48 protein-coding genes and 2 riboswitches (1 of these 50 running past the window's edge) are annotated in these 57671 nt (G+C 43.3%); of the genes, 31 read left to right on the top strand and 17 right to left on the bottom strand.

Translation table 11 applies throughout. The features are described from left to right. Together B3Q63_RS08175 and B3Q63_RS08170 are read right to left on the bottom strand one after the other, a co-directional pair. A protein-coding gene (locus tag B3Q63_RS08175; RefSeq protein WP_296175613.1) for a hypothetical protein crosses the window boundary here: on the bottom strand, positions 1-329 show its beginning. The gene continues 343 nt to the left of window position 1, outside the view; the window shows 329 of its 672 coding nt (coding positions 1-329); its start codon is at positions 327-329; its stop codon lies off the left edge, out of view. Positions 330-691: 362 nt separating this feature from the next. After that, positions 692-1012: a YcgL domain-containing protein gene (locus B3Q63_RS08170; protein WP_201565121.1), complete on the bottom strand. Its 321-nt coding sequence runs from the start codon at positions 1010-1012 to the stop codon at positions 692-694. A gap of 332 nt (positions 1013-1344) precedes the next feature. Continuing rightward, positions 1345-1480: riboswitch (glycine riboswitch) on the top strand. Between the two features lie 54 nt (positions 1481-1534). Next, a riboswitch (glycine riboswitch) is annotated at positions 1535-1686 on the top strand. A gap of 168 nt (positions 1687-1854) precedes the next feature. Here B3Q63_RS08170 and gcvT point away from each other — a divergent pair. The 5 genes from gcvT (at position 1855) to B3Q63_RS08145 (ending at position 8390) form a co-directional block, all read left to right on the top strand. After that, positions 1855-3042: a glycine cleavage system aminomethyltransferase GcvT gene (gene gcvT / locus B3Q63_RS08165; protein WP_296175611.1), complete on the top strand. Its 1188-nt coding sequence runs from the start codon at positions 1855-1857 to the stop codon at positions 3040-3042. Positions 3043-3111: 69 nt separating this feature from the next. Continuing rightward, positions 3112-3492, top strand: coding sequence for a glycine cleavage system protein GcvH (gene gcvH, locus B3Q63_RS08160; protein ID WP_144297111.1), 381 nt, complete (start codon positions 3112-3114; stop codon positions 3490-3492). Positions 3493-3766: 274 nt separating this feature from the next. Next, a complete protein-coding gene (locus tag B3Q63_RS08155; RefSeq protein ID WP_296175607.1) occupies positions 3767-4525 on the top strand; it encodes a nitroreductase family protein in 759 nt (252 codons plus the stop codon). A gap of 90 nt (positions 4526-4615) precedes the next feature. Continuing rightward, the gene (gene gcvP / locus B3Q63_RS08150; protein ID WP_296175605.1) at positions 4616-7513 is read left to right on the top strand and encodes an aminomethyl-transferring glycine dehydrogenase; all 2898 of its coding nucleotides are present in this window, start codon (positions 4616-4618) and stop codon (positions 7511-7513) included. Positions 7514-7697: 184 nt separating this feature from the next. Beyond that, the gene (locus B3Q63_RS08145) at positions 7698-8390 is read left to right on the top strand and encodes an esterase/lipase family protein (RefSeq protein WP_296175603.1); all 693 of its coding nucleotides are present in this window, start codon (positions 7698-7700) and stop codon (positions 8388-8390) included. Between the two features lie 34 nt (positions 8391-8424). On the opposite strand, the gene B3Q63_RS08140 is transcribed toward B3Q63_RS08145, so the two are convergent. The 4 genes from B3Q63_RS08140 to B3Q63_RS08125 all read right to left on the bottom strand — a co-directional run bounded on the left by B3Q63_RS08140 (position 8425) and on the right by B3Q63_RS08125 (position 12410). Then, the gene (locus B3Q63_RS08140; protein ID WP_296175601.1) at positions 8425-9759 is read right to left on the bottom strand and encodes a ribonuclease D; all 1335 of its coding nucleotides are present in this window, start codon (positions 9757-9759) and stop codon (positions 8425-8427) included. Positions 9760-9907: 148 nt separating this feature from the next. After that, a complete protein-coding gene (recR, locus tag B3Q63_RS08135) occupies positions 9908-10501 on the bottom strand; it encodes a recombination mediator RecR (protein WP_296175599.1) in 594 nt (197 codons plus the stop codon). Positions 10502-10698: 197 nt separating this feature from the next. Next, a complete protein-coding gene (locus B3Q63_RS08130) occupies positions 10699-11028 on the bottom strand; it encodes a YbaB/EbfC family nucleoid-associated protein (protein WP_025651278.1) in 330 nt (109 codons plus the stop codon). 92 nt (positions 11029-11120) lie between these two features. Next, entirely contained in the window at positions 11121-12410 is a 1290-nt protein-coding gene (locus B3Q63_RS08125; protein ID WP_296175596.1) for an O-succinylhomoserine sulfhydrylase, read from the bottom strand. A gap of 511 nt (positions 12411-12921) precedes the next feature. Between B3Q63_RS08125 and B3Q63_RS08120 the strand changes: the two genes are divergently transcribed. The 3 genes from B3Q63_RS08120 to dusA all read left to right on the top strand — a co-directional run bounded on the left by B3Q63_RS08120 (position 12922) and on the right by dusA (position 17402). After that, on the top strand, positions 12922-14646 hold the full coding sequence (locus tag B3Q63_RS08120) for a phospholipase D family protein (RefSeq protein WP_296175594.1): 1725 nt from the start codon (positions 12922-12924) through the stop codon (positions 14644-14646). 267 nt (positions 14647-14913) lie between these two features. Continuing rightward, on the top strand, positions 14914-16215 hold the full coding sequence (locus B3Q63_RS08115; protein ID WP_296175591.1) for an MFS transporter: 1302 nt from the start codon (positions 14914-14916) through the stop codon (positions 16213-16215). Between the two features lie 215 nt (positions 16216-16430). Then, the gene (gene dusA, locus B3Q63_RS08110) at positions 16431-17402 is read left to right on the top strand and encodes a tRNA dihydrouridine(20/20a) synthase DusA (protein WP_296175589.1); all 972 of its coding nucleotides are present in this window, start codon (positions 16431-16433) and stop codon (positions 17400-17402) included. A 135-nt stretch (positions 17403-17537) separates the two neighbouring features. On the opposite strand, the gene B3Q63_RS08105 is transcribed toward dusA, so the two are convergent. The 4 genes from B3Q63_RS08105 to B3Q63_RS08090 all read right to left on the bottom strand — a co-directional run bounded on the left by B3Q63_RS08105 (position 17538) and on the right by B3Q63_RS08090 (position 23905). Next, complete coding sequence (locus B3Q63_RS08105) at positions 17538-18341, bottom strand: CPBP family intramembrane glutamic endopeptidase (protein ID WP_414706331.1); 804 nt, start codon at positions 18339-18341, stop codon at positions 17538-17540. Between the two features lie 71 nt (positions 18342-18412). Beyond that, entirely contained in the window at positions 18413-19300 is an 888-nt protein-coding gene (locus B3Q63_RS08100; protein WP_296175587.1) for an alpha/beta fold hydrolase, read from the bottom strand. Positions 19301-19426: 126 nt separating this feature from the next. Continuing rightward, positions 19427-20482 (bottom strand): signal peptide peptidase SppA, encoded by a 1056-nt coding sequence (sppA, locus tag B3Q63_RS08095; protein ID WP_296175584.1) that lies wholly within the window; start codon positions 20480-20482, stop codon positions 19427-19429. A gap of 288 nt (positions 20483-20770) precedes the next feature. Next, positions 20771-23905 (bottom strand): ComEC/Rec2 family competence protein, encoded by a 3135-nt coding sequence (locus B3Q63_RS08090; protein WP_296175582.1) that lies wholly within the window; start codon positions 23903-23905, stop codon positions 20771-20773. Positions 23906-24179: 274 nt separating this feature from the next. On the opposite strand from B3Q63_RS08090, the gene B3Q63_RS08085 reads away from it, so the two are divergent. Beyond that, entirely contained in the window at positions 24180-24755 is a 576-nt protein-coding gene (locus B3Q63_RS08085; protein ID WP_227670362.1) for a DUF2062 domain-containing protein, read from the top strand. A gap of 95 nt (positions 24756-24850) precedes the next feature. Here the strand turns inward: B3Q63_RS08085 and B3Q63_RS08080 are convergent, their stop codons facing one another. The 3 genes from B3Q63_RS08080 to B3Q63_RS08070 all read right to left on the bottom strand — a co-directional run bounded on the left by B3Q63_RS08080 (position 24851) and on the right by B3Q63_RS08070 (position 27304). Next, on the bottom strand, positions 24851-25168 hold the full coding sequence (locus B3Q63_RS08080; protein WP_296175579.1) for a hypothetical protein: 318 nt from the start codon (positions 25166-25168) through the stop codon (positions 24851-24853). A 175-nt stretch (positions 25169-25343) separates the two neighbouring features. After that, positions 25344-26024 (bottom strand): lipoprotein-releasing ABC transporter ATP-binding protein LolD, encoded by a 681-nt coding sequence (gene lolD, locus B3Q63_RS08075; RefSeq protein WP_201565678.1) that lies wholly within the window; start codon positions 26022-26024, stop codon positions 25344-25346. Positions 26025-26068: 44 nt separating this feature from the next. Further along, complete coding sequence (locus tag B3Q63_RS08070) at positions 26069-27304, bottom strand: lipoprotein-releasing ABC transporter permease subunit (RefSeq protein ID WP_201565679.1); 1236 nt, start codon at positions 27302-27304, stop codon at positions 26069-26071. Between the two features lie 461 nt (positions 27305-27765). Between B3Q63_RS08070 and B3Q63_RS08065 the strand changes: the two genes are divergently transcribed. Beyond that, the gene (locus tag B3Q63_RS08065) at positions 27766-28746 is read left to right on the top strand and encodes a hypothetical protein (protein WP_296175577.1); all 981 of its coding nucleotides are present in this window, start codon (positions 27766-27768) and stop codon (positions 28744-28746) included. Between the two features lie 107 nt (positions 28747-28853). Here B3Q63_RS08065 and B3Q63_RS08060 read toward each other — a convergent pair whose 3' ends face one another. Continuing rightward, entirely contained in the window at positions 28854-29243 is a 390-nt protein-coding gene (locus tag B3Q63_RS08060) for an SCP-2 sterol transfer family protein (RefSeq protein ID WP_201565681.1), read from the bottom strand. Positions 29244-30143: 900 nt separating this feature from the next. Here B3Q63_RS08060 and ccoN point away from each other — a divergent pair. From ccoN to B3Q63_RS08030, 6 genes are all read left to right on the top strand, one after another. Continuing rightward, entirely contained in the window at positions 30144-31625 is a 1482-nt protein-coding gene (gene ccoN, locus B3Q63_RS08055; protein ID WP_183618774.1) for a cytochrome-c oxidase, cbb3-type subunit I, read from the top strand. Positions 31626-31634: 9 nt separating this feature from the next. Continuing rightward, the gene (gene ccoO, locus B3Q63_RS08050) at positions 31635-32273 is read left to right on the top strand and encodes a cytochrome-c oxidase, cbb3-type subunit II (protein ID WP_183618776.1); all 639 of its coding nucleotides are present in this window, start codon (positions 31635-31637) and stop codon (positions 32271-32273) included. After that, positions 32273-32455 (top strand): cbb3-type cytochrome oxidase subunit 3, encoded by a 183-nt coding sequence (locus B3Q63_RS08045; RefSeq protein ID WP_191690612.1) that lies wholly within the window; start codon positions 32273-32275, stop codon positions 32453-32455. The genes ccoO and B3Q63_RS08045 overlap by 1 nt, the downstream gene beginning before the upstream one ends. Further along, complete coding sequence (gene ccoP / locus B3Q63_RS08040) at positions 32452-33612, top strand: cytochrome-c oxidase, cbb3-type subunit III (protein ID WP_271133960.1); 1161 nt, start codon at positions 32452-32454, stop codon at positions 33610-33612. Before B3Q63_RS08045 ends, ccoP begins: the two co-directional genes overlap by 4 nt. Positions 33613-34122: 510 nt before the next feature. Further along, the gene (gene ccoG, locus B3Q63_RS08035) at positions 34123-35526 is read left to right on the top strand and encodes a cytochrome c oxidase accessory protein CcoG (RefSeq protein ID WP_201565693.1); all 1404 of its coding nucleotides are present in this window, start codon (positions 34123-34125) and stop codon (positions 35524-35526) included. Between the two features lie 131 nt (positions 35527-35657). After that, entirely contained in the window at positions 35658-36239 is a 582-nt protein-coding gene (locus B3Q63_RS08030) for a FixH family protein (RefSeq protein ID WP_201565695.1), read from the top strand. Between the two features lie 282 nt (positions 36240-36521). On the opposite strand, the gene ttcA is transcribed toward B3Q63_RS08030, so the two are convergent. After that, on the bottom strand, positions 36522-37541 hold the full coding sequence (gene ttcA, locus B3Q63_RS08025; RefSeq protein ID WP_414706333.1) for a tRNA 2-thiocytidine(32) synthetase TtcA: 1020 nt from the start codon (positions 37539-37541) through the stop codon (positions 36522-36524). A 649-nt stretch (positions 37542-38190) separates the two neighbouring features. Between ttcA and queC the strand changes: the two genes are divergently transcribed. From queC to B3Q63_RS07985, 8 genes are all read left to right on the top strand, one after another. Next, positions 38191-38907 carry a 7-cyano-7-deazaguanine synthase QueC gene (gene queC / locus B3Q63_RS08020; protein ID WP_296175763.1) on the top strand — a complete coding sequence of 239 codons (717 nt, stop codon included), beginning with the start codon at positions 38191-38193 and terminating at the stop codon, positions 38905-38907. A 400-nt stretch (positions 38908-39307) separates the two neighbouring features. Beyond that, positions 39308-39637 (top strand): hypothetical protein, encoded by a 330-nt coding sequence (locus B3Q63_RS08015; protein ID WP_183618789.1) that lies wholly within the window; start codon positions 39308-39310, stop codon positions 39635-39637. Positions 39638-39836: 199 nt separating this feature from the next. Beyond that, the gene (locus B3Q63_RS08010; protein WP_296175570.1) at positions 39837-40334 is read left to right on the top strand and encodes a peroxiredoxin; all 498 of its coding nucleotides are present in this window, start codon (positions 39837-39839) and stop codon (positions 40332-40334) included. Positions 40335-40410: 76 nt separating this feature from the next. After that, entirely contained in the window at positions 40411-41907 is a 1497-nt protein-coding gene (locus B3Q63_RS08005; RefSeq protein ID WP_296175568.1) for a dihydrolipoyl dehydrogenase, read from the top strand. A 207-nt stretch (positions 41908-42114) separates the two neighbouring features. Continuing rightward, on the top strand, positions 42115-43302 hold the full coding sequence (locus B3Q63_RS08000) for a mechanosensitive ion channel family protein (protein ID WP_227692326.1): 1188 nt from the start codon (positions 42115-42117) through the stop codon (positions 43300-43302). A gap of 212 nt (positions 43303-43514) precedes the next feature. After that, positions 43515-45821, top strand: coding sequence for a bifunctional 23S rRNA (guanine(2069)-N(7))-methyltransferase RlmK/23S rRNA (guanine(2445)-N(2))-methyltransferase RlmL (rlmKL, locus tag B3Q63_RS07995; RefSeq protein ID WP_296175567.1), 2307 nt, complete (start codon positions 43515-43517; stop codon positions 45819-45821). 285 nt (positions 45822-46106) lie between these two features. After that, positions 46107-46682 (top strand): TerD family protein, encoded by a 576-nt coding sequence (locus B3Q63_RS07990; protein WP_025650997.1) that lies wholly within the window; start codon positions 46107-46109, stop codon positions 46680-46682. Between the two features lie 398 nt (positions 46683-47080). Continuing rightward, entirely contained in the window at positions 47081-48148 is a 1068-nt protein-coding gene (locus tag B3Q63_RS07985) for a DUF475 domain-containing protein (protein WP_271133966.1), read from the top strand. A 282-nt stretch (positions 48149-48430) separates the two neighbouring features. Here the strand turns inward: B3Q63_RS07985 and B3Q63_RS07980 are convergent, their stop codons facing one another. Beyond that, positions 48431-49096 carry a 7-cyano-7-deazaguanine/7-aminomethyl-7-deazaguanine transporter gene (locus B3Q63_RS07980; protein WP_201565717.1) on the bottom strand — a complete coding sequence of 222 codons (666 nt, stop codon included), beginning with the start codon at positions 49094-49096 and terminating at the stop codon, positions 48431-48433. 352 nt (positions 49097-49448) lie between these two features. Here B3Q63_RS07980 and B3Q63_RS07975 point away from each other — a divergent pair, with 352 nt between their 5' ends. From B3Q63_RS07975 to B3Q63_RS07965, 3 genes are all read left to right on the top strand, one after another. After that, a complete protein-coding gene (locus B3Q63_RS07975; RefSeq protein WP_201565719.1) occupies positions 49449-50024 on the top strand; it encodes a TerD family protein in 576 nt (191 codons plus the stop codon). A gap of 206 nt (positions 50025-50230) precedes the next feature. Then, positions 50231-50983 carry a TIGR00266 family protein gene (locus tag B3Q63_RS07970; RefSeq protein ID WP_296175566.1) on the top strand — a complete coding sequence of 251 codons (753 nt, stop codon included), beginning with the start codon at positions 50231-50233 and terminating at the stop codon, positions 50981-50983. A gap of 122 nt (positions 50984-51105) precedes the next feature. Continuing rightward, a complete protein-coding gene (locus B3Q63_RS07965) occupies positions 51106-51714 on the top strand; it encodes a TerD family protein (RefSeq protein ID WP_201618778.1) in 609 nt (202 codons plus the stop codon). A 109-nt stretch (positions 51715-51823) separates the two neighbouring features. Here B3Q63_RS07965 and B3Q63_RS07960 read toward each other — a convergent pair whose 3' ends face one another. Continuing rightward, complete coding sequence (locus B3Q63_RS07960) at positions 51824-53107, bottom strand: TerD family protein (protein ID WP_296175562.1); 1284 nt, start codon at positions 53105-53107, stop codon at positions 51824-51826. 404 nt (positions 53108-53511) lie between these two features. Between B3Q63_RS07960 and B3Q63_RS07955 the strand changes: the two genes are divergently transcribed. From B3Q63_RS07955 to B3Q63_RS07940, 4 genes are all read left to right on the top strand, one after another. Further along, positions 53512-54675: an ATP-grasp domain-containing protein gene (locus B3Q63_RS07955; RefSeq protein ID WP_296175560.1), complete on the top strand. Its 1164-nt coding sequence runs from the start codon at positions 53512-53514 to the stop codon at positions 54673-54675. An 86-nt stretch (positions 54676-54761) separates the two neighbouring features. Continuing rightward, positions 54762-56012 carry a trypsin-like peptidase domain-containing protein gene (locus B3Q63_RS07950; protein ID WP_296175558.1) on the top strand — a complete coding sequence of 417 codons (1251 nt, stop codon included), beginning with the start codon at positions 54762-54764 and terminating at the stop codon, positions 56010-56012. A gap of 66 nt (positions 56013-56078) precedes the next feature. Further along, positions 56079-57446 carry an NYN domain-containing protein gene (locus tag B3Q63_RS07945; protein WP_296175556.1) on the top strand — a complete coding sequence of 456 codons (1368 nt, stop codon included), beginning with the start codon at positions 56079-56081 and terminating at the stop codon, positions 57444-57446. Next, a partial coding sequence (locus B3Q63_RS07940) for a phosphoribosyltransferase domain-containing protein (RefSeq protein ID WP_296175554.1) occupies positions 57439-57671 on the top strand: 233 nt, incomplete at its 3' end. The genes B3Q63_RS07945 and B3Q63_RS07940, both read left to right, overlap by 8 nt.

Genomic DNA, 57671 nt, shown 5'->3' with positions numbered 1-57671 from the left:
GCGCCAGCCGTGTCTTTCATCATAATGGCATAGACGACACTGATACTGGCCGGTGCAATCACGCTAGGGTCGCCAAGCGCTGTACCGGGAGCTAATAAAACAGCGAAGAGCATCATCCAGCTCATACCGCCAAGTGGACGCGGCAAAACCCGAGCAACCAGCAGCCAAAGTATCAAGACGATGATGACACCGCCCAAATACGCATACATGGGTAGGTCTGCGGCTGGAACGTCTTTTACCAGCTGCCCCCACCAAATCGCAATCTCGCCGAGAATGTCACTGATGGCTTCCAATGGTAAGCTGTGTAAGATACTTTTAAACCAGTCCATACGTGTTTGGTTACCTGCATTTATCACCGGTGACACGTTATGTGTCTAGCGGTATAGGGTACGTTCTGTCGTACTAAAAATAGGGCCGACTACATCATCGACATCTGTACTGAATAGGCTGCTAGTTTATCACGACTTCTAAATAAAGTGCATGCTGACCACTGTTTGGTAACGTTTTTTATCAATTGGCCGCATCGCCAGTTGGCTTGTTATTAGCACCGATTATGACTGTTTATGACTGGCTGCCACTTGGCCACTGACCTATAGTTACCTTCAGTTGCCGTTAATTGCCTTATAAAATAAGACACATTATAAAAGAAGCTTGCGATATAACTTAAAAGAAATACTTTAAAACAAGCGCATTAATCGTAGATATTGTCTTGTGCTTCACGGGCACGCAACTCGGCTTGGCGGCGCATAACATCTTGCGGCGGCATTTGTACAAAATAGCCTTGTGATTGTAATTTCGCCAATACTTCTTCTTTATCAACACGAGCAAGCGTTGCCGTAGTTGCCAAATCTAGATGCATGACAAACTGACTGCGCCCTAAGCCTGCACGGAAGTCTTTTGGTAATACGCCAAGCCAGTCTTTAATCTCGTCGGTATCGTTAGGATAATCAGGACGAGCAATATAGACATACATATCATTGTGTTTGGGAAATTTGTAAATATCGCAATGCATAAAGGGCACCTATTGAGCACGAAAGGTTAAAAACCATCAATTAAAACAGTTATCAAATGACTGGTATTAAATAGCTTAAATGAAATGAATGAGGAATATGGGAATAATAGTTGCTAGCCTAGCATAATTTGCCTGACTTTCAATAGTGGCTTTGCGTAGCAGGCTTTAACGAGATGGCTTTTGATTGCCTTATGTTGCTTTGTACAGGCGCAAAAATTGGCTTTTTTAGCGGTTTATTTGCCTAAATATCTCTAAAAAAGCGCATTTTGTTTAAATTATTCACTTTAATCCATGCGGTGGCTTGTAAAAAAACCATTAACCTTTCATAATAAAAGCGTTTTTCAGGAGAGAGTCTTGGGCACGATGTCAGATGCACTTATTTAATGAGTTGCGTTGATAGTTGTAACAAGACCACCGAAGGCGCATATACCCTGCCAATCGCTCAGGTAAAAGGACTGAAAAACACATGCCACGACTGTTTCGCTGTCTACCGTCAATCGCGTAGCACACCCAAACACAAGGCATAACAAATCTGGAGAGCGGTAAGGACGGACGACGCCTTACCCACCGAAGGGGAGAAAATGCGACATCATTGCTATTTTTTTGCAAATAGATGCTTAAAAAAAATGATGGTTCGTGTTGAAAATCTCAGGTTACAGGACAGATAGGGCTTTTGCTTAAACCGACGTTCAGCGTTGGTTTGGCTTACTGCTTTATCTTTTTTTTCTGTGCTACCCTTGGTTGCAATGCTTGCACCCTGCAATATTGCTTCTCGCTACTATGATACTGCACATCGCTCATTACTCTACCGAGTACGACTGATGTACACATAAGGATTTGTTATGACCGACACTCAAAACACCAGCTCTCAAAGCACAAGCACTTCAGCTCCTAAACGCACGCCTCTTTACCAGTCTCACGTTGATAGTGATGGCAAACTGGTGGATTTTTCTGGTTGGGAATTGCCAATCCATTATGGTTCACAAATCGAAGAGCACGAAGCGGTACGTACCGATGCCGGTATGTTTGATGTCTCACATATGGTCGTCGCTGATGTTAAAGGCGCTGACGCTAAAGCATGGCTACAAAAGCTGCTTGCCAATGATGTTGATAAACTAAAAACCGTCGGTAAAGCGCTATATTCTGGCATGCTCAATGAGCAAGGCGGCATCATCGATGACTTAATCGTTTACCTGATGAATGCAGACGCTACCGAATACCGTATCGTCTCAAACGCTGCTACTCGCGATAAAGACATGGTACAGTTTGAAAAAGTCGCTAAAGGCTTTGACATTACCATCACCGAGCGTCCAGAGCTGGCGATGATTGCGGTACAAGGACCAAATGCGGTTGAAAAACTGGCGCAAGTTAAACCGAGCTGGGCGGATACCTTGGCGGGACTTAAGCCTTTCGTTGGTGCTGATTTAACAGACATCGAAGGCACAGATTGGTTCGTTGCTCGTACCGGCTACACGGGTGAAGATGGCGTCGAAGTGATTATGCATGGCGATGATGCTCCAGCGTTCTTTGAGCAATTAAAAGCCAATGGTGTCAAACCTGCTGGCCTTGGGGCGCGTGATACCTTGCGTATGGAAGCGGGCATGAACCTTTATGGTCATGATATGAATGAAGAAACCAGCCCTTATGAGTGCAACATGGGCTGGACGCTGGCGCTAAAAGACGAACGTGATTTTGTCGGTCGTGCAGCCTTAGTAAGCAAGCGTCAGCAAGCAAAAGACGACAACACCGCCATGAAACAAGTCGGCTTACTATTGACGACGCGCGGCGTATTGCGTGAAGGCATGACCGTCACCATCAATCAAGGCACGGACAATGAGCAAACTGGCCTCATTACCAGTGGCACCTTCTCCCCTAGCCTAAAAAATTCGATTGCGATTGCCCGTGTCCCTGCCAGCTTATCAGATGACGATAGCGTTCAAGTCGATTTGCGCGGCAAAGGTAAGTTTGTCGATGTACGTGTGCTTAAGCTACCGTTTGTCCGTAATGGCAAGCAGCAGTTTGACTCTTAGTCATTATAAATTCTATTATTAGCTTCCACTATTTTTGTTAACCATCCTCTATCACTTAGGAGAGAGACCATGAGCAATATCCCAGCAGAACTAAAATACATCGCCAGCCACGAGTGGCTACGCCTAGAAGACGACGGTACTATCACTGTTGGTATCACTGACCATGCTCAAGACCTATTGGGTGACGTGGTGTTTGTTGAATTGCCAGACGTGGGTGATATCATCGCTGTTGATGACGAAATCTCAGTCGTAGAATCAGTAAAAGCGGCCTCTGACGTTTACGCGCCTCTCTCAGGTGAAGTCGTTGCCATCAACGAAGCATTAGAAGATGATCCAGAAATCATCAACTCTGACCCATACGGTGAAGGTTGGTTCTTTAGAATGAAGCCTGACAACATCGCTGACTACGAAGCGCTGCTAACTGCTGATGAGTACGAAAACGAGCTGTAATATCAGCTTTGCTTTCTTGCTGAAAAGCGCTATTTGACTGAAATGAAATATCGCTATTTGCAATCTTAAAAATGTAGCTTGAAAAATGTAACTTGCTATGACAGATATTGGCGTCAGCTGATATCTGTACGCTTTTTTAACCTATTTATCGCTCAATTGACTACTGCCAACCGCTATTCGATTTACTCGTATTAACCACTTGTCAGACACTATTGAAAAGTTGCACTCAATACTGACCTAAGTTGATCATTCAATCCCCAGTATGGATTCTAATATGACCTCTAGCACTGACCTTAAAGACAATACTGCGACGCCTACTCATACCCCGCAGCTGCAAGCGTTTCGCGAAGTGGTTGAATCACGTCGTTCCGTTCGTCGCTTTACCGACACAAAGATACCTGATGAGGTGTTAGCAGATTGTCTGCGTTTGGCCATGCTAGCACCGAACTCGAGTAATCTGCAGCCGTGGGAATTTTATGTGATTGATGATGCGGACAATCGCACGCGCGCGGTAAAGAACTGCATGAATCAAAACGCAGCAAAAACCGCCGCACGCTTGATTGCAATCGTTGCTCGTACGGATGTCTGGCAGGATCACGCTCAGCAGATATTGCGCGAATACCCTGATACACCCGTACCCAAAAAAGTCAAAGACTACTACACCAAAGTCGTGGCCATGGACTTTTTACGCGGACCAGTTAACGTAATATCAGCGGCAAAATGGAGTGCCACTCAAGTATTTAGACGCGTAAAAGGTCCCATCAAGTCGCCTTACTATACTTTTGAAGACACCAAAAACTGGGCCACCAACAATACCGCCCTTGCCGCTGAAAACTTAATGCTGGCCCTACGCGCGCACGGTTTTGATAGCTGTCCGATGGGCGGCTTTGATGAGCCTGCTATGAAACGCTTATTAAATTTAAGTAACGACCAGCATATCATTATGATGATTGGTGCTGGTGAGCGCGCTGATAATGGCGTCTACAACACCCAGTTCCGCTTTAACCAAGAGCAGTTTGTCCATTACGTCTAAAACTGTAAGCCGTCATTAGTTATTGTTACTAGTTATTATTTATTATTTATTTTAGCCATCCCTTTATTACTCCCTTAACCAAGGACTCTCATGACTATTTCTCAAAACCCAACGTTTGATACCTTTAAAGGTTTATTCAACGAAGCTGAATTTGTCTATCGTCATCTAGGCTCAAATGAGACCAAGCAAGCTGACCTGCTCAGCGCAGTTGGCTATAAAGACATGGCAAGCTTCATCAACGATACCGTGCCTGAACCAGTGCGCTTACATAAAGAGCTAGACTTGCCTGTGGCGATGAGTGAGCATGCCGCGCTTGCTAAATTACGTACCATGGCAGACGACATCACGGTTAATAAGAGCTATATCGGTCAAGGTTACTCGCCTGTGCGCATGCCAGCGGTGATTCAGCGTAATGTGCTTGAAAATCCAGGTTGGTACACCGCTTATACCCCTTATCAAGCTGAAATCGCCCAAGGTCGTCTAGAAGCATTGCTAAACTTCCAGCAAGTTTGTATTGATTTGACTGGTTTAGAGATGGCTGGCGCGTCATTACTTGACGAAGCAACGGCTGCGGCAGAAGCGATGGCCATGTCAAAGCGTGTCAGTAAAAGCAAATCAAATCAGTTTTTTGTTGATGACCGTATCTATCCACAAACCTTAGACGTCATCAATACTCGTGCCAAATATTTCGGTTGGGAAGTCGTGGTCGGTGATTTTGAAACCGCCAAATCAGGTGATTATTTTGGGGCTATTTTCCAATACGTCGGTGTTGAAGGCGATGTAAAAGACTTAACCGACGTTATCGCGGCGGTAAAGAAAAATAAAACCTACGTCAGCGTTGTCAGCGACATCATGAGCTTGGTGCTGTTAAGATCACCAGCCGATATGGGCGCAGACGTGGCATTGGGTAGCACCCAGCGTTTTGGTATTCCAATGGGCTTTGGTGGTCCACATGCTGCTTATTTTGCCTTCTCTGATAAAGCCAAACGCTCAGCACCTGGTCGTATCATTGGTGTCTCAAAAGACTCACAAGGCAATACTGCATTACGTATGGCACTGCAAACCCGCGAGCAGCATATCCGCCGCGAAAAAGCCAACTCAAACATCTGTACCTCACAAGTATTGCTTGCTAATCTAGCGGGTATGTATGCGGTGTATCATGGTCCAGGTGGCGTGAAGCGTATCGCGACTCGTATCCATGCGTTTGCGACTGCCTTTGCAAATGTTATTAAACAAGCTAACGACAGCAATCTAAATGTGGTACATGAGCAGTTCTTCGACACGGTTGTTATTGATTGTGGTTCAGAGAAGCTGGCGACGCAGATTTTTGAAAATGCGGACAATGTTGGTTATAACTTATGGCGTTTGGGCGACAGTAAGCTTGGCGTTGCGTTCAGTGAAATCAGCGATGAGCAGGACTTTAATGTCTTAACTCAGCTATTTGTTAGTAAATCACACGATTTACCTGAAGCGGCTAACGTGTCACTTGATAGCGTCCACTTGCGTACCGATGACATCTTGAGCCATCCAGTCTTTAACTCGCATCATACCGAACATGAAATGCTGCGCTACTTAAAATCGCTTGAAGATAAAGATTTGGCGATGAACCGTAGTATGATTTCACTTGGTAGCTGTACCATGAAATTGAACGCGACCAGTGAGATGCTACCGATTACGTGGCCTGAATTTGCCAATGTGCATCCATTTGCACCGCGCGATCAAGTCACCGGTTACATTGCGATGATTGATAGCTTGCAAGAGCAACTGAAAGCCATCACAGGTTTTGATGAAGTGTCTATGCAACCTAACTCTGGCGCTTCAGGTGAATATGCTGGCCTATTAGCAATTCGTCGTTACCATGAGTCATTGGGTGAAACGGATCGTGATGTTTGCCTAATTCCAATGTCAGCGCACGGTACCAACCCTGCTACCGCCATGATGATGGGTATGAAAGTAGTCGTGGTCAAAACCGATGACAACGGTAACGTAGACATCGACGACTTGACGGCTAAATGTGAAGAACACAGCGCCAATCTAGGTGCCTTAATGATTACTTATCCATCGACGCATGGTGTGTTTGAAGAAGGCATCCGTCATATTTGTGATTTGATTCATAAGCATGGCGGTCAGGTCTATATGGATGGCGCCAACATGAATGCGCAGGTCGGCATGATGCAGCCTGCTGATGTCGGAGCAGACGTACTGCATATGAACTTGCACAAGACTTTCTGTATCCCACATGGCGGCGGCGGCCCTGGCATGGGCCCTATCGGAATGAAAGCACACTTAGCACCATTTATGGCCAACCATACGTTGAGCCCTGTGCATAATGCGCAAAATGATTGCTCAGCGGTATCAGCAGCACCTTATGGTTCAGCAAGTATCTTACCTATCTCATGGATGTATATTGCCATGATGGGACGCGATGGTCTGCTAAAAGCAACCGAGCTTGCGCTGTTAAATGCCAACTATGTTGCCAGCCAGCTTAAAGACCACTACCCTGTTCTTTATACCGGCAAAAACGGCCGTGTCGCTCACGAATGTATCATCGATATTCGCCCATTGAAGGAAGAAACTGGCATCACTGAAAGCGATATTGCTAAGCGCTTGATGGATTATGGCTTCCACTCACCAACGATGAGTTTCCCAGTAGCGGGTACTTTGATGATTGAGCCAACTGAGTCTGAGTCAAAAGAAGAGTTAGATCGTTTTATCAGTGCGCTACAATCTATCAAAGCTGAAGCAATGAAAGCCAAAGCTGGCGACGATGGTTGGACGTTAGAGGACAACCCGTTGGTCAATGCACCGCACACCGCGGCGATGATTACCAGCAGCGAATGGTCGCATCCGTACAGCCGTGATACGGCGGCATTCCCGCTGCCTTACATTCGTGCCCATAAGTTCTGGCCGAGTGTGGCACGTGTTGATGACGCTTATGGCGATAAGAACCTTATGTGCTCTTGCCCAAGTATCGAAAACTACATGTAATCGTATTTTTCGATAAATCATAAACAGTTTTTTATAAAAAAAACCTCCAAGTCAGCAGCTGATTTGGAGGTTTTTATTTTGCCTTTATTAACCAATAACTTAAGAAATAACGTCATTAGTATTTAAATGACCAGTAACAGCCTAATATAATAAAACATCAATAAATTAATTTTTGGATAATGACATGCAACAAAAAAGTCGCGTTATTCTGATTCATGGTCTGCATCAAAGCGCTTGGATTATGCGACCATTGGCCAAACGCTTGCAAGCGGCAGGATTTGACACCCACCAATATGGCTATCGCAGTATGCGTGATGGCATCAAAACCAATAGCGCCCGTCTAAATAGCTGGCTAGAAAATCATCATCATCCAGACCAACCAATCGATTTGGTCGGTCATAGTTTGGGCGGTTTGATTGTTCGTGATTTTGTTAACGAATATCCGCAATGGCAAATTGGACGCTGCGTAACACTTGGGACACCGCATTTAGGGAGTGTTTGTGCAGATTATATTTGGCGCTTGACGCCAGCTGTAGTAGGGCGCTCGTACGTCGATGCGCTAGATGGCACGGTCGCATCCTTACCGGAGCATATTACCTTAGGCGTGATTGCCGGTAATCGTCCTTATGGCTTAGGGCAGTTATTTTTGCAGTATCATAATCGCAAACTACGTAAGACAAATAACATGCCATCAGCAGAACATCTGCTCCACGATGGCACAGTATATATAGAAGAAACCAAAATAGAGACCGCAACTGACCACATTGTCTTGCCCGTCTCTCATACGGGTATGCTGGTCGATAAAGCAGTTGCAGAGCAGACTCAATATTTTTTACGACACGGACAATTTAACCATAACAAGCTTAAAGAGTTATAAATGTTAAGCACTTATAAACCCTACTATTTATCGCTTAGCGAACATTAATACCCATCCCCTGTTGTAACTCGGTTTTATGTTCCTCAATCACTGGAATCAAGGTTTGCATCACCCACTTATTGCGCCAGCCTTTTAACCCTTCAGGCAGCTCGCTTATTTCCTTATCAAAAGCAATCACTTCATAGAGCTGTGCCAGCCATTTTTTACGCATCAATACATTAGCAGGCACGCCGATTTTTTCTGCTTGCTTGTCTATCGCGTGTTGTACTGCTTTTGGCAGTACTTTGTTTTTCGAGCGATACGGTGGTAATAGGCAGTCTGGATGCTCAGCAGGATGCAGGTTTTTGGCTTCTTTAATCACCTTTAACAGCTCTTCACCATATAGGCGCAGCATACTACGGTGCATCGTGGTTTTGTGCGCAAGCTCACGCATGCTGCTTGGCTTTTCGGTGATAATCTCACGCACTGCTTGTTTTTTAATGACAAAGGTACGCGGCTGATTGGTCGCCCGTGCCAGCTCCTCACGCCATGTTGCCACTGCTTGTAGTATCGCCATTTGCTCAGAGGTATAACGATAATCCGCCATCGTTAGATACATCTCATCATCTTCAACGTGCTGCGCGTCATACAAATCACTGGCATACAGCTGGCAGTCCGCCCACACGTATTCAAACAGCCCTTGCTTTTTCAGCTCGTACTCAAGGCTTAGATAAAGCGCTGGCAAAAATCGCACGTCATCTATCGCATATTGCTCTTGCTCATCTGATAGCGGACGCTGTAGCCAGTCTGATTGGCTTTGTTCTTTATCGATGTGCATATCTAATTGGTCATCAAGCGCCTGCTGATAGCCCATTTGCAGCTGACCTGTCAAATATGACAGGGCAATTTGCGTATCAAAGATATTGGTCAATGGCGGACAACCAGACAGTAGATAAAAAATCCCCAAATCCTCGCCGCAGGCATGCCAAATCGCCACATCCACTTTCATCAGCGCTTGCCACAGCTCAGCCAATTGCAGTTGCGGGGCATCTAACAAATAAATATGATCACCCACATTTAACTGCACCAATGCCAAGCGCGGATAATAGGTATCGCGCTTGATAAACTCGGTATCTAACGCTACCCGCCCGCAAGTTGCCAAGGCATCGATAACTTCCTTTAAACCATCTTGCTGACGTACCCAAGTGACTGCAGCTTCATCGGCGATATCTAGCAGTGCATCGATATCTGGCTCGGGTGGCAAATCTGTGGGCGCTACCTCGTTATTGACTGATGGTTTTGAGGGCTCATCATCAGTAGCAGCAGTAGTATTGTCTGAGAGGTTTGATTGGGTGGCAGCAGTTGAAGCTGTTGAAGCATGGTTGGACACGGGCAGATACCTGCATAAATAGGAGAAAATAAAACGCTAAATTGCGTCTTAATAAAAGTGGATAAGAAAACAATTATAACAATTCCATCAAATAAAATGGACAAGACTTGGCTTTTATAGAGAATTTATGAAATTGCTATACAGCATACTATAAGAAAGAGCGATTTTGCATGGCTTGTCCAAGGGTCATACTATCTAGGTACTCAAGCTCGCCGCCCATCGGTACACCTTGTGCCAAGCGAGTGACTTTATTGACATGACGACTGACCGCCTCACTGATAAAGTGCGCCGTCGTTTGACCCTCAACGGTAGTACCAGTTGCCAATATCAGCTCTTCAACAGGCTCTTGCTTAACCCGCCAAACCAGTTGATCAATATTTAAATCATCAGCACTGATGCCGTCTATCGGTGATAAGTGACCACCTAAAACGAAATAGCGCCCACGATAGCCTGCGGTTTGCTCGATAGCCATCACATCTGCGGCAGTTTCGACCACGCATAACAAGCCATTATCGCGCCTTGGATCTTGGCATAATGGACAAACTGCCTCGTCGCTAAAGCTATGGCAGCGCTGACATTCGACGATATCGCGCATCGCCTCATCAAGTGCTTGCGCGAGCGCCATGCCTTGGGGGCGTTTTTTGGTAAGCAGATGTAGCGCCATACGTTGGGCACTTTTTTGCCCCACGCCCGGCAAAATACGCAGCTGTTTGACCAGCTGATCAAATTTGGCTGTCAGCAAAGTAACTTCCTTTATTTAACTTAATTTATAAATCCTAGCTATAAAAATGGGGTCGTATCGTGTCGATAACAACCCCATTTTTGTGTTCAATCAGCGGTTTTTCGCGCTTAAAAGCTTAATATTTAACGGCTTTGATTTTAAAAAATTAGTCTTTAAAAGTTTCGTCTTTAAAAGCTTAGCGCTTAAAATCCCGCTATTTAGAACATACCTTGCATACCTGGTGGTAAACCCATACCTGAGGTCGCGCCAGCCATGGTTTCTTCATATAACTCATCTGCTTGACGGACGGCATCATTGATCGCAGCTGCGATTAAGTCTTCAATCATATCAGGCTCATCTTCCAATAAGCTTGGATCTATAGTCAAACGCTTGACCACGTGACGACCTGTCATAGTAACTTTTACCAGACCGCTGCCCGCTTCGGCTTGAACTTCTTTATTGGCCAATTCTTTCTTGGCGTTTTCAACGTTTGCTTCGACTTTCTTTTGCATCGTTTGTGCTTGTTGCATCAATGCTTGAATATTCATAGTTGCCTCTTTGTATTTTGTCTTAATGCGTATAATAATGAATCGTCATTAATCACGTAAACTTGATGTTAACCGCGATTATACCTTTATCTTTACAAACTGTCTAAACCACGCGCCAAATCTTTGATGATATCTTCCACATCTTCTAAACCTACCGACAAACGGATGAGACTATCATTAACACCTGCCTCTGCTCTTGCCTCAGGCGTTAGGCGAAAATGGGTAGTAGTCGCCGGATGAGTAATCGTCGTTTTAGCATCGCCTAAGTTATTGGTGATAGAAACCATTTGTGTTGAGTCAATCACATGCCAAGCAGCGGCTTTTGAATCCCTCTTGCTTGAATCAGCGCTTTCAGAAGCCTTAACTTCAAAGCCCATGATAGCACCATAGCCACCTTTCATATGATGTTGACGCGTCGCCAACTCATGAGCGGGATGATTACTTAATCCTGAAAAATGCACGGTACTGACATTGGGATGATTGACCAAAAATTCTGCCACTTGATTTGCATTCTGGCAATGCGCTTGCATACGCAATTTAAGAGTTTCAAGCCCCTTGGTAAAGACCCATGCGTTAAATGGGCTCATGCTGATGCCGCCTGAGCGCACCACGGTAAATGCCTCTTGCATCAGCTTATCGCTACCGACTAAAGCGCCGCCCAATACCCGACCTTGACCGTCTAAATATTTGGTCGCAGAGTGAATGACCACATCAGCGCCCAAATCAAGTGGGCGTTGCAATGCTGGCGTTGCAAAGCAGTTATCAACGACCAATAAGATATCGTTGGCTTTACATAGCTGACTTAAATAGCCGATATCGCAGATTTGCGCCAACGGATTGCTGGGGCTTTCGCAATAAATCACTTTGGTATTTGGCTGCACAGCATTTGCCCACGCGTCATTATCGAAGCAATCGACATAGCTGACTTCAACGTCAAACTTTGCCATATAGTTATTAAATAAACCAATCGATGAGCCAAACAATTGATTGGCAGCGAGCAAATGATCGCCTGCTTTTAAATAGGCTAAACACATGGTCAAAATCGCGCCCATACCTGAGGCGGTCGCCACCGCACGCTCGCCATTTTCTAAGGCTGCTAAACGACGCTCAAAGGTACGCACGCTAGGATTGGTATGGCGTGAATAGACGTTGCCCGTCTTGTCACCATTAAAATGTGCTGCCGCATCTGCCGCCGACTCATAAACATAAGAGCTGGTGGTAAAAATAGCTTCTGAATGCTCACCTTCGTCGGTACGATGCTGCCCTGCCCGTACTGCTATCGTTTGCATACCATAATCGAGTTCTAGATTGAGCGCGTCACTGCGCCAGTTAGGGTCTACTTTATTCAAATTTTTATCATCATGCACTTGCGACTGGCTCATAAATTTTCCATTGCACTGGTTATTATTAAACATACGGCTTATTTTGACTATAAACAGCATTTGTTCGCGTTATCATAGCATGGCAACTTATTCCAAACAGCTGGTTTCAAAGGCCTGCTAAATATTATTTTTGAATACTATAGGTTTAGCACTTAGTATTAGGTTTAGCACTTAGTGTTCAGAAATTATTATTAAATATTTAGAATTAACTATTAATGACTTAATACTAAAAACACCGATGCATTTATAAGGATAAGATGCAAGCGCAGACGATGACTGGACGATGTGGTTATCATGACCAAATAACGTGCCGTATCTAACAAAAATAACGTATTTATAATAGGCACAGATGACAACAGCTGCTAAGCTTAGCCGCGCTTTGAATATTGCTTTGAGCGATATTATGATCCGCTTCATAATCAGTGCTATCATCGGTAAAAACAGCAAGCAAAGTTAAGTCCATTATTCACCAGTATGTCATTATATTCAGGCTCATTAAGGTATCTCATTTATGTCGATGTTTAGTATAGAACCAAGCAACTTATCGCTGAGTCTAACACTGGGACTCACCTTAAGTCTTAGTGGCTGCCAAACTTTGCCAAAGCAGCCGCATTTGCCTGAAAGCCAAGCTTTATCAGCGCGGGTTGACGCTCTATATCAGCAAAATGATGAGCCAGAAGAAGATAGTATTGAAAGCGATAGCGATAATAATCAAAATAGTAGTAATCAAAGCAGTAATAATCAATATAGCAGCCAAGAAAATAGCCCAAATACCAATCCAAAAATCGACAATACGGATTTGGTGGCGGCGATTAGTGAACAAAGCGAGATTCACCCTGATTTATCTGGCTACCATCCGATTGTGACCGGTGCCAATGCGTTTGCCTCACGCAGTATTTTGACCAGTATGGCCACCCGCAATATCGATGCGCAATACTATATTTGGCACGATGACCAAGCCGGACAGCTGATGCTCAAAGACTTATGGGATGCCGCCGAACGCGGGGTTATTGTACGCTTGTTGCTCGATGACTTTAATAACAATGCCAAATTCGATCAGCATTTATTACGTTTTGCCAGTCACCCGAATATCGCGGTACGTATTATTAATCCCTTGATGTACCGTAAATTTCAAACTTTAAACTTCGTCACCGGTTTACCGCGAATCAATCGCCGCATGCACAATAAAAGCATGATTTTTGATAAGCAAATCACCATTATTGGTGGGCGTAATATCGGTGATGAATACTTAAGTAACGATAAAAACAGCCAATTTGCGGATTTAGACGTTTTACTGATAGGTAAAGTTGTCGCTGATATTGACAATAGCTTTGCAAGCTACTGGTCGGCACCAATCTCATTTGATATTCAAACCTTAGCGACCCTTGATAAAGGTGAAACCACGGATTTTTTAGAGGGCTTGGATAAGTTAAGAGTTGATGAAAAAAATAACAGCAAAAGTAGCTTAGATGTCTATAAAGCTGCTATCGAAGATTCGTCTATTGATACTGATTTAATCAATAAGCGCGTGCCCTTTCGCTGGACGGACATGCAATTCTTGAGTGATGATGTTGGTAAACTCACTAAAACTGTCCCAGCAGATACCAATTTGGTGCATCAGCTGCGCACTTTATTGGGCAGCCCGACCAAGCGTCTTACTATTATTTCATCTTACTTTGTACCGACCAAAGACGGTGTCAATACGTTGGTTGCGCTGGCCGAAGCGGGCATCGATATCAAGATTTTAACCAACTCTTTTGATGCGACCGATGTGACCGCCGTGCATTCTGGCTACAGTCAATGGCGTCCTAACCTGCTGCGTGCAGGGGTAAAAATCTACGAGCTAAAATCTACCGCTTCTGAAGAAAAACGCGAAAACAAGCTTTGGAAAGCGCGCAGTCAATCGTCAACCAGCTTGCATGCAAAAACCTTTGCCGTTGATGACTATCAAGTATTTATCGGCTCATATAATGTCGACCCGCGCTCCGCGAATATCAATACCGAGATGGGCGTGATTATCAATGATGATGAGCTTGCAAAGCAGTTACATGGTGCGCTCAGCGATGACCTATTAAGCCAAGCTTATGAAGTCAAGTTATTAGAAAACGGCAATTTGCAGTGGCATACCGTAGAAGATGGCAAAAAAGTCATTTACGATTCAGAGCCACGCGTTGATATCAGTGACCATGTATGGCTGACCATCATGTCATGGTTACCGATTGATTGGTTATTATAAGCGTTAGCTCATTTAGCTTGAATTAATTTTAGCTTGAATCAATCAGTTTTGTTTATAAGCGCTTATTTACAAATTGTCTATAGCGATAGTAACTTGAGCGAGATATCTTAAGCCGATAATTTAATGCTGAAGTATTTTTTAGTGCAAGACCCTATCTTTTCGGCAAATCATTAGCCAGTTATATGATTTGTCGTTTTTTATTATGGCCGGTTATCTAGATGGTGACTGGCTTAACAAACTCTTCCCTATGTGGGTGCGTGATATATTATGCCTTCTCGTTCTCAATATGCTCTGATGTCCTCTAAAGATAGAAATGCCGTACTGTTTATTTGCTTTAGCAGCGCGGTCGCGTTTTTTGATTTTTTGATTTATTTATATCTTGCAAATATCATCGCTGCTACCTTTTTACCTGCCAATACTGACTCTACGGTTGCCAGTATGCAAGGGCTTGGGCTTTTTGCGATTGGGTATTTGGCACGTCCATTTGGCGGCATCATCTTTGGCCGCTTTGGTGATATTAAAGGTCGAAAACCGCTCTTATTAATCAGTATATTGGTGACTGCTGCAAGCTTATTGGCCATGGCCTGCTTACCAACGCATGCACAATGGGGCTTGGTTGCGCCCGCTTTATTTATTGCCTTACGTTTGATACAAGGGATGGCATTTGGCGTTTTTGTACCGCTTGCTTGGGTTTTTGTCTCAGAACACGTGCCGCGCCAATATTTATCAGTTGCTTGTGGCTATGTGACCGCAAGTTTCTATGTTGGTGTGTTATTTTCCAACGCCTTTTTTCTTTGGCTGACCACTGCACTGACCACTGCGCAATTGGCTGATTATGGTTGGCGTATACCATTTTTTATCGCAGCATTTTTGAGCGTTTTACCTTTGTTGGCATGGCGCTGGATAGATGAGTCACCGTTTTTTATCGCTATGAAAGCATCAAAACCACGTGATTATGTGGTCAAACCCTTTACCCTACTCTTTAAACATTGTAAGCATTCTATCTTTATCGGCTTGGTTCTGACCCTCATTGTCGCTAGTATCACGACCGTTATCGTTCTGTTATTACCGGATTTAATTGAATTGCGCTTTACCCTAGATAATGACTTGTTTGGATTTTCACACAGTCTTGGCATTGTGTTTATGATTTTTGGCTGTGTGTTTTATGGCATCATATCCAATCATCAAAATTTTGGTAAAGTATTGGCGATTGGCTCTGTATTATTGATTGTGCAGATGCTTGCTTTCTTTTATCACCTGCAAGCCAGTGGCGACTATATTCTTATTATGTATGCGCTTTTAGGTTTTTGCGCTGGTATCGTTGGCATGATACCCGCCATTATTGTGCAACTATTTCCGACCAATGTACGACTCACTGGCATGGCGCTTTGTTATAATCTTTCTTACGGTCTTGTTGGGGTATTGGTGCCTTTTACGCTTGGTTACGCCACTTTATATATCAGTTTCTCGCCTGCTCTATACATCGTATTTATCGGCTTTATTGGCATCATCATGGGCATTTATTTTTATAATTTGCCAGAGTTTAGAAAAATCAATGAGGTTATTTAAGAGGTATTTATATCATAGTAGCCATGTCATAGTAGCTATATCATTTAGCCCTACTTTGCTTGACCATTGATTTTTCCATCGTTTAACCAATATACCCTTAGTGATAAAAAAAGCGCCCTGCCTCTATCAGGCATGGCGCTTTATCGACTATTTTTTTTAATATATATATAAATGCATTTAAAAGTATTCATGCTTAACAACGAGGCTTAACCCTAATGGTTGATATGACCAACAAACGACTCTCTGTTGCGCCAATGATCGATTGGACAACGACAGATTATCGCTACTTTGCACGGCTATTTAATCCGCACGTTTATCTTTATACCGAGATGATTAGCACCGGTGCGCTGATACATGGCAATCGCGCACGGCATTTGCGCTTTGATACGCTTGAGCATCCGCTGGTGCTACAACTGGGCGGCGCCGATATTAGCGAGATGACCCAATGTGCCCAATTTGCCCAGCAGCATGGCTATGATGAGGTCAATATCAACGTTGGTTGTCCGTCCGATCGCGTCCAACATAATAAGATTGGTGCTTGCCTTATGGCAGAGCCGCATACGGTTGCTGATTTGGTTAAGCACATGCAGGCGGCGGTTGATATCCCGGTGACCGTCAAGCATCGTATTGGTATCGATGATTTTGACAGTTATGAGTTTATGGTGGATTTTGTCGAAAAAGTAGCGGCTGCAGGTTGTACGCGCTTTATTGTCCATGCCCGTACGGCGTGGCTACAGGGCTTGAGCCCGAAGCAAAATCGCGAAATACCGCCATTACGTTATGATGATGTTTACCGGCTTAAGCAGGATTTCCCTGCCCTTGATATCGAAATTAATGGCGGTATCGAAACGGTTGCTGATATCAAAGCGCATTTGCAGCATATCGATGGAGTGATGATTGGACGGGCGTTTTACCATAACCCGTACTTGTTGGCAGAAGCCAATAGCTTATGGGGCGCGCCGATTCCTAAGCGCTCAGATATTTTAGCAAAACTGTATCCATATTTAGAAGAACAAGTTGCTAAAGGTGAAGCGCTACCAACGATGACGCGGCATTATTTAGGGTTGTTCCAAGGTTTGATGGGTGCACGTAAATGGCGACAAGCATTGAGTGGCAAACCGCAACTAACGATTGATGATATTAAACGAGCCGCTGAAGAAGTCTTAGCCTTAAATCCAGATGCTTAAAGACAAATAACTACCCTTCTCGCATAAAATACTATAAGCGCCCAATCACATAAGCTTAAAATAACGGGCAATTGGTGCATGGCTAATTGGTGCAAGCATTCGCCAATTAGCCGTTAGTATTTTATATATAAGTATTTAAGCGACCTGCGTTAAATACTGTCCCATTGCTGCTCCATTATTAATAATATGTAGCAGCATCGGCAGCAGTAGCGAGCCTGACTTAATGCGCGCGTAGCAAAATATCAATGCCAATACCACAATGGTACTGATTTCATAAATGCCATATTGCAAATGAATCACTGCAAATATTACACTGGTCACTAGACTTGCGACGACTGCCCCGCGATGCTCTGCATAGGTTGCGCCTGGAAACTGCTCAGCGATAGCCGACCACAACAGCCCACGAAATATCAGCTCCTCATAAATTGGCGCGACAATCACCATCGCAAATATCAATAGCCATACTGAGCTGACAGACTGATATAAAGGGTCAACAAAGACCAGTGGCGATTTATCAAGCAGATAAGTTAATGCCTGACTGCCAATCATAAATATCAGTAGCAATCCTAACATGCCGATGCCTACCGTCCATGAGAAGGGCTTTAGCGCCAGATACTGCTTTACATTCCCGCCTCTCACACGAATCAACAATACGCTGATTGCCACCAATAATATACAGCCGATGATGATAGAAAGACTTACTACCGTGCCATCATTGCTACCAAAAAAGAAAATATCGCCCATGGTTGCATTTTTAGCGGCCGGCAACACCAGTTTCCCCGCAATATAGACGCCGATTAATTGACTGATAAAAAATGTCACCACCATGCCTATGACCAACAGCAACGCACCCAAGCGCGAAAATAGCGGTGCAGGCTTAGGTGCTTTAGTCATAACAGATGGGATGATAGCAGGTGTAGTGGTCGCATCTTTTAGCATAAAGTTGTCACTCAAAGGGGTGTGCTAGCTGCCCACAGGATATTTACTCTGAGCATTAATAATGCATCAGCTTATTTTGGTAACTGTTTTTTGATAAGCTCAAGCACTTGTAGCGCCACCGATTCTGGATGCTCAAGAGGGAACATATGACCGCCAGCGTGGGTTTCGTAATCGATATTAAGTCGTGATTTGATTTGCTGCGGGAACCTACGCTTAAGAAAGATACTGTCTTTACCAATGATAAGCGTCACCGGCGGTTTAGGTGCACGGTTTGGGGTCAGCCAATACCATGACGGATTGGTACGAAAAACCTCAACTTCGCTGGCTTTAGGAATAGCCAATGTTACCTTGCCATCAGCACGCTCATGTAAACCATGCTCGATATAGCCCTGAAAGCTCCGCTCATCGAAATCTTTAAAAAAACCTTTATGACGCAGCTTATCATAAGCATCGTCGCGGCTATCCCAAACATCACGGCGATGCTTAGAGACGCCCGCTGGCGAGAGCTTATCCATCAAGCGATTATTCATCAGCGGTAATCTATCTGCGGTTTTGGCCAAATGCCATAGCAAGCTGACTTTACCATAAATCCAAGGCGGATCCATCAGTACCGCTTGCGCAAAATATTCTGGCGAACGGTATAACGCCTGCATAGTACACATGGCACCAAGCGAATGACCGACGCCCACCACCTGACTAACGCCATGCTGCTCACAAGTACATTTAACACTGTCGATAATTTGCTGCGTTAGGCTCTGCCAATGGTTATCTACTGGATAATCGGGCGTATTACCCAACATAGGAATATATTCAATGGTAAAAAACTCAGCAAGCGGTGCAAAAAATGGTGCATAAACGGCACTTGGCATACCATTGGCATGAGCAAAATGAATGATAGGCTTTTGGGTTATCTTAGATTTGGGCAGTGACGCAAAGGTCTGCAAGGTAATGGCACTCATGACAAGCTCTCAGTAATTTAAATAGCTGTTTATTATAATAGTCAAAATTTATATACAATTAAGGCTGAGCATAGTCATATGCTCAGCCTTAACAATCATACACATTAAATCTAAAATATAAAGGGCTTAGCGCATCTGCGCGTTACCCTCTTCTTGCGGTAGTACGTCAAGCTTGATGCTTGAGCCAAGCCCTGCGCCTAACTTAACCGCAAAGCGATCCATAAATAAGCTAAATGGGTCGCTCGGGGTATAGTTAACGACGTTATCAAGTTTAAGTTGTTTCTCTAAACTTGAAATACTGCCCTTTTTGTCGGCTAAACCAAGCTCAATAGACTGCTCGCCGGTCCAAAATAGCCCTGAAAACAGTTTATTTTGCTCAGGATTTCTTAGACGATCGCCACGACCTTCTTTGACAGCATTGATAAAGTGCTTATGGGTATTGTCTAGCACTTTTTCGACGTGCTGCTCTTCATAAGCCGTGAGCGGACGCGATAGGCTTAGGATATCTTTATACTCGCCTGCGGTAATGGTACGGTCTTTAACGCCAAATTTATCCATTAAGCCTTCGATATTATAGCTTGGCATAATTACGCCAATCGAACCGACCAAGCTTGATGGATTGACATAAATCTCATCCGCCGCTGAGGCGATATAATAAGCACCAGAAGCACCCATATCACCAATCACCGCGTAAAGCTTTTTATCAGGGTATTCTTGACGCAAATCCATCATCGTCTGCCAGATTTCATCAGACTGGACAGGTGAGCCACCAGGTGAGTTGATATCGAGCGCCACCGCTTTGGCATTGCTGTTTTTAAAGGCGCGAGTCAAGGCTTCATTGACATCATAAGCATTCGCCACATCACCACTACTAATCGTCCCTTGGATTTCAACCACAGCCAAATGCGGCTTACTGGTATCCATGCCATCGAGACTGGTTGGTGTTTTAGTGCTGCAACCACGGCCGAGGGTTAAAAATATCAATAATATATAACCAAAGGTCAATAGCTTAAAGAAAATACTCCAGCGACGGGCGCGGCGCTGCTCAACCACACTGGCTAATAACGTATTTTCAATCAGTCGCCACTCTTGTCCGCTCGGCTGATTTGACTGCTGCAGCGGCGTTGGCTGATTTGCCGAGTTGTTAGGACGTTTGTTAGGGTCTGGTGGCCAGTTGGGCATATAACTTCCTAAGTCAGAAACAATGTAAAACAATAAAAGAGAGGGTCTTAAAACTTAATCGAGCAAAAACTTAATACAACCGCAATAAGTATATTTGCTTATATAAGTGCATTTTGTAGCGCTTTCATAAAAGTTAAATAAGCTACTAAGTATGATGCCATTTCACTCATGGTTCAATAGCAGAACTGTGAAATAGCTTGATATTATAAGGGCGACACCTTATAGCAGTGAGGCATTTCATAAGTAGAAGCGAGGCATTTTATAAGCATAGCACTATTAAGGTAAAGCTTAAGGTGAATCCTTAGTAGCAGCATTAAAAGCTAAGGCAGCATCTAATGGCTTATTATCGTAAGTGATTATCTCATGGATTTGTTGCTGGCTTATTACCTCAGTAGAGATATGCGAAGTACTGTGTCCAAGCCATGTTCTGCTATTTATGGCATTATCTAAGGCGTCGTTTAAATTGGTATTTTTATCATTATACTCAATCGAACATAATAACGACCACATTTGCCAAACGCGCGGATGGGTATCGGCATTCAGAATCAGACGTGATTGAGCATTTTTAGCTTGAGGGGTTGGCGCCTCTATATCGGACTGAAGCGTTTGTATATTAGCAGGTAATGATTTGAGTGGCTCAGCCGCATTATAATTGATGACTTGAATAGGCAATCGACTATCAATCGCAAGCGTACAATCCCAGACACTAACATCGTTTATTTTGCTCCAACCTGTTATTGCTCGTAAAGTTAAATCACCATTCATGAGTTGCCAGATTTTACCTTGCTCACAACCTTGGGCGCTAATGGTTGTATGAGTTTTAGCTTGATCAGATTGACTGGCTACTTGATAAACGCGCTGACGCTCAGGCCAGCGCTCACTACGCCCTGCTTGCCAGTATTGAGCCGTTGGGAAACGGTGACTTAGTTGCGCTACTGTCATGGGTAGTAATTCAGAGTTATTCGGCTCAGAATTATTCGTCTTAAAACTATTGGGCTTTAAGGATTTACTGTTGCTAGTCGATGATGTTGACAATGTGGCCGTCAAGGCGGCGCTACTACTTTGTACCACGATACCCTCTAAGCGCTTAATGGATAAGCTACGTAATTGCTGCTCTAGGGTCGCAGAAAGCTTGTCAGCCGTTAGCGTGCTTGGCATCGTACGGACACTATCAGGTCTATGGTCGGCCAAAAACAACCAGCTGACATTTTTCTTATTTATCCCTTTAGCGGCTGCGCGTTTATTATTATTCTTATGCACATTTTCATTGTTTATCACAGGATATTGCAGCAAAACCGCACTCACATATTGATCGCCAGTCGGTAAAATATATAGAGTTGGTATCGTGGTTAGCGACTGCTGATTGGCATATACCGTCATCACTAGCAGTGTGAGCGGCGCTAGCGCGAGCCAACGACTAATAAGCCCGCGCGGCAATAACCACGGTAATATTGCCAGTAATACCATCAGCAAAATAGCCATATTGACTGGCGTATAGAGCCATGCGCCTGAGAATATCGGTAATGCTGTCAGCCACATAATCAGCTCGTGTAAATAAGCGACAATGGCAATTACCAGCGTCCAAATAGCATCTGCCAGCGTGGGCACAATAAGGTAGCAAAGCCCTGCCAATAGATTCAGCGGTACAATCACCCAGCCAAATAAACCTATGGCAAATAGATTGACGACAAGTCCTAACAATGACGCTTTGCCGAATAATAACAAGGTAATGGGTAATAGCGCGATAAATAGCCAAAACTGTAACTTAAACAGTCGTTTGAAGCCTAGCCACATACGTTTAAGCAGCTGCTTGTTTTTATTATCATCATGACTAAAAGCGGTTAGCTGAGTCAATTCTGCATGACTTGGCTGTGCTGAGCTATCCTCATATTTTAGCAATAGCGCCACCGCTATAAAGGACAGCCAATAACCTGCCTGCCACAATACATATGGGTCGAGCCATGCCATCAATACCGCCAGTGCCAATAATATACGCATAGTACTAATCGGCAGGAGTGTTAAGCGTATCAAACCTATCGCTAATAACATCCATGCGGTACGCGCAGCAGGAACATCAAACCCGGTAAACAACGCATAAATAAAAGCCGCACTAATCATAACCCACCAGCGCACTTGCCAGCGCGGGATATGACGATATAGAGAGGGACAAAAGCGATTCAGCAGTAGGACAGCCAATCCTGCTAACACAATCGCTAAAAATAAAACATGCGTCCCCGAGATGGCCAATAAATGAGAAATACCTGCCAACTGATATAAATCTTTGGTATCGCGATTGATTAAACTGCGATCACCGGTCAGCAAACTTAAAGTTACCGCTTTTGCTTGCTGCTGTGCGGTATTTTGTGCTGCCCAATCTTGATAAAAGTGTTGGCGCAGTTGCCAACGTCCTTGGTCGATAACGCTACGCAAACGGTATAAATAAGACTCATCAGCTTTAGATGCTGCTGAGTCATCAAACGGAATAGTCGAGGTACTGGTCGCTAGTATATTAGCAACGCCATCGATATGCCGACCCCGTAACCACCGATAACTATCAAATCCGGTTGGGTTATTCAGCGTTTGCTCAGAGTTAGCAAGTGGCGCTAGCGTTAAGGTCATCAATAATTGATCACCGGGCTGCAGATGATTTAAGTCTATAATCTGCGATTGCTTAAATGGGTTTTTAGCTTGTTTCGTAGAATATTTTTTGGAAGGTTTTTTATACGTTGGCTTTTTTGGATACGCGTTTAGCAATACGCGGTATTCAGTTCTCTCAAAGCTTTCAAAATCTTCAGAATTATCATGGCTTAAATTATCTTTAGTTTCTTTATTGCTGCTTAGGCTATTATTCAACCCTTCTTTATAATTTGCAGTATAATTCGCCGTAAGATTATCTAAATCCTGTGCTGTCAGTTCAGACAATAAAGGTGATATCTGACTGATGGTGGCAACCTGTCGATAGCCACTATCACTTGCGACATCATAGACACTATCACTTATGCCCTCGATGCTAACCAGCGCTTGTACACGCAAAGGTTGTTTTATGGCGCTACTTTGCGCCTGTTGATGACTTATCAAGGCGAGCAGTCCACTACCACTAATCAGCGTCAGTGCTAGCGCTGCCAATAATAAATAGCGGACACACTTAGAAAGTAACGACAAGCTATACGCTGAGGTTTTCGTAGAATTTTTAACAGAAGGGTTTTGAGCAAGAGGTTTTTTTTCGTTAAAGGAACGAGGATATGGAATACGACGTTGACTGACGACTAACAAAACAATAGTAAGTATCGTTAATAATAGCGGCAATGTCGCAGTAGCACTGAGGTCTGCTAATAGCGGACTAATAGGCAGCGGCATGCTATCAGCAACGGCTAAAACGCCCATCATAACGATGATTATCAAGCTACCAATTAACCAGTACACCAGCGCTCCTTGCTTGATAGTCTGTATGATAAGTATAGGCTGTATGATAAATGATGATTGACGATAGCCTTAATGTTAGACCGAACCGTCAAGCGATGGCATTTATCCTGCTATTACCCTATACTGAGCAGAAATATTGCGATAGTGATTATCCAACATTATCTTCCTGCTTTTCTGATAACATCCTTACCTGTATTTTTTATTAATAATATCACTGCATACCAGCCCATCAGTATGATTGAGCGGGCTGTAGATAACGAGTAAAGGCGATTCTGTGCCAAACAAACGTCTGAAAGACCTACTTCCTACCCCTGAAAAAATCCTAGCCAGTCGCACATTAAAACTGTTTGCGCCGCAGCTTGCTGACCCGCGTTTGTGGCATTTTAATCGCCATAGTCTAAATAAAGCGGTTTATATCGGTGTGCTTAGCGCGTTTTTTCCGCTCCCAGGACAAATGTTACTGGCATTAATCGGTGCGCTCATTTTTCGAGCCAATGTACCGATGGCGCTCGGTCTGACTTGGATTACCAATCCAGTAACCAGCTTACCGGTGTTTTATGCTGGCTACTATGTCGGTGCCAAAATCCTTGACGTACCGATGATTAGTTTGCGGCTTATCGGCAGGATGATTGCTGATTTTAGCTTATGGGCATTGTCAGATGGCGCTAACCCCTTTATTACTTATAAAGGCACAGTATCTCTGACGGCGTTCTGTTTAGGACTCACGATTTTAGCCATCGTTAGCAGCATCGTATGCGGTTTGGCGTTTAAAGCCATCTGGCGCTATAAGACTGTCACCAGCTGGCAAAAACGTCAGCAGAACTCCTCTGACGAAACGCCTAAGCACTAATAGCTATTACTCCTATATAACTATTCATTCAGCACCAGTCGTACTATAAGAATAGCAGCATTTTATAAAAATCATTGCCCAACTTTTAGGCGGCGTTATAATTCGCCTTCTTGCTCTTTATGTTTTTCGATAGCATTGAGAATATTATCGGTAAGATTGGTATCCATCACAAAGACATCTATCACCTTATCGTCTTTAAGCAGCGTATAGCGCTTGCCCGTCGCACTATCCTGCGCTTTTAAGTCGTAATCGACACCCGCTAAAGTAATCGAGTCAAAAACTGGCGTCAGCAACTCTATTTGCGCTTGTTTATCAATGGTGTCGAACAACGTTGGATCCATATAAGGTTTCAATGGCTCATTACCTTCTTCGATACTGCCAAACGCTTCAATCGGGTCATCGTCTTTATTCATACTATCCATCCTTACTTAATGAATAAGGCTGCCCTATACAGCCTATTTGTTATCTTATTTTTATAAAAATTCTAACCCTATCATGCTACTGCTTAGTAACAGCAATCATGTAACTTTTAGAAGAAACGGTTAAGAATATTGTTTATAACATTGTTTATAACGAAAGATTAAAGGCTTAGTAATCTTCCCAATGACCATTACGCAAGAGTAGCTGACGGTCAGCAAGCGCAGCCAAACTACGGTCATGCGTTACCATCAACAGCGCCGTTTGCATCGTACTTTGCAGCTCGGATAACAGCCCAAACACACTTTGGGCATTGTCGTAATCCAAGTTACCGGTCGGCTCATCGGCCAAGACAAGCGATGGCTTAGTCACCAGTGCGCGGGCAATCGCCACACGTTGACGCTCACCGCCTGATAGCTCACCTGGCCGGTGCGCCAAACGGTGCTCAAGACCAACACTGTTTAAAATATCTATCGCTTGTTGGCGCGCTTCTGTGGTCGACATTTTTGGGCGCATCAGTAGCGGCATAGCGACGTTTTCAACCGCAGTAAATTCCGCCAATAGATGATGAAACTGATAAATAAACCCTAAGTGCTTGTTACGCATCGCGCCGCGCTCAGTTTCATTCATGGTATTTAACAGCTGACCATGTAGCCAGACTTCACCACTGGTTGGCGTATCAAGTCCGCCGAGCAAATGCAACAAGGTGCTTTTTCCTGAGCCACTGGTACCGACAATCGCAATGCGCTCACCAGCATTGACGGTCAAATCTAAGCCCGTCAATACTTGGGTACTCACCGCCCCTTCATCGTAAATTTTATTAATATTGGTCGCTTTTAAAATCGCAGACATAGCGCTTCCTTTATTTTATTTATCATGGCATTAACGCCTATAGATTACTCGTAACGTAGCGTTTGCGCGGGCTGGATTTTAGCCGCTCGGCGGGCTGGATAAATGGTCGCCAAAAAGCTCAATACAAATGACGCGCTGGTAATCAGTACCACATCGGTCAAACGCAGCTGCGATGGCAGATAGTTTACAAAGTAAGCATCAAATAAATTCAAGCCAAAGCTATTATTAATAAAGCCCAAAATATCACTGACGGTAAGGGCAAAGATAACGCCGAGTATCGTGCCTGCAATCGTACCGATAAAGCCAATGACCACACCCTGTACCATAAAGACATGGGTAATCAGACGCGGTGAAGCACCAAAGGTTTTTAGAATGGCAATATCGGCTTTTTTGTCGGTCACTAGCATGACCAGACTTGAGACGATATTAAAAGCGGCAACTAAAATAATTAAGAATAACAGCAAGCCAACCATGGCTTTTTCCATTTGAATCGCACCAAACAGATTGCCGTGCGTTTGGGTCCAATCGCTAGGATATAACTGCTCAGGGGCAATGGCAGCAGCTCGTTGGGCGGCCATCGGTGCGTTAAAGATATCGTCAAGCTTCATACGAATGCCCTGCGCGCCCTCTGGTAGACGCAGTAATTTTGCCGCGTCACCCATCGGAATAAACGCCATCAGGCTATCTACTTCAGGGCTGATGGTAAAGATACCCGTCAACGTAAAACGCTTAAAGCGCGGTATCACACCCGCTGGTGATGGCGACGCTTCTGGCAACACCAACGTCACTTTATCGCCTAAGCGCAGCCCCAAGGATTGCACCATCTCTTCGCCAAGCACAATACTGAACTCACCGTTTTGTAAGGTATCAATACTGCCTTCTACCATATGCTCGTTGATGATAGAGACGTTTTTCTCGTACTCAGGATCGACGCCAGTGACCATAATTCCAGCCACTTGACCGTTAGAGGTCAGCATACCTTGCAGCTGGATAAAAGGCGCAACGGCAGCGACTTCGGGATCTTCTTTGATCTTATCTGCCACCTGTTTCCAATCACCGATAATCTCGGTTGAGATAACCGTCGCTTGTGGCACCATACCCAAAATACGAGTCTTTAGCTCCCGATCAAAACCATTCATGACCGATAGCACGGTAATCAATACCGCCACGCCAAGCGTCAGACCAATCATTGAAATCAGCGATATAAAGGAGATAAAACCATTACTACGCTCTGCTCGGGTGTACCGTAAGCCGATAAATAACGCTAAAGGACGAAACATATTCAAACTCTTTATCTTATCCACGTGCGACTTTATTTATGTTATAAAACCAGATGCAACAACCGCCTAGTAGCATTACATTGACTAAGACAGTTGCCGCAAAAACATATCAATCGAACACAAAAACAGGGGTTATGACCAGCAAAATGCCGCTGTCAAAAGGGAGCTAGTTTGACACAATTTGACTTATATGTGCCAGTCATTAGCGCAAACTGCCAGTATTTTTTAATAAAAACTCAACTTTTAACATTATTTTTCATGAGGGGCTTGCTATTAGCTGCGTCTATACCTATATATTGTATGCTAAGGACAATTGTCATTAACCCCTCATTGTTGTTTGTTGCCTCTTTACTGACGACATTGCTGGTTATCATAAACCAATCCGCTCACATATTGGATAATGGTCAGCAATCACAGTTTTAGACCCAAACCTCATGGCTGACTTAAGTTTGAGTATATTCATGACCATTAATTATCAATATAAAAATATCCAATCCCCCACCAAAATCACTCTATCTGACGAGCAGTCTGCCGGTCATGCCGATCATTGGCGCATTTTGACCGATGACATGAGTCAAGACGTGCCAGAATGGCTGCAAAAGATGATTGAAAAAGCGGCCATGCCGAAAGGGCTCAACAGCAATGTCAGTGCCAAAGACAGCTGTTTGCTGCTATCTGAAGACCAGCCTTGTCATATCAATCAAGTGCTGGCGATGAAAGATGGCAAGCCTGAATGCTTTATTAACGCCTACCCTTGTGTCGATAGCCCTTATGGGCTGACGTGTAAAATTGAACGTATGATTGTCAATGACAATACCCATGATGCGGTATTACGCTTACGCACCGCTGATGGCAGCATCATCTATGCTTTTGACCAGCTTTATACCGCTAACCGTCATTTATATCAGCAGGATATGGCGTACTATGTGAATTTCAGTGCTTGGGCGCATGAGATTAAGCTGAGCGAACAAGACGAAGTGATTATGGTCGAAGACCAAGAAGCCATTCGCTACCATCGCGCTTTTAACGACATTGTCGCCGCCAACGATGGAAAAATGCCTGATGATTTACAAGAGCAAATCAAAGCGTGGCAGCCAGAGACCAAAGAACAAATGGCACCGGTTGAGATTAATCTCGGTCATATGTGTGCTTACCTGTTTGGTGATACCTTAGGGCAAGAAGACGAAGCTTGGTGTCAAGGTCAGGTGCTTGGTAAGCAAGAAACGCTGTTTAATGGTAAGCCCATCATCTTATTTGATGTGGTGGTACTGCGTGAGCAAGATGCTGACCCATTTGTAATCCGTATTGGTGCGCCTAAAACTTCAACCACTGCTGCTATCCAAGTTCATGACTATGTACAAGCGAATATCTGGTTACAAGCAGCGATTTATAAAGAAAATCAAAAATCGCAAGCAAACACGCAACAATCACAAGCCAGTTAATTCAGCAATTAAATTACTGGTAAGCTTTTCTATAAAAAAGCCCTTAATATGAATTAAGGGCTTTTTTTATGCTAAATGTTATTCATATAAAAATGAAAAACAGACCATTAGGCCATGGTAGTCATTGATTTGATATTACTGTACAGCTCTTTTTGCTCAGCACTTGGACGCGCCGTTTGTACTGCCATCAATTGTGACATATCGCCTTCAACACGGATTTTACCACCCATAAAGGCGCCCATGATTTCATTGGTATCAAAATCAGTGATGATAGATTGCAAGATGCTGCGATCAAGCAATAAAGTCGTCGTCGCTGCGTCATTTAAGCCGCGATGTAATAAACCATTCGCGAAACTGGCTTCGATATCTTGCTCAGTATCAGATACTTTTAGGTTTACAATCATATTGGCCAATGCTGGTGGTAGATTTAGTTCACCGGCTTCTTGACCCATTTGCTCAACTTGCTCAAACCATTCGTCTGTCAAAAAAACTGCCATATTATTATCCTTAATACCTATTATAAAAAGCTCATTTATAAAAAATTCATGTATAAAAAGCTTATGTATGGACAGCTTGTGCCGTTAAAGGCATAAGACTGACCGCTATTTCAATGATTAAAATAATTGTTGACAGAGGTATAAAAACGTCCTGTCAGCAATACTGTTCAGCGCCATTATAAGATGCGACTTGATAATAAGTAAAACTTATTTATAGCCTGTTAAAGGTTCAATGTCGTCATGGTTACAAATTTTTCTGATAAGTTTGCGTTTTGCTTCGTTAGCACTATGTTTTTTCACCCCTAGAATAGTAGGGAAATTGGGTATAAAATGGGAGCATAATGCTGCAATATTAAGTTGTTGGCGCATATTTTTACCAAAGAGTTTGTATTTTGGCGCATAGTTCTGATGATATTTGATTAGGTTTGCGTTACAATACCCTTAAACAGAGTCGGGAGTTTTAACTAAACATTACCTAAACATGTTTTTTTGTCAGCCGCCGCTAGCATACATTGATGGTGCATAAGCTTTTTAGCGCCAGTTGAATATCAGTATCTATCTTCGTTCATACTGTTTTTATCAGTAATAATTAAGATACATACTCAGCCTCAATCGATGTTTGATGCTCAAGGAAGGCACGTTTTCTTATCAAATCTGACCGTTTATTAACAATCCTACTATCGACTAGCTGTGAGCGCAGTGCGTTTTTATCGCCGTCCTCTACTCATCAGCGATAGCTGATAACTAGCGAAGTTGATAGTTAATAATGGCAAGACTGATAAGAGTAGTCAAAAAATAGCATGTACCGCAATCATTGTCTGCTTATAAATTTTTATAAGACAGCTGCCGCGGAGAGTTAGTTAATTCTGTTGATAATTCGGGCTGTAAAGGAATCATCCAATGAGTTTACAAAACACAGCAGTCGCCCCAGTTGACCGTGAATATGAAATCACTGTCGTAAGATTCTTTACGATAATGGCCGTGATATGGGGCATCGTCGGCATGAGTATTGGTGTGTTCATTGCTTCACAGTTAGCATGGCCAGCACTCAACTTTGACATTCCATGGTTGACATTTAGTCGCCTAAGACCGCTCCATACCAACGCGGTTATCTTTGCATTCGGTGGCTCTGCCCTGTTCGCAACCTCTTATTATGTGGTACAGCGTACCTGTAAGACGAGACTATTTGCACCTTACTTGGCTTGGTTTACCTTTTGGGGTTGGCAAGCAGTTATCGTATCGGCAGTTATCACGCTTCCTTTAGGTCTGACGTCGACCAAAGAATACGCTGAGCTTGAGTGGCCAATCGATATTTTGATTGCCTTGGTATGGATATCTTATGCCATCGTTTTCTTCGGTACGCTAATCAAACGCAAAACCTCACATATTTATGTGGCTAACTGGTTCTTTGGCGCTTTTATTATTACGATTGCTCTACTGCATATCGTAAACAGTATGGCTATCCCTGTTAGTGCGTTTAAATCTTATTCGTTATTTGGCGGTGCAACTGATGCGATGGTGCAGTGGTGGTACGGGCATAATGCGGTAGGTTTCTACTTAACGGCCGCTTTCCTTGGGATGATGTATTACTTCGTTCCAGTACAGATTGGTCGTCCTATTTATTCTTACCGTTTGTCTATCGTTCACTTTTGGGCATTGATTGCATCATACATGTGGGCTGGTGGTCACCATTTGCATTATTCAGCGCTTCCAGATTGGACACAGTCATTAGCAATGGTATTCTCAATCATCCTATTTGCACCATCTTGGGGTGGTATGATTAACGGTGTACTAACGCTATCAGGTAGTTGGGATAAGTTACGTACCGATCCGATCATTCGCTTTATGATTGTGGCATTGTCGTTCTATGCGATGTCGACGTTTGAAGGTCCAATGATGTCTATTAAGACCGTCAACGCGTTATCTCATAACACTGACTGGACTGTAGGTCACGTACACTCAGGTGCGCTTGGCTGGGTTGGTATGATTACCATTGGTTCGCTATACGTACTGTTACCACGTATCTATAACAAACCAAAAATGTACTCAATCAGCTTAATCACCACGCATTTCTGGTTGGCAACAGCAGGTACTATCTTCTATATCGTCTCTATGTGGATTTCAGGTATTGGCCAAGGCATGATGTGGCTTGCGACCAACCCAGACGGTACGTTGGTATACAGCTTCGTTGATACGGTTGAGTTCTCACATTTCCCATATATCGGTCGTGCTTTTGGTGGCCTATTGTATGTATCGGGTATGTTTGTTATGGCATATAACGTTTATAAAACACTGCAAATGCCAGAAGGTAAGCCTGTAGATATCGCTGACCCAACGGATCATGAACCTAGTGTTGATAAACCTTCGGCAGCTAACGTATAAGGAGCGATCATGTCTGGTACACCGCATGAAATTATTGAAAAAAATACAGGCTTGTTGGTTATCGGTATTGTTATTGCCATTAGCTTTGCAACGCTCGTTGAAATCGTACCGCTGATTTATGATAACAAGGGTCCTGAAGAAGGTGGGGTGAACGCTCCCCTTCCCGCCATGGAGCCATGGACTGCACTTGAGTTTGAAGGTCGTGACATCTATATTCGTGAAGGCTGTCACGTCTGTCATACCCAAATGATTCGTCCGTTACGTGCTGAAGTTGAGCGTTATGGACCTTATTCGCGTGCTGCTGAATCAACGTGGGACCATCCATTCTTATGGGGTTCAAAACGTACGGGTCCTGACCTTGCACGTGTCGGTGGACGCTATTCTGAAGATTGGCAAAAACAGCATCTGATTGCGCCACGTTCTTTAGTACCTGAGTCAGTAATGCCTGGTTTCCCTTGGCTTGCAACCAATGAAGTTAATGGTAGCAATGTTCAAGCCAAAATGCGTCTATTCCGCGATCGCTTCGGTGTGCCTTATACTGAAGAAGATATCGAAGGCGCACCCGATGCTGTACTTGGTGCCACTGAGCTTGATGCTTTGGTTGCCTACTTACAGCAATTAGGTACCGCGATGGAAGGACAGCGCTAATGGGTATTGGTGAATTACAAACAATTGCGACCGTTTCTGCCTTTATTGCCTTCGTAGGCGTTGCATGGTGGGCGTATTCGCCAAAAAACAAAAAACGCTTCGAAGAAGATGCACAACTTGCGCTTGATGACGAGGATATCGAATCTTTGTCTGAAGAGCAGCGCAATAAGGATAAACGATGACATTTTTTTGGAGTTCTTGGATCACCATACTAAGTATTATGTGTTGGGCGGGTATCCTCGGTGTTTTGCTAATGGTTTTGAAGTACAAGCCAGAAGTAGAGGAAGACGGTACCACTGGTCACACTTACGATGGCATTCAGGAATACGATAAGCCACTCCCTAAATGGTGGCTAGTGATATTTTTTGGCTCAATCATTTGGGCCGTTGCATACTGGATATTTTTCCCTGCTATCTTTCCATCAAAGTGGGAAGGTATTACAACCGTAGAAGTGGATGGTAAAACCTTACCATGGACTTCTCACAACGAGTTGAACAGCGAACTTGAAAGTAATAACAAAGTATTTACCGATAACTTTGAGCAAAACATTTTGGCCAAGGCCGATGCGAGCGGTGCAACAAAAACCCTAGCAACGCTTTCTGAGATGCAAGCAACCCTGCGTCATAGTGAGAAGCCACCAGCAGAACTACAGGCTCAAATCGACGAGAAAGTGGCCGAGTTGGCACCTTATGTAGAAAAGCTGGCTGAAAACCCGAATGCATTGAAGGTTGGTAGTCGCTTGTTCTTACAGAACTGTGCAGTTTGTCATGGCTCTAACGCCAAAGGTGCGGCAGGCTATCCAAATCTTACCGATAATGACTGGTTATATGGCGGTGAGGCGGCAAATATCTTGACGACTCTACATAACGGCCGCGTCGGTGGTATGACCGCATGGCGTGATCAAATCGGTGAAGACGGTGTTCGTGCCGTGTCTGAATATGTCCTATCAATATCTGGCAATCAACCAGGTTATGAGTTGGATAAAGCCAAAGTTACTCAGGGTGAGGCAATCTTCAACGAGCCAACCAACTGTGTACTTTGTCATGGTCCAGACGCAAAAGGTATGACCTCTACTGGCGCGCCAAACTTGACAGATAAAATCTGGCTATATGGCGGCGATCGTGAAACCATTCGCGAAACGGTACGTTATGGTCGTGCAGGCGTAATGCCTGAGTGGGAAACCAAACTGGGTAATGAGCGCATTATGTTGCTTGCTGCCTATGTTTACTCTCTATCAGACAGAAGCGCTCAACCTGCTAAAGCAAAAACAGTCTCTGCCCCTGCTCCTCAGGCAGCGACAACCGCAACCGCTGCAGCAGAAACGACAGCCGCTAACTAATCATATTTAGTCAGTCGCTATATCGTAAATAAGTAAGTTTAAAAAAGGGAGGACTGTTATTGCAGTTCTCCCTTTTTAGTTATTCACTGAGGGCTAAATGTTGGTTATAGTGAGTAAATTTAATAAAAAACTTAATAATCTCATTAGTAATAATCAGGCTTGGTCATTTGTCCCTTACTTATGATTTGTTTCTCATGAGTAGATGCTCTTACTGCATTTGGCTATCAATAATGATGAGATTAATGTTGCTTTCTAGCATTATTGCCCCATTTATAGTAGGGAGAATGTTAAAATAGCTATCTATGAGAAACACTATTGAATCATCCATTTAAGCATATTTAAACCCATTATTTACAATCGCTCATTTGGTAGTCGAGTCAGCATATTTTGACTTTCAGTATGTCTCGCTACTTACTGACATTGATAACATCGCACATTCATATACCCAGTTATTCAGGGTATTTGTTCATCATGCCAGCAGACTGATTCTTTTTTTAAAGAGGCACGTTTATGTCAGCACAACAATCCAATAAAATCCCTGTCGTCGATCTTAACGCCAATAAAAAACGTGTACATCCCAGATTTGTCACCGGATTTTATCAAAACATCCGTGTCATTAGCATGTATGCGTTTTTGGCATTATTTCTGATTTTACCGTGGCTACGTTATAACGGTAGGCAAGCAATCTGGTTTGATGTGCCGTCGCAGCATTATTATATTTTTGGTATGACCTTTTTAACCCAAGATTTTTACTTTATTGCTGCTTTTGCGCTTATTGCTGCCTTTGCCCTATTTATGGTGACTGTCTACGCCGGACGGGTGTGGTGTGGCTATGCCTGTCCCCAGACCATTTGGACGCATATGTTCCAATATGTCGAAAAATTGGTCATTGGCGATCGTAACAAGCGTATAAAGTTCGATAAAGAGCCTATGAGCGCACAGAAAGCGTTTAAGCGTTTTTTAGTGTATTTTATCTGGTTTGTGTTTTCGATGATTACCGCCACAACCTTTGTCAGTTATGTGTCGGGTACGGAGGCGTTGTATCAAAATTGGCAGATGATAGGGTTTATCCCCTTCCCTGATTGGTCAACGTGGATATGGGTATCGATATTTATTTTTGCTTTCTCGACCTACGTCAATGCAGGCTATATGCGTGAGCAGATGTGTGTGCAAATCTGTCCTTATGGCCGCTTCCAAAGCGTGATGTTCGATAAAGATACGTTAATCGTTTCTTACGATTATGAGCGCGGTGAGCCTCGCGGCGCGCGCAAAAAAGGCACCAATCCTGAGGATTTAGGTGACTGTATCGAATGTCAGATGTGTGTGCAGGTCTGCCCGACAGGTATTGATATTCGTGATGGCTTGCAAGTAGCTTGTATCCAATGCGCTGCCTGTATCGATGCGTGTAATGATGTGATGGATAAAGTTGGCTACCCACGCGGGCTGATTCGTTATACAACAGAGCGTCAATTGGTCGAAAAAGAGCCAAGCCGTGTATTCCGTCCGCGCTTCTTCGCTTATTTAACCTTACTGACCGTGCTTTGTGGCGGCGTAATTTATGCCTTGAATGATCGCGTACCGCTAGAGATTGATATTCGCCGTGACCGCAACCAGTTGTCGTCATTGAATCAGCAAGGCATGATTGAGAACAGCTATATCGTTAAATTGACCAACAAAACGCAAGAGCCTCACACTTATAAGATAACCCTTGAGCCACAAGACGGTTTGAGCTTAGAGCTGCGCTTTAACGATGTGCCGTTAGAGGCTGGTGAAAGCTTTGATATGCCAGTGAGTATTTATGGTGACCCTGATGTGATTGAGTTTGGTCAAACACCAGTTACTTTAAATGTGAAGAGCGAAAATGGTCAGTATAATGTTAGCAAACAAAACATCTTTACCACGCAAGGACAATAAGTCTTTGCGTGCTTAGGGCGTGAATATTTCGTCATTAATCTGGCAGTATTGAGCCATCATTTTATCCGTTGATACCGTTTATAACTCTCTGACAGACAGCTATAAACGAATATCTGATTAATAGGTATGTTATGTCTAGTCCAGCCCCCAACTTTAAGCATCAAGATAGCCAGCCATGGTACAAAAACTATATGGTGGTTATTTTTGTCATTGGCATGCCAGCGTTAGTCGTTATTGCCTGCATCTGGTTTGTCTATTATTCTTACCAAATACGTGACAGTGTGGTACGTGACGATTGGTATATGGATGGCAAAACCCTCTATCATGACGTCTCGCGCGACAAGCTCACCTATGATTTAGACTTACACGGTCAAATGCAGTTTGCCGATAATGGTGATATCGTGTTTTATCTAAATTATCCCGAGCAGAGCTTGCAGTCTGGTAAATTATCAAATGGCGAGCCGGTTACTTATCCTGATACCTTAGAGTTATCTATCTCACATGCCACCGATATTAAAAAAGATCGTGATGTTGTGTTAAAACATGAAGAAGGCAACAAATATAGCGCTCAGGTAAATATTGACCCAGTCAAAGCCAAATATTACTTACAAGTTAGTAATGATGGTAAGGATGATTGGCGTATGCAAGATGTGGCAAAATTGCCACGTTCAGAGGTAAGTTTTAATCCGCTACCGGTGTTTGCCGAAAGCTAGTGTTATTTAAATAGCTACTCTTAAAGTTAAAAAAACCAGCCCTTAATAATTAAGGGCTGGTTTTTTTGGGGCTAACATTCATGGATTTAACGTTATCAAATTAACTTAAGATTATTTAAGCAACATATAGTCAGTGAAAAGTAATATCGATACATCACGCGCTGCTGATATCAATTTTTCTTGCTTGCTGTGCCTGCGCAGACAGAGGCTACAAAAAATTGATATCAGCAATACCGTAGCGTTTTTAGGATATTTTGACTATAGCTTTAAACCATCAGCTCATTAAATAACAGGGTTAATCGTTGGGATTTTCTGCGTTATGCGGCTGTTCCTTGCCGCCTCAGTTTCAGCTTGCAAGTTCTGATTATTGGCAAATTTTGGATTAAAGACTTGAGTTTTTGGCGCTACAGGTAATCCAATCTCAGCCAGACTATCGGTCTGCCCTGCTTGGATATTATCGCCTTCAAATAAGCGCTCATTATCATCACGCTCAAGACTTAATGTCTCAAAATCAAATAATTCACGATCGGCTAATTGCGACGGTGCGACGTTTTGCATGGCTTTAAAAATAGACGCTAAGCGCTGCGGATGAGCGTCATCCCATTCGCGTAGCATGTCATTGATAATCGCCCGTTGTAGATTGGTTTGACTGCCGCATAGATTGCACGGAATAATCGGAAATTCTTTTAAACGGGCATATTCAATGATGTCTTTTTCTTCAACGTAGGCAAGCGGACGAATAAGCAAGTTTTGCTTATCATCGCTGAGCAGTTTAGGCGGCATCGATTTAAGCGCACCGCCGTGAAATAAGTTTAAAAAGAACGTCGCCAGCATATCGTCGCGATGATGGCCAAGGGCGATTTTGGTTGCGCCAATTTGTTTGGCAAAGCCGTATAGCGAGCCACGGCGCAGACGTGAACAAGCCGAGCAATAAGTTTTACCTTCTGGCACCACGCTTTTGACGATACTATAAGTGTCTTTTTCTAAAATATAATGCGCGATACCTTGCTCATTCAGATAAGCGGGCAAAATATCTTCAGGATAACCGGGCTGTTTTTGGTCAAGATTGACCGCGACGATATCAAAGCTAATCGGGGCAATACGCTTGAGTAACAATAAGATATCTAGCAGTGTATAGCTGTCTTTGCCGCCTGACACACAAACCATGATGACGTCGCCATCTTCAATCATATTAAAATCGCGAATCGCCCATGATACTTGGCGGCGTAGCTTTTTTTGTAGCTTGCGAAATTGTGCCGTTTCAGTCGATAGCAGCTGATTAGATGATAATTGCTCAGCCATATGATCGTCATGAGTAGCTTGGTCAGATTCGTCAGCGACATCCGTATCTAATGCATAGCTATCCCAACCAGTACCGGTAGAATCAGCATCGATAGACGCAGCATCAAACTGAGGGGTTATTTTTGGCGTAAACAAGGTCGCTACGGTCATAAGTTACTCAATATCTTTACAAGGTTGATTTTGCTATAAAGCAGTTAGCAATATTTTTAGCACGCGGGCTTTAAAAGCAGCGATTATAACAAATTTTGCTAACAGATTGAAAATATGACGTTAATTGATAAGGCTAAATATCAGGGCAACTTAAGAAGGCAACTTAAGAAGACAGCGTAAGACTGTTATTTAACTTGATAACAGCACTTATGCCTAATCGCCTGTTTGATTGCCCTATGTCTGATTAATAGTGTTTGATGGATAATACAAATACAGTACTGACTGAAATATCCTTTAGCCACCACTTAATCACGCTTTAGCCCTCTTTTAATAACACCTTCAAGGTTCTGTAATGGGGCTATTTTTGCTAAAATAGACGGCTTTCGTAAATCCATATTTTTGAACCAATACTTTCAAACTAATAATAGATACCACTATGACTCTTGTTACTGCACAGACCTCCTCTACCAATTCAGCAAACGACGCTAACTTGACGGCGCTGCATAAAAGCCAAAATGCCGTGGTGCTACTATCAGGCGGGCTCGATTCCGTGACTTGTTTGTATTGGGCAAAGGCGCGCTATGCTTCTGTGACAGCGGTCAGTTTTAACTATGGTCAACGTCATAATAGTGAGCTTGTTGCAGCCAAAGCCATCGCTGAAACCGCAGCAGTCAATCATCGCATTATTGATATCGATATCGCGCAGCTTGGCGGCTCATCACTCACCGACCACAGCATGATTGTCCCTGATGGCGATACCGATAAATTCCCCAGTAAAAATCGTGATGAGATCGATAACGACGCTATTCCAAACACTTATGTACCTGCGCGTAATACCATATTTTTATCTTACGCCTTGGCAGTCGCTGAAGTGACCGATGCCAACCATATCGTCATTGGTGTAAGCTCCGTCGATTATTCAGGCTACCCTGATTGCCGTCCAGAATATATCGCTGCTTTTGAACACATGGCCAATCTTGCCACCAAAGCTGGCGTCACCGGTCACCATTTATCGATTCAAACACCACTGCAGCAGTTATCTAAAGCCAAAACCATCGAGCTTGGTTTATCGTTAGGGGTCGATTATGGGCAGACGATTTCTTGTTATCAAGCAGATGTCGATGGGTTGGCTTGCGGTGCCTGCGACAGCTGTGTGCTGCGCCGTCAAGGATTTGCCCAAGCTGGCGTTACTGACCCTACCCATTATCAGCCTTAATAGCCTGAATAAATACTGTAAAAACAGGCTTATGGCTGCCTTAAAGTACGAGTATGATTGTCTTAATAGCGCAGCTCATTAAATATTTGCGCAACATTTGCTTGCATTAACACAGCACGCTGGCATTGTATTTTAAGCAATTTAATTGCTATGGTATGGGCGACTATATCAATGACAAGGTAACCGTACTGATAGTTAGCTAAATGTAATGAGCGCTATATAGATGGAGAATTGCCTATATATTTGCTCATGCAAGTTATAAAATAAGTGACAAAACTAGTGTCCTAACCATTATTAAAATCAGTGCTAAAATCAATACTTAGACCAGTAACCAAATAAAACGACCAAGATTTTTTGCCTATAAAATCTGAAAAATTGACGCGACCTATAGAGGATGTTTATGAAGTTTTTGCCCGTATTACCCCTAGCCCTAGCTGCTCTGTTTGCATTGCCACAAGCAAACGCTGCTGATATCAAGCAAAATAATATCAATACCTGTGTCAATGGCGCGGTCAAATATAAGGTCGCTGACAAAAATACTGCGACCAAATTATGTAAATGCACCATCGGTGTCCGCAGCGAGATGACCATCGGTCAGATGTGGGAAATTGAAAGCTACGCGCAAGATAAAAAAGACCCATCAAGCTTACCTTACGTGAAAAAAATGCAAAAAGACCTGCAGCAATGCACAGTTGGTTTGGATTTAAAGCAGCCACAAAAACCTGCTTAAAGCCCGTAAAAAATATTTGCTACAAAATACAAAAGACTGGTTATTGCCAGTCTTTTTTGTTGCTAATGAATAAGTGAAGTGTAAAACTGAGTAGTTATTGCGATGAAATTGCGATGAATCTGCCTATAATAAGAGCAATCACTATAATATATGTATAAACGACAATATATGCATAACCAAAACTAATAAGGATTTTATAATGGCCAAGCCGACCACCGAGACTATTGCCCTACCTGATTTCCCAGTCACCATCGTGCGCGAGCTAGACGGCAACTTTATTCATGACGATATCAGCCTAAAAGAGCTGGTTGCTCATACCGATAAAGGCCTAATTTTATATTTTTATCCCAAAGACAATACCCCAGGCTGCACCACGCAAGCGACAGAGTTTACCGCTCAGCTCAATGAGTTTGATAAATTGGGTTACGATATCATCGGTGTCTCGCGTGATAGCGTCGAATCTCACGAAAAATTCATGGCTAAACACCATCTTAATATCGCACTTATCAGTGATAGTGATGAGAAATTATGCCAGTACTTTGATGTTATTAAAGAAAAAAACATGTATGGCAAAATCAGCTTAGGTCTTGTACGTTCAGCCTTTGTCTTTGATAAAGATGGCACGCTAACTCATGCGCAGCGTAATTTACGCGCTGCTGGCTATACTGAGCGTTTACTGAATACGTTAGCGCCTTGATTTTTTAATAGCCTTTTTCATTGTTTTTTGTGCAAATCCATCACCTAATATCACATTCGCCTGATTTGAGAATACTATGAATAAACAGCCTGATAGCACTGCTGACAGTAGCCATACAAAAGTGACACGCAAGGTATCGGTTGCGGTCATTGGCGCTGGTACTGCTGGTCAAAACGCCTTTCGCCAAGCCCGCAAATTAAAAGACGACGTCATAATTATTAATGATGGATTTTGGACAACCACCTGTATTGCGGTCGGTTGTATGCCAAGCAAACTGCTTATTGCTGCTGCTGACCGCGCGCATGAGGCCAATCATTCTAGCGAGTTTGGTGTGCATGCCAGCGCGCAAATAGATGGCAAACAAGTCATGGCGCGGGTTCGCGCTGAGCGTGATCATTTTGCCAGCTACGTTGAGGAGCAAGTAGAAAGTTGGCCTGCAGAAACGAAAATAGCAGGTCGCGCTTATATCAATGAACAAGGATTGATTGAGGTTAACAATGAGCTAATCGAAGCGGATAAAATCATTGTCGCGACTGGTAGCTCAACCTTTATCCCAGAAGGCTGGGCGGACAAGCTTGGCGATACCATGATTACCTCTGACACTGTCTTTGAGCTAACTGATTTACCAAAATCACTGGCGGTGGTTGGTGCAGGTGCCATCGGCTTAGAGCTTGCCCAAGCCTTTACTCGTTTAGGCGTCGACGTTACTTTATTTAATCGTGTCAAACGCGTGGCCAGTTTAAAAGACGATGACATTAATAATAAAGCCATCGATTGCTTAAATCGCGAACTAACCATGCATTTAGGTAGCAACATTACCGAGGTTGGTACTCAAGCAGATGCAGGTGATAAAGGCTCGGTTGCCTTTATCGACTACGAAGATAGCGCCGGTCAAACGCAGCAGTGGCAAGGCGAGTACGTACTGGTTGCCACAGGTCGCCGCAATAACATTGATGCGCTTGGTGTTGAAAATCTAGGCGTCGAGCTTGATGATAAAAACCGCCCAAAGCAGCTTGATAAAAAGACTGGTAAAATCGGTGATTTAGAAGTCTATATCGTTGGTGATGCCAATGCCAATCTTCCTTTATTACATGTAGCCAGTGATGAAGGATTTAGCGCCGGCAGCCTTGTTTGCGACAATAAGACAGACGCTTATATTCGCCCGCCTGCCACGCCATTTTCTATTGTATTTTGCGCGCCACAAATCGTGAACGTCGGTATGTCGCTACCTGAAATCCAAGCAGACTCAGAGCTTGAGCATGTGATTGGCAAAGTGAGCTTTGACAATCAAGGACGTAGCCGCGTGATGGGTGTTAACTGCGGTTTATTGCATATTTATGGTTGCAAAAAGACCGATAGAATCTTGGGCGCCAGCATGGTCGGCCCTGATGCGGAATATATTGGACATATATTGGCGATGGCAATTACCAACGATTTAAGTATCAAAGACATGCTTGATACGCCGTTTTATCATCCGACGATATTAGAAGGTTTACGTACTGCATTACGTGATGTTCAACGTATGATGAAGATACCTTATCAATCGCATGATACCCAAGAAGGCAATTTTTAAGTATTTGCTTTTAACAAGATAAGCGGCAATGTCTTTTAATAAAATTATGCTTCGTCGTTTTGACTTATATCACTTTAAGTTAGTGCTCAAATGAACGCTCAAGGCAATCAAGGTCATAGTTGATTTGCCTGAGCGATTTGAGTTAATTTACAATCAGACTTTTTAATACCCATTTTATTTAGACCTAAACCCTGCATGGATGAAACAATGGCAATCGCTGGTATTACTGACTTCTTTCAAGAGATTGTTCGCGACCTACATACTAGCCTATACCTTGCTATCGGCGGCACCATAGATGAAGACTCGTTAGACTGGTCAGCTAAATCGGTAGAATTGGTGAGTACGGGCATCAAAATCCTAATACTGCTTGCGGTATTGGGATTTTTTTATTGGCTTGCCATCTACATTGTCAAAAAAAGCAGAACCAGAATCCGCTTAAATGAGCGCCGATCTAAAATTGTTCGCTCAATACTACGCTATATTTGGATTGTGACCAGCTTGATAGCTATCATGAGCCAGCTTAATTTTGAGCCAGATACGGTCAAAGCCACTGCTAAAGCCAGTACTTGGGCGGGTATTTATTATGTGCTATGGACGTCATCTGGGCAAATTATCCATAAAGTCTTGCAGCATTATGGTCTAAACGCTTCTATCGAGCAGCTACTCAAAAACATTTTGTCCGTACTATTATTGGTATTTGGGCTTGCCAGCGTCATGGCGCAATTTGGCTTTGATATCGTATCGCTAGTGGCAGGTTTGGGTATTGCCGGTATTGCCGTGGGCTTTGCCGCCCAATCAACGCTTGCTAACTTTATCGCGGGCATCACCATTTTACTTGAGCAATCGTTTCAAGTCGGCGACTGGGTCAATATCAATGACAATGAAGGGCGCGTCGTGGTTATCGCTTTACGCACGACCCATGTCTTAACCCGCGACAATATCACCGTTATTATCCCCAACTCAAACGTCGCTTCTTCTGTGGTCATCAATTTAACCTCGAAAAACTTTATACGTTTTGATATCCGCATGCGCATTGCTTTTGAAGATGATATCGACAAGGCACGTGAGGTGATTTTGCAGGTATTGTCTGAGAGCGACGTGGTATTAAATCGCCCCGAAACCTCAGCGACTGTTGATGAGATTGGCGAATACGGCGTATTCTTTATCGTGCGTTTTTGGGTCAAGCCTGCGGCTGTTGCACGTATGCCTAAAATCAAAGAAGTCTTACGCGAGAATATCAAACGTGCCTTTGATGCCGCTGATATCTCAACCCCTTATCCGCATATGCGCCTGCTGATGCCAACAGAGCAGGTTTACCCTATCGTTACCAAGCCAGTTGCGACTCCTACGCAATTGGTCACAGAAACAGCCGCGTTAAAAAAAGGCGGTAAGTAGTCAGTGTCATTAGCTGCTTAACGATATTAAAAAACAATGGTGCGACATGATTTTAGTTTAAAAACAAAAAGCCATTTCTTAAAAACAGTCTTCTAAAGAATGCCACTTTAAACTATCCATAGCGTAATTATGGTAAAATTGGCGGTTAAACATCTTATTTTATGATGCGCCTTATTTATCAATATTTATCAATTTAGCCCACAGGTATCCGTATGACCGAAACAACCACGCCCAACTCCTTACCAGCCGCTTCAGCAGAGTTGTCGCTTGACCTTATTATTACCTGTGCCGATGGGCTTGAGGCACCGCTACAAACTGAGCTGACCAGTTTTGGTATTGCAAGCGAGATCAAGAGTACTGGTCGTTTAGCGGTGACTGGTACATTGCGTGACCTATACACCATTTGCTTGTGGTCGCGGGTTGCGTCACGGGTATTGATGCTGATCAAACGCAAAAACATCAATACTGAATACGATGTGGCAGAGCAGCTTTATGGTTTGGCAAAATCGGTCGATTGGACGGAACAATTTAAGCTAGAGCAAACGTTTGCCATTCGTCTATCGGTTGATAAACGCGTTGCCGTCAGTCAGCAATTTGCCATGCTGCGTATCAAAGATGCGATTGCCGATACCTTTAACGAAGTATATGACAGCCGTCCTAACGTCGATAGTAAAAACCCAGATTTTTCGGTGTTTGCAACGGTCAATGATAAGCAAGCTGAGCTGTATCTAGATTTATCAGGGACCAGTTTGCATCGCCGTGGCTACCGTGTGGCGATGACCGAAGCGCCATTAAAAGAGAACTTAGCGGCAGCGTTGCTCTACAGCGCAGGCTGGCATAAGAAAAATGAAGAAGGTAATGCCCCTTTATATAACGCTCTGATTGATCCAATGTGTGGTTCTGGCACCTTTATTATTGAAGCCCTTCTCATGCATTGCGATTATGCCGTCGGTATTGATAAAGCCGCCAATCAATTTGGTTTTTATCAATGGCAGCATCATGACGATGCGTTATGGCAACAGATGATTGATGATGCCCAGACGCGTTTCCGCGATGCATTGGCCATTACCAACGAGCAGCCAGATACTTTGCCACTAATTTTGGGCTTTGATGCCGATAGCGGTGCAATCCTCGCGACAGAAAAGAACTTGATAGCCGCCGGTTTGCAAGACTTATTACCACTACTCGACCTTGAGACCCGCGCTCTTGACCAACTAAGCAGCGTCTTAAAACCACTGGTCGATGATGGTCGCTTAAGCAATCCTTTAGTCATTACCAACCCGCCGTATGGTGAGCGCTTGGGTGATGAAGAGATGATTAAGCCTTTATATCATGCGCTTGGGCTGATTCTACAAGACAGTTTTGCCGGTATTGATATCGACCCTATGGTTGGAATCTTGGCGGCCAATGTCGAACAAGTCGATATATTACCGATTAAAGAGCCAAAAACTTTACGCTGTCATAACGGTGCTATTACGGTTTATTTCCGCTACGGCACCTTGATTGCGGGGCAAACGGGTAATTTGGTCAGTCGCTTTGAGAAGCGTGAGATTGAAGTGGAAGAAGGACAAGACTTCATCAACCGCTTGCAAAAAAACCTTGCCAAACTGAAGAAACTGGCTAAAAAAGACACTGTCAGTAATCTACGCGTTTATAACGCTGATTTGCCTGATTTCAAAGTAGCGGTCGATTTATATGGCGATTATGTGCACGTGCAAGAATACGCGCCACCAAAAACCATTCCACCTGAAACGGCGAAAAAACGCTTTAATTTGGCGTTAATGGGTATCCGTGAAGTCTTTGGTATTAATCGCGAACAAATCTTTATCAAAACCCGTGCGCGTCAGTCTGGTAATGACCAATATAGCAAGCAAGGCAATACTGAAAAGCGTGGCAAGTTCTATGTCGCTCGTGAAGATGGCGCGTATTTCTATGTCAACTTTACCGATTATCTCGATACGGGTTTGTTTATTGATCACCGTAATATGCGCGCCCGAATCAAAGACAACAGTCGTAATAAATCCGTACTGAACTTATTTGCTTATACCTGTACAGCAAGTGTCCATGCGGCCTTGGCTGGCGCGAAAAAAGTCACCAGCGTTGATTTATCACAGAACTACCTCGATTGGGGCAAGCAAAACTTTGTCCTAAATGGTCTTGACGTTAGCCGCAACAAATACCAGTTTGTCGCCGCTGATATCTTTGAGTGGATTAAAGACAATACGGAACAATTTGATATTATCTTTATTGATCCGCCAACCTTTTCAAACTCGAAAAAGTTCCAAGGTACCTTTGATGTGCAGCGCGACCATTCGGCTCTCATCAACCGCGCGATGAACCGCTTGACCTCAGACGGCGTGTTGTATTTCTCCAACAACTTTACCCGCTTTGAGCTCGATGAGCAGTTGACTGAGCGCTATGATATTGTGGATATCACCCAAAAAACCATTGGGTTTGATTTTGATGTTAAAAAGCCGATTCATCAGAGCTTTGAGATTCGCCATCGTCAAAGCCTATAATTTAGGTTTCTAGATGCCGGTAAAGGTTAAGCACTGCATGTAAACGCTGTCCTTTATCGTCAGTCTTATCGTACGCATAACCGTACACATAACAATGACCCAATCGGCTTTGATTGGGTCATTTTTTGTTGTTATGATAGAGCGTCACTAAGTAATAGTTAAGCAATAGTTAGACAACCGTTAAACGATAGTTTTATGTACAGTTTAATCCCACTATTGCGATTGTTTTTATTTATATAACTTAACTATCACACCCTTAATCACTCTAATAACAAGGATAACCCCATGGCTTTATCACTTAATAAAGGCGGTAACTTATCGCTAACCAAAACCGACCCAAACTTAACCAAGCTGCTTATCGGTCTTGGTTGGGATGAGCGCGCGACTTCTGGCGCTGAGTTCGATTTGGATGCCAGTGTGTTTTTACTCAGCACGGCGGGTAAAGTACGCGGCGATCATGACTTTATCTTTTACAACCAGCTCAAATCTGACAATGGCGCAGTTGAGCATACCGGCGACAACCGTACTGGCGAAGGCGACGGCGATGATGAAGTCGTTAAAGTAAACCTAACCCAAGTACCTGCTGATGTCGATAAAATCGTCGTCACCGTCACTATTCATGATGCAGCCGCTCGTAGCCAAAACTTTGGTCAAGTAGCCAACGCCTTTATCCGTGTTGTGAACGAAGAAACAGGCACAGAAGTGGTACGTTTTGATTTAGCAGAAGATTACTCTGTTGAGACGGCGATGGTATTTGGCGAAGTTTATCGTCATAACGGTGAGTGGAAATTCCGCGCCGTTGGTCAAGGTTATTCTGGTGGCTTGCAAGCCATGTGTCAGCAGTATGGCGTCGATATCTAACACGGTCTTGATATTTTATCCTTACCGTAAATCGACTTTTATAGAATGATCACGTCCAAGACCTAAAGCAGGTCTTAGCTATTTATTTAAAGTGACTATTTAAAGTGGCTATTTAAAGTGATTGTTGAAAATCAATATTTAACATCACTATTTGAAACCACTATAAAGTCACTGTTTAAAGGTGCTGTAAACAGGTACTTCAACAGTAATTATAAGCCGCTATTTTGACGGTAAAATATGGTTGCAAAATAGTCACAATTATTCATAGCTAAAAGACTGGTAATGCTTTATGTTTCGTTTAAAATTATGCAAAAAAGTGGTTAGCAATAACCGCTTTTTTTGCGGTTTGTGTCTATAATAGACCGACCTTAGCTTTATGCAACCAGACAGGATGTGTCATGAGACATTTTTATTTAGACTTTATCTTCACTATTATTGCCCTAGCGGTAGCGGCATGGTGGGGATATTCACACGGCGGTATAGGCGGTATGATAACCACCTTATCTATTACCGCTATTTTGGCCGTCATGGAGATTTCATTATCATTTGATAATGCGGTGGTCAACGCCTCAGTCCTTAAAGGCTGGGACGAATTTTGGAAAAAGATTTTCTTAACCGTCGGTATTTTAATCGCCGTCTTCGGTATGCGTTTGGTATTCCCTATTGTCATCGTCGCCTTTACGGCTGAACTTGGCGTTATGGAAGTTGTCAACTTGGCTTTAAATGACCCTAAAGAATACTCTGCCCGCTTAATGGCGCACCATGCTGAAATCTCAGCCTTTGGTGGTATCTTCTTATTACTGGTATTCTTGAACTTTATCTTTGATGATAAAGAAGTACATTGGTTTGATTGGCTCGAGAGCCGCTTAGCAAAGCTGGGTAAAGTCGATGCCATGAGCGTCTTCGTTGCGCTTATTTTCTTGATGATTGCCGTATCGTGGGCGAATCCTGAGCAGTCAGCAGCGGTATTGATTGCGGGTGTTTGGGGTATCTTAGTATACCTTGGCGTACAAGTGGTCTCGGGGATGCTTGAGGGTGACCTTGAAGCAGACTTAGAAAGCGAAGAGAATGGCTCAGGCGCTGCGGCGACCAGCGCGATTATGAAGGGCGGTATTATCGGCTTCTTATACTTAGAAGTCCTTGATGCTTCATTCAGTTTTGATGGTGTGATTGGCGCATTTGCGATTACCAATGACGTTATCGTGATTATGCTTGGTCTGGCAATCGGTGCGATGTTTGTGCGTTCGATGACTATCTTCTTGGTCGATAAAGGCACGCTTGATGAGTTCGTCTATCTTGAGCATGGTGCGCATTATGCCATCGGTGCTTTAGCCATCATCATGTTATTATCTGTGAAATTCCACGTGCCAGAGATTGTAACTGGTCTAATTGGTATTGCGTTTATTGGTTGGGCGTTTGTCGCTTCACTCAATTATCGTAAGCGAGAAGCAAAGTCGATTACTTAGTTTGAATTTTAGTTTCAACGCTAACTTCACATTAAGCAAAAAGCGCTTTGATAGAAAATCGTAGTAATGACAGGTTATATCAAGTAATTGGTATAACCTGTTTTTTTATCTGTATTTACATACTATATTTTTGAATGCTTAGATGTTTCTGAATGCGTAGATGTTTCTGAATAGTTAGCTAAATCTTTGGCATTAAATTTGAGTTTTTCTATATGCTTGATGCATGGCGCACACCTTTAATCTCTATCATCAGCAGTGCGCTCAACATAGCTTATTGCTTTCTTATTTTTCCTTCCCTGCCAGCACTTTTTGCAACTTTGCCAATATCACACCATATAAAGGTAAGAAAATAAGCACGCCCATTACTATCTTAAACAAGTAATCCATCGCACCAATCTCAACCCAGTGCGTTGCCATAAAAGGGTCAGGGCTTTTATAAAAAGCGATGGCAAAAAAGCAAAAGCTATCGACCAGATTACCAATAAACGTCGATACTAAGGGCGCAATCCACCATGTTTTAAGCTGGCGTAATTTATTAAACACTTGAATGTCTAACAGCTGTCCGACGACATAAGCGCTAAAGCTTGCCACCACAATGCGAAAGACAAACAGATTAAAATCTAGCAGATGCTCATGACCAACAAACTGACCATTTGAAAACACCACCGAGAAATAATAAGAAATTACCAGCGCTGGCAGCATAGCAAAGAAGATAATGCGTCTAGCGAGATTTTGACCAAATATGCGTACGGTCAAATCCGTAATCAGAAAGATGAAGGGAAAGGTGACGGCGCCCCATGTGGTAATAAAACCAAATAGTCCGACAGGTATTTGCACCAAGTAATTACTGATAGCAATAATAAATATATGCAGACTGACAAGCCAAAATAAAGCACGGCTGTAGCGAATAGATTGAATCGGGGTGGTTGAAAGGGTACTACTGCTCATAGAAGAGTCCTTTTTTTAAGTCAGGGTAGAGGGAACCTGAGCGCGCTATTATAAATCATAATAAGATAAATAGCCAAAATAGGTCTGATATAGCCATAAAACCCTTTTTTTCTAAACAAACATATAAATGTCATATAGTCACACAAAATACGCCTTGCTTAGTCAGCAAACGCTTAGTATAGTAAACCGTAATGATATGCAGGACGTGGCGTACAGGTCGATTTATTGACCTTTTGCGCTAAGATACTTTCGCTAAGATAGTTACTTTATCTAAGTGAGTAATCACTGCACTATTTTTAGTTTGTTTTATAAAACCAAATCCACTTAATTATTAATCCAAAAGGATATTTATATGGCTATTAGCTTAACAAAAGGCGGCAACGTAAACTTATCAAAAGAAGCGCCCGGTTTAACCAATATCACGGTCGGTCTTGGCTGGGATCCACGCGCCACTGACGGCCAAGAATTTGACTTAGATGCGATTGGCTTTTTGGTCAACGAAGCAGGCAAAGTCCGTAACGACCAAGATTTTATCTTCTTTAATAACTTAAAGTCAGACAATGGCGCGGTTGAGCACACCGGCGATAACCGTACTGGTGAAGGCGACGGCGATGATGAAAAAATCAAAATCAACCTAGCTAGTATCCCAGCTGACGTCAGCAAAGTCGCTATCTGCGCCATCATCTATGAAGGCACAGCTCGTAACCAAAACTTCGGTCAAGTTGGTGATGCTTACATCCGTGTGGTAAACGATAACGGCGAGGCTGAAATTGCCCGTTACGACCTATCAGAAGATGGTAGCACTGAAACGGCAATGATTTTTGGTGAATTATATCGCCATAGCGGTGACTGGAAATTCCGCGCAGTTGGTCAAGGCTTTAGCGGTGGTCTTGGACCATTAGCCGCCTCTTACGGCGTCAACGTTTAACGTCATCGTTTTATACGATAACTGTAAGACCGCTATTAAGCCCCCTATTGCAATCGATTATTTGATTGCGATAGTTAATAAGCCATCAAGTGTGCCTGTTTAAAGCATTTGATGGCTTTAAATGTAATTGGCGGGCTTAAATTAACAACGATGATTTTTATAGAGAACGAAGCATTTAAAAATTTCAGAATAAGGATTTGCACCCCATGGCCGCAACGTTTAGCTTAATCGGCACTATTGAACCTTTTTTGCATTGTAACTTAAAAAAAGGCGACTCAATTTATTGTGAAGCCAATGCCATGGTGATGATGGAGTCGAACCTTGAGCTGAAAGGTAAGCTACAGGGTGGACTCATGCAATCACTGATGCGCCGCTTTGCTAACGACGAGTCACTTTTTCAACAGCAAATTGAAGCCGTCAATGGTGAAGGTGATTGTTTGCTGGCACCCACGCTCGATGGTGATATGCAAATCATCGATTGCGGCGCTCAGCAATATACCTTGAGCGATGGCGCGTTCGTTGCCGCACAAACCGGCGTCGATATCAGAGCCAATATCCAGCGCAACCTCGGCGGCGCGGTATTTGGTGATACTGGCGGCTTTATGGTGATGCAAACCCAAGGTCAAGGTCAGGTAGTGGTGTCAGGTTTTGGCTCACTATTTGAGATTGATGTGACGCCTGACAAAGACGTTATTATTGATAACGGCCATGTGGTCTGCTGGGATTCAAACCTTGATTATAAGCTTTCGGTATCGACCAGCAAGAAAAAAGGCATCATGAGCAATATTATTAACTCCGTCACCAGTGGCGAAGGCATGGTTTTAAACTTCTCAGGAACAGGCAAAGTTATCATCTGCTCGCGTAATCGTGACAGCTATCAAGGTTGGCTACAAAGCATTTTAGGTACTAACTCAGGTGGTCGTGGTGGCAGCGGTGGTTTTTTAGATAACATCTTATAACTTAAGTTTCATTTTATGATTTAAGTTTATAGCTAAAATTACAGCTCATACTGAAATTAATCACCGAAAAACAGCACTGAAGATTTAAGTATTCTACTCACAATTATTATAAGGATTTTACCATGGCAGTTAGTTTACAAAAGGGTCAAAAAATCTCCCTCAGCAAAGAAGCTGGTGGTGAGCTTACTCAAGTAAAATTGGGTTTAGGTTGGGACGTCTTTCAAGGACCGCAAGAGAAAAAAGGCGGCTTTTTAGGCAAATTATTTGGCGGCGGCAGCGGCGGCGACTCGATCGATTTAGATGCCTCATGCATTATGTTTGATGCCAATAAACAAGCCGTCGATGCGATTTGGTTTAGTCAGCTAAAATCAAAAGATGGCAGTATCGTCCATACCGGCGATAACCGCACGGGTGACGGCGATGGCGACGACGAAGTCATCAATGTTGATTTATCAAAAGTTCCAGCGAACGTAGTATCACTGGTATTTACCGTCAATAGCTTTACTGGTCAGACGTTTGAAACGGTAGAAAACGCCTTTTGCCGTATCGTCAATGCCAATAACAATACTGAAGTGGCACGCTATAACTTATCGTCACAAGGTACTCATACGGCGATGATTATGGCCAAAGTTTATCGCCATAATAATGAGTGGAAAATGCACGCCATTGGCGAGACTGCTTCTGGTCGTACCTTCCATGACTTAATGCCTGCTATCACACCGCATGCGTAAATAGGTTAAGCAATCCGAAGTAAGAGTTTTAGTAATCTATAAGCAATCAGCCCGTCTATTTTATAATAGACGGGCTGATTTTTTGTATTAAATAATACTATTAAAGCGCTTACTTACTACCACGTTTCCAGCTAAAGCCCCAGTTAAAGGCTTTATCCATCTCTTGATGGCCTTTAAAGTACTCATTAATACGTTCAACGTTGATACTGCCATTTTGATTGACCAAACGTGCGATGGCGCACATTGGTAAATTACCAGCACCTTCTGTCAAACGAGTTTCAATCGGTGGCTGGTCGGGTACATGAATGGTTACGACGCCATCGGTTTGCGCCCAGTTTGGTGCACCTTCGTAGATAAAAGCAAAGATAAACACTTCCTCAATCTGCGACCACTGTTGTCCATTGATATCGAGCCACTCACCGCCGCTGACTTGTCCGGTTCTATCATCGGCACGTAACAATACATAAGGCGCTGATTGTAGATTGCCGAAGCGATTGCCCAAGGCCTGAATCAGCGTTTTTTCACCATTTTTTAGATGAATCATCGCTCCAACATCAAGGTCAATACCAGCGGCTTTATGCTGCTTAAACAGGTCGCCTAGCAAGCCTTTTTTAGGGGCTTGCGTACTGCTATCTGGGCGTTGATTCCAATTAAGATTGACAGAGATTTTACCAAAATCTTCACGTTTTTTTAGATTGATGCTAGATTGGTTTTTGGTTAAGGTGATTTTACTTAGGTTAATTGACGGATTTTGAGAAGCTGTAGGAATTGGCGGCGGCGTCGTTGTTTGAGGCGCACTACCCGCTTTTTGCGTATTGATAGGTCTTTGCGTATTGATAGATTGAGATTGGCTTTGCGCTTGATTTTGTGACTGGCTTTGAGCTGGGGCTTCATCGGCAATTTCAACACCGAAATGTTCAGACAACGGCTTTAAGCCACCTTCAAAACCTTGGGCGATAAAACGGAGTTTCCAACTGCCTTGGCGGCGGTAACACTCTGCTAAGATAATCGCTTTTTCATTACGTCCGGCAGCACTTAACTGACAAGTCATCAGCACTTGGCTGCCTTGTAATACTTGGATATCCACATCGCCGACTTGCGCAAGCGTTTGCGCACTAGAAAACGCGAGGGCTATCTTCTCAATACTTGCAGGCTGCGCAGGTAAGTTAATATCAAAAAATCCATCGCTATCATGACCACGGAAACTGACGCTGCTATCATCGCTACGCGTCTGCCCATAAAATATCATGTCGCCATCGCCGCGTACCTTACCGTCAGTGGTCAGGCGATAAGCGGCGCAATCGATGGCGCTTTGGCTTAAAATACGAATGCTGATATTATCCGTTGGCAGCGGTGCATTAGCGCCAGCAATCAGTTTTTGAGGTTGACTCATCATTTATCCTTTAGGTTATTTATTATTTGTTTATATAGGTGAGATTGGCTATCGCTATATAGTAGCATGGATAGCGCCTGATTTTTACAGCGCACGGCCGTTCAACAAGGCGTTAACAACGCTGCAAAAACATTTTTACAAATCCTTAATGCTATTTTGTCAGCAGCATTTATAACGCTTAGCATTTGTATATAATAGACCCTGCTATAACCAACACTGTTAACCAACACTGTTAATCAACGCTGTTAATCAACGCTGTTAATCAATACTGTTAATCAATACTGTTAATCAATACTGTTAATCAATACTGTTAACCAACGCCGTATCGCGCCTTGGGTTATTACCTTATTAAATGCCAGTCCCAGTTATTGCCCTCTAAAATTTATGATAACGCTGAGAGAATTATGAAAACCCCTGCTAACGAAAGCCCTCATACAACGTCGACTGCCGTGCCACCTGCCGTTTGGTTGGCTGAAGGTCAGTCAAGCCAGCGTGATATGTTAGCCAGCCTGCAAACACTAAAAGCCCAATCTGATACGCCATTTAACATTATCGCGTCACATCGCCATAATAGACCTGAGATTTTTGAATTTGCCGATAGCATTTACCGTGAGCCATCTGCAAGCGCTGCAGATAGCGATGAGCAAGCAATGCTCGAATCTGTTGAGCCATTGATGCCGCGTTGGCAGTTTGTCTTACAGCAAGCCAAAAACAATAACGTTAAAGTGTTACTGACTGGACGCAATGGCATTGATTATGAAGCCCACCGTCAAGCATTTGACGCGGCTGGCATTCGTTTATTGACTGGCGCGACAAGTGTGGTGGCGTTAGAAGCGATAGATGATAAATTTGCCTTTATGCAGCAGTGTCATGAGCATGATATTCCCGTTGCCGATGCATGGCGCTTTGATAATGTCGCAGAGCTTGAGGCGTTACTTGCTACGTACGGTCATCAGCCTTTATGCGTCAAACCGGTTACGGGTATTTTTGCCCAAGGTTTTTGGCGGCTAGATTTAGCCAAAAACGATGGTGAACAGTACGATAGCTTTGAGCACTTATACTTTACCGAAGAGAAAAAAATCAATACCACGCAGTTTATCAATGCCTATGCAAACAGTGTCATGGTGCACCAGCGCCCTATTCCTATGTTGCTAATGCCTTATTTATCAGGGCAAGAATACTCTATCGATGTCGTTTGCGAATATGGTGAAGTATTGGCTGCCATCACCCGTTATAAAACAGGGAAAATTCAGCATATCGGCTACGAGCAAGCGGTTATGGATGTGGTTATTCCACTGATTAAAGCCTTTGGCTGCGATGGTATCGTCAGCGTGCAAACCAAGGCCGATGATGACGGGCAGCACCGTGTGCTTGAAATTAACAGTCGCCCCTCTGGTGGCATTGATTACACCACTCATAGCGGGGTCGATTTAACCCAAGTTGGATTTGGCTACTGGCTCGGCTTAACCGATAAACCAAAGCTTGCGGATATTGCACAGCAAATCACTCCCTGCCAAGTACGCTCAATTATGGTTAGCGTAAAAATTGAAGAAGATGCTAGCGAGTAAGTAAAAACAATGAAATAAAAAATCGGCAGTAATAAATCGGCGGTAACAATCGACGGCAACCGAATATGTTCAATAAGAGGCAGGCGATGACAGCACAAACCACGTTAGTGTTAGGGGCAAATACGGTTATCGCCCAATCGAATTGTTCGGTCGCTTTTGCGACAACAAATCAGCTAAAGTTTGGCGAGCAGCTTGGACTATTATGGCTGCCTTTAGATGAGCATCGTAAAGCGGCTTGTAGCCCTGCTTATCTGCATGAACCAAAAGAGTGGGCGCAGCTCAATAGCAAGGATAACCCAAACGCATGGCAATTGGATTTGCCTGCATTGTTTGATAAACAAGGGGTAAGCTTTTTACAATTGATTGCTTATGTTTATCATGAGCCAAGCCTCAACTTACCCGCTGTCGAATTAAGCAAAGTAAATTTAACACTCAATGCTGGCGATATTCATTATGAATTTACCGCAAGTGAGCGCCATGTTAAAGCAGCAATCATATTAGAAATATACCGACGCAATGGACAATTTAAATGCCGCGCTCTTGGTGAAAGTTCTACCCAAGGATTTGCAAGCCTAGAGCATCATGTGCAAATTAGCCTCGATATGCGTCCGCCAGATACGCACGCCCTTATCCAAGATGCTCAACGTGCGCAGCAGGGTTATCCTAACAGTGATACGCGCCCGCCAAGACACGTTCAGTCTGGTGAAACTTGGACAGGGACGGCTTTTGCTATTGACCCTTATCATCTATTGACTTGCTATCATGTCATTGAGTCGGCGGCGATGATTGGAATTCGACAACAAGGGCAGCCTGATCGTGAGGCGCAAGTGGTGCTTAGCGATATCGGTAGTGATTCAGCCATTATTAGAGTAAGCGAGCCGCTGCCAAGTTATTTACCCTTAGCACAGCGTTGTACTGATAATTTGGGTGAAACCATTACGACTTTAGGGTTTCCATTATCAGGATTGAGCAGCCAACTACAAGTAACGCAAGGCTGTATCTCAGGACTGACAGGGTTTGGTGATGATATTCGCTATATGCAATTTACCGCGCCTATTCAACCCGGCTCTAGTGGCAGCCCTTTATTACTGCCGACTGGCGAAGTTATCGGGATGGTGACGTCTAGCCTCGTGCACGAGCATGCACAAAATATGAACTATGCGGTGAAATTTCAGTTATTATCCGCCCTACTCGCGAGCGCTGGAATGAGTTTAGATAACTTATCTGAGTCCTCTGGCTCAGATGACATGTCACGCACGACAGCTGCCGCGTTGACCACACCGCAATTGAGTAAGCAAAGTCGCGGTGCTTTGTGGTTAGTAGGATGTCAGGGTTAAGTAGTCATTACAACGATATAAAAAATATGAAATAGTCACTTTAAGAAAGTGTATTAAGGAAAATAAATGCCCGCTAAACTCAAAAGTATCGCCGTACTTATTGATGCCGATAACGCTTCAGCAAAGAATATTGGTTATATTCTGCAAGAGATAGAGAGTATTGGACATATCACTTGTAAAAAAATCTATGGCGACTGGGGCAATGCACATATTCAGAGCTGGCAAGAAGCATTACTTAAATACGCCATCGACCCTATGCAACATTTCGCTTATGTAAAAGGCAAAAACGCCACTGATATCGGCATGGTTATCGAAGCCATGGATTTACTTTATAGTAACAATTACGATGGTTTTTGTCTGATATCAAGTGATAGTGATTTTACTTCACTCGCGCTACGTATTCGCAAAAATCATGCAAAAGTATTTGGCTTTGGCAAACGCAATACGGTTAGCGCGTTTTCACAGGCGTGTGATAAATTCTTTTATGTAGAGGATTTATTAACTGCTAAAAACGACTCAATTAAAGTCACTCCTGCACCGAATAAGAATAGCGTCCCAGCCTCAAACATAGCACAAGAACGTTGGACGACTAAGCAATTACATACCCAAAATCATCTTATTGGCGTAATAAATAAGCTTATCAATGAGAATTCTAATGCTAAAGATGGTTGGTTAGATATATCTTATCTAGCTCGTGAAATTAATAGCAATTATAATAACATTAAGCTCGATAAGTATGGGTATAGAAAATTTTCAGACCTCATTACTGCCTTACGCTTATACGATATGCGCCGTGAAAATAGCACTGTACTTATAAAGATAAAAAATAAAAAAACTACCTCACCTTCTGTAAAAGCTAATAGTAAATCAACGTCAAACTCACAAATTGATGATAATGCTATTCATCAAAAGCAAATGTCTGAAACCACATCCAACCTCTTTGCCGCTGCACCTATTATTGTCAAAATAACAACCGCCCCTACGATCGATGCCGTATTATTTAGAGTAGACGCCACTGCAAAAGTACGTGGCGATGAAGACATGATATTTTACGGACAGACTCATAGTGAAGATGGTGCAGTCGAACTGGATCAACAGCTTGAAGCTGAGAAATCCATATCTGAGTTCAGTTGTGATCTAAACCTCCAACCTGCCAATATTGAACAACTTAACTTTGCGTTATCAAGTGAGCTTGAAAACTTAGCGACCGACTCACTGCAGACACCTATTCAACTAAGTATCCTTGATAAGCAACAAAATGCATTATTGTTTTCTGGTGAATTTGACATAAAAGATAAGTCAGGTCAAAGTCTGATTCTATTTACGTTAAACCGAGCAGGCAAACAATGGCAATTTACGCCAAAGCATCAAAATATAGATGGCGACCTACGTTATCTTTGCGAAAAATATGGGATAGAAATAAGCGATGACTGATATTAAAAATAATATGACGGCTAATAAAATGTATAAGCATAGCATCACCCTACCACGCGGCACTCTTGATCTGACTTATCAAACCAATTCAGCCATTGAGAAAAATGAAATAGAACAAAGCAATCACTATCAATTAGAAGACTTGCTTGGATTTGCGCAGCGCATTAATCCTAAACGCGCATTTTTGTTTGTCTCAAAAGTCTTAGGTCGCCATATTCCAGTCGC

The organism is Psychrobacter sp. UBA2769 (genome assembly GCF_002352555.1).
GTDB classification, from domain to species: domain Bacteria; phylum Pseudomonadota; class Gammaproteobacteria; order Pseudomonadales; family Moraxellaceae; genus Psychrobacter; species Psychrobacter maritimus.
This window is presented reverse-complemented; position numbering and strand designations above follow the sequence as displayed.

What these genes read in the sequence shown, in the direction of transcription:
- B3Q63_RS08170 (WP_201565121.1), bottom strand. Translation starts at nt 1,012, where the DNA reads ATGCATTGCGATATTTACAAATTTCCCAAACACAATGATATGTATGTC.
- gcvT (WP_296175611.1), top strand. Translation starts at nt 1,855, where the DNA reads ATGACCGACACTCAAAACACCAGCTCTCAAAGCACAAGCACTTCAGCT.
- gcvH (WP_144297111.1), top strand. Translation starts at nt 3,112, where the DNA reads ATGAGCAATATCCCAGCAGAACTAAAATACATCGCCAGCCACGAGTGG.
- B3Q63_RS08155 (WP_296175607.1), top strand. Translation starts at nt 3,767, where the DNA reads ATGACCTCTAGCACTGACCTTAAAGACAATACTGCGACGCCTACTCAT.
- gcvP (WP_296175605.1), top strand. Translation starts at nt 4,616, where the DNA reads ATGACTATTTCTCAAAACCCAACGTTTGATACCTTTAAAGGTTTATTC.
- B3Q63_RS08145 (WP_296175603.1), top strand. Translation starts at nt 7,698, where the DNA reads ATGCAACAAAAAAGTCGCGTTATTCTGATTCATGGTCTGCATCAAAGC.
- B3Q63_RS08130 (WP_025651278.1), bottom strand. Translation starts at nt 11,028, where the DNA reads ATGAATATTCAAGCATTGATGCAACAAGCACAAACGATGCAAAAGAAA.
- B3Q63_RS08125 (WP_296175596.1), bottom strand. Translation starts at nt 12,410, where the DNA reads ATGAGCCAGTCGCAAGTGCATGATGATAAAAATTTGAATAAAGTAGAC.
- B3Q63_RS08120 (WP_296175594.1), top strand. Translation starts at nt 12,922, where the DNA reads ATGTCGATGTTTAGTATAGAACCAAGCAACTTATCGCTGAGTCTAACA.
- B3Q63_RS08115 (WP_296175591.1), top strand. Translation starts at nt 14,914, where the DNA reads ATGCCTTCTCGTTCTCAATATGCTCTGATGTCCTCTAAAGATAGAAAT.
- dusA (WP_296175589.1), top strand. Translation starts at nt 16,431, where the DNA reads ATGGTTGATATGACCAACAAACGACTCTCTGTTGCGCCAATGATCGAT.
- B3Q63_RS08105 (WP_414706331.1), bottom strand. Translation starts at nt 18,341, where the DNA reads ATGCTAAAAGATGCGACCACTACACCTGCTATCATCCCATCTGTTATG.
- B3Q63_RS08100 (WP_296175587.1), bottom strand. Translation starts at nt 19,300, where the DNA reads ATGAGTGCCATTACCTTGCAGACCTTTGCGTCACTGCCCAAATCTAAG.
- sppA (WP_296175584.1), bottom strand. Translation starts at nt 20,482, where the DNA reads ATGCCCAACTGGCCACCAGACCCTAACAAACGTCCTAACAACTCGGCA.
- B3Q63_RS08080 (WP_296175579.1), bottom strand. Translation starts at nt 25,168, where the DNA reads ATGAATAAAGACGATGACCCGATTGAAGCGTTTGGCAGTATCGAAGAA.
- lolD (WP_201565678.1), bottom strand. Translation starts at nt 26,024, where the DNA reads ATGTCTGCGATTTTAAAAGCGACCAATATTAATAAAATTTACGATGAA.
- B3Q63_RS08070 (WP_201565679.1), bottom strand. Translation starts at nt 27,304, where the DNA reads ATGTTTCGTCCTTTAGCGTTATTTATCGGCTTACGGTACACCCGAGCA.
- B3Q63_RS08065 (WP_296175577.1), top strand. Translation starts at nt 27,766, where the DNA reads ATGACCATTAATTATCAATATAAAAATATCCAATCCCCCACCAAAATC.
- B3Q63_RS08060 (WP_201565681.1), bottom strand. Translation starts at nt 29,243, where the DNA reads ATGGCAGTTTTTTTGACAGACGAATGGTTTGAGCAAGTTGAGCAAATG.
- ccoN (WP_183618774.1), top strand. Translation starts at nt 30,144, where the DNA reads ATGAGTTTACAAAACACAGCAGTCGCCCCAGTTGACCGTGAATATGAA.
- ccoO (WP_183618776.1), top strand. Translation starts at nt 31,635, where the DNA reads ATGTCTGGTACACCGCATGAAATTATTGAAAAAAATACAGGCTTGTTG.
- B3Q63_RS08045 (WP_191690612.1), top strand. Translation starts at nt 32,273, where the DNA reads ATGGGTATTGGTGAATTACAAACAATTGCGACCGTTTCTGCCTTTATT.
- ccoP (WP_271133960.1), top strand. Translation starts at nt 32,452, where the DNA reads ATGACATTTTTTTGGAGTTCTTGGATCACCATACTAAGTATTATGTGT.
- ccoG (WP_201565693.1), top strand. Translation starts at nt 34,123, where the DNA reads ATGTCAGCACAACAATCCAATAAAATCCCTGTCGTCGATCTTAACGCC.
- B3Q63_RS08030 (WP_201565695.1), top strand. Translation starts at nt 35,658, where the DNA reads ATGTCTAGTCCAGCCCCCAACTTTAAGCATCAAGATAGCCAGCCATGG.
- ttcA (WP_414706333.1), bottom strand. Translation starts at nt 37,541, where the DNA reads ATGGCTGAGCAATTATCATCTAATCAGCTGCTATCGACTGAAACGGCA.
- B3Q63_RS08015 (WP_183618789.1), top strand. Translation starts at nt 39,308, where the DNA reads ATGAAGTTTTTGCCCGTATTACCCCTAGCCCTAGCTGCTCTGTTTGCA.
- B3Q63_RS08010 (WP_296175570.1), top strand. Translation starts at nt 39,837, where the DNA reads ATGGCCAAGCCGACCACCGAGACTATTGCCCTACCTGATTTCCCAGTC.
- B3Q63_RS08005 (WP_296175568.1), top strand. Translation starts at nt 40,411, where the DNA reads ATGAATAAACAGCCTGATAGCACTGCTGACAGTAGCCATACAAAAGTG.
- B3Q63_RS08000 (WP_227692326.1), top strand. Translation starts at nt 42,115, where the DNA reads ATGGCAATCGCTGGTATTACTGACTTCTTTCAAGAGATTGTTCGCGAC.
- rlmKL (WP_296175567.1), top strand. Translation starts at nt 43,515, where the DNA reads ATGACCGAAACAACCACGCCCAACTCCTTACCAGCCGCTTCAGCAGAG.
- B3Q63_RS07990 (WP_025650997.1), top strand. Translation starts at nt 46,107, where the DNA reads ATGGCTTTATCACTTAATAAAGGCGGTAACTTATCGCTAACCAAAACC.
- B3Q63_RS07985 (WP_271133966.1), top strand. Translation starts at nt 47,081, where the DNA reads ATGAGACATTTTTATTTAGACTTTATCTTCACTATTATTGCCCTAGCG.
- B3Q63_RS07980 (WP_201565717.1), bottom strand. Translation starts at nt 49,096, where the DNA reads ATGAGCAGTAGTACCCTTTCAACCACCCCGATTCAATCTATTCGCTAC.
- B3Q63_RS07975 (WP_201565719.1), top strand. Translation starts at nt 49,449, where the DNA reads ATGGCTATTAGCTTAACAAAAGGCGGCAACGTAAACTTATCAAAAGAA.
- B3Q63_RS07970 (WP_296175566.1), top strand. Translation starts at nt 50,231, where the DNA reads ATGGCCGCAACGTTTAGCTTAATCGGCACTATTGAACCTTTTTTGCAT.
- B3Q63_RS07965 (WP_201618778.1), top strand. Translation starts at nt 51,106, where the DNA reads ATGGCAGTTAGTTTACAAAAGGGTCAAAAAATCTCCCTCAGCAAAGAA.
- B3Q63_RS07960 (WP_296175562.1), bottom strand. Translation starts at nt 53,107, where the DNA reads ATGAGTCAACCTCAAAAACTGATTGCTGGCGCTAATGCACCGCTGCCA.
- B3Q63_RS07955 (WP_296175560.1), top strand. Translation starts at nt 53,512, where the DNA reads ATGAAAACCCCTGCTAACGAAAGCCCTCATACAACGTCGACTGCCGTG.
- B3Q63_RS07950 (WP_296175558.1), top strand. Translation starts at nt 54,762, where the DNA reads ATGACAGCACAAACCACGTTAGTGTTAGGGGCAAATACGGTTATCGCC.
- B3Q63_RS07945 (WP_296175556.1), top strand. Translation starts at nt 56,079, where the DNA reads ATGCCCGCTAAACTCAAAAGTATCGCCGTACTTATTGATGCCGATAAC.